The 41,035-nt window shown below is 65.2% G+C and carries 41 protein-coding genes (1 of these 41 cut by a window edge); 29 read left to right on the top strand and 12 right to left on the bottom strand.

Features of this window, described 5'->3' with window-relative positions; genetic code table 11:
* Positions 1-3,452, bottom strand: partial view of a response regulator gene (locus NLI84_RS12815; RefSeq protein WP_255990761.1) — the 5' portion only. It extends 1,132 nt beyond the left edge of the window; the window shows 3,452 of its 4,584 coding nt (coding positions 1-3,452); its start codon is at positions 3,450-3,452; its stop codon lies beyond the left edge, outside the window.
* Positions 3,453-3,752: 300 nt separating this feature from the next.
* Between NLI84_RS12815 and thiS the strand changes: the two genes are divergently transcribed.
* The 7 genes from thiS to NLI84_RS12850 all read left to right on the top strand — a co-directional run bounded on the left by thiS (position 3,753) and on the right by NLI84_RS12850 (position 9,539).
* Positions 3,753-3,956 (top strand): sulfur carrier protein ThiS, encoded by a 204-nt coding sequence (thiS, locus tag NLI84_RS12820; protein WP_255990763.1) that lies wholly within the window; start codon positions 3,753-3,755, stop codon positions 3,954-3,956.
* 181 nt (positions 3,957-4,137) lie between these two features.
* Positions 4,138-4,938, top strand: coding sequence for a thiazole synthase (locus NLI84_RS12825; protein ID WP_255990764.1), 801 nt, complete (start codon positions 4,138-4,140; stop codon positions 4,936-4,938).
* Positions 4,935-5,381: a GNAT family N-acetyltransferase gene (locus NLI84_RS12830; RefSeq protein ID WP_255990766.1), complete on the top strand. Its 447-nt coding sequence runs from the start codon at positions 4,935-4,937 to the stop codon at positions 5,379-5,381. Before NLI84_RS12825 ends, NLI84_RS12830 begins: the two co-directional genes overlap by 4 nt.
* A 96-nt stretch (positions 5,382-5,477) precedes the next feature.
* Positions 5,478-6,185: a tRNA (guanosine(46)-N7)-methyltransferase TrmB gene (gene trmB / locus NLI84_RS12835; protein ID WP_255990768.1), complete on the top strand. Its 708-nt coding sequence runs from the start codon at positions 5,478-5,480 to the stop codon at positions 6,183-6,185.
* A gap of 400 nt (positions 6,186-6,585) precedes the next feature.
* On the top strand, positions 6,586-7,164 hold the full coding sequence (locus NLI84_RS12840; RefSeq protein ID WP_255990770.1) for an LPP20 family lipoprotein: 579 nt from the start codon (positions 6,586-6,588) through the stop codon (positions 7,162-7,164).
* Complete coding sequence (locus NLI84_RS12845; protein WP_255990772.1) at positions 7,161-8,468, top strand: flagella assembly protein FlgT middle domain-containing protein; 1,308 nt, start codon at positions 7,161-7,163, stop codon at positions 8,466-8,468. Before NLI84_RS12840 ends, NLI84_RS12845 begins: the two co-directional genes overlap by 4 nt.
* Before the next feature lie 372 nt (positions 8,469-8,840).
* On the top strand, positions 8,841-9,539 hold the full coding sequence (locus NLI84_RS12850; RefSeq protein WP_255990774.1) for a hypothetical protein: 699 nt from the start codon (positions 8,841-8,843) through the stop codon (positions 9,537-9,539).
* Between the two features lie 89 nt (positions 9,540-9,628).
* Here the strand turns inward: NLI84_RS12850 and NLI84_RS12855 are convergent, their stop codons facing one another.
* From NLI84_RS12855 to glyQ, 7 genes are all read right to left on the bottom strand, one after another.
* Positions 9,629-10,348, bottom strand: a complete 720-nt coding sequence (locus NLI84_RS12855) for a S4 domain-containing protein (RefSeq protein WP_255990777.1) — start codon at positions 10,346-10,348, stop codon at positions 9,629-9,631.
* Between the two features lie 85 nt (positions 10,349-10,433).
* On the bottom strand, positions 10,434-11,111 hold the full coding sequence (locus NLI84_RS12860) for a M48 family metallopeptidase (protein WP_255990779.1): 678 nt from the start codon (positions 11,109-11,111) through the stop codon (positions 10,434-10,436).
* 4 nt (positions 11,112-11,115) lie between these two features.
* The gene (locus tag NLI84_RS12865; protein WP_255990780.1) at positions 11,116-11,847 is read right to left on the bottom strand and encodes a lysophospholipid acyltransferase family protein; all 732 of its coding nucleotides are present in this window, start codon (positions 11,845-11,847) and stop codon (positions 11,116-11,118) included.
* A complete protein-coding gene (gmhB, locus tag NLI84_RS12870) occupies positions 11,844-12,398 on the bottom strand; it encodes a D-glycero-beta-D-manno-heptose 1,7-bisphosphate 7-phosphatase (protein ID WP_255990782.1) in 555 nt (184 codons plus the stop codon). Before gmhB ends, NLI84_RS12865 begins: the two co-directional genes overlap by 4 nt.
* A 108-nt stretch (positions 12,399-12,506) precedes the next feature.
* Positions 12,507-14,570 carry a glycine--tRNA ligase subunit beta gene (gene glyS / locus NLI84_RS12875; protein ID WP_255990784.1) on the bottom strand — a complete coding sequence of 688 codons (2,064 nt, stop codon included), beginning with the start codon at positions 14,568-14,570 and terminating at the stop codon, positions 12,507-12,509.
* Positions 14,571-14,574: 4 nt separating this feature from the next.
* Complete coding sequence (locus NLI84_RS12880; RefSeq protein ID WP_255990785.1) at positions 14,575-15,057, bottom strand: surface-adhesin E family protein; 483 nt, start codon at positions 15,055-15,057, stop codon at positions 14,575-14,577.
* A gap of 14 nt (positions 15,058-15,071) precedes the next feature.
* On the bottom strand, positions 15,072-15,959 hold the full coding sequence (gene glyQ / locus NLI84_RS12885) for a glycine--tRNA ligase subunit alpha (RefSeq protein ID WP_255990827.1): 888 nt from the start codon (positions 15,957-15,959) through the stop codon (positions 15,072-15,074).
* A gap of 229 nt (positions 15,960-16,188) precedes the next feature.
* Between glyQ and NLI84_RS12890 the strand changes: the two genes are divergently transcribed.
* From NLI84_RS12890 to yaaA, 9 genes are all read left to right on the top strand, one after another.
* Positions 16,189-18,081 (top strand): lytic transglycosylase domain-containing protein, encoded by a 1,893-nt coding sequence (locus NLI84_RS12890; RefSeq protein ID WP_255990788.1) that lies wholly within the window; start codon positions 16,189-16,191, stop codon positions 18,079-18,081.
* Between the two features lie 59 nt (positions 18,082-18,140).
* Entirely contained in the window at positions 18,141-19,088 is a 948-nt protein-coding gene (locus tag NLI84_RS12895) for a complex I NDUFA9 subunit family protein (RefSeq protein WP_255990790.1), read from the top strand.
* Between the two features lie 44 nt (positions 19,089-19,132).
* Entirely contained in the window at positions 19,133-19,378 is a 246-nt protein-coding gene (locus tag NLI84_RS12900; RefSeq protein WP_255990792.1) for an RNA recognition motif domain-containing protein, read from the top strand.
* A 117-nt stretch (positions 19,379-19,495) separates the two neighbouring features.
* Positions 19,496-20,491: a 2-hydroxyacid dehydrogenase gene (locus tag NLI84_RS12905; protein ID WP_255990794.1), complete on the top strand. Its 996-nt coding sequence runs from the start codon at positions 19,496-19,498 to the stop codon at positions 20,489-20,491.
* A 55-nt stretch (positions 20,492-20,546) separates the two neighbouring features.
* Complete coding sequence (locus tag NLI84_RS12910; RefSeq protein ID WP_255990797.1) at positions 20,547-22,778, top strand: PAS domain-containing sensor histidine kinase; 2,232 nt, start codon at positions 20,547-20,549, stop codon at positions 22,776-22,778.
* Positions 22,768-23,382 (top strand): response regulator transcription factor, encoded by a 615-nt coding sequence (locus NLI84_RS12915; protein ID WP_255990799.1) that lies wholly within the window; start codon positions 22,768-22,770, stop codon positions 23,380-23,382. The genes NLI84_RS12910 and NLI84_RS12915 overlap by 11 nt, the downstream gene beginning before the upstream one ends.
* Entirely contained in the window at positions 23,382-23,750 is a 369-nt protein-coding gene (locus NLI84_RS12920; protein ID WP_255990800.1) for a hypothetical protein, read from the top strand. The genes NLI84_RS12915 and NLI84_RS12920 overlap by 1 nt, the downstream gene beginning before the upstream one ends.
* Positions 23,751-23,754: 4 nt before the next feature.
* Entirely contained in the window at positions 23,755-24,075 is a 321-nt protein-coding gene (locus NLI84_RS12925) for a low molecular weight protein tyrosine phosphatase family protein (protein WP_255990801.1), read from the top strand.
* A 63-nt stretch (positions 24,076-24,138) separates the two neighbouring features.
* A complete protein-coding gene (gene yaaA / locus NLI84_RS12930) occupies positions 24,139-24,903 on the top strand; it encodes a peroxide stress protein YaaA (RefSeq protein WP_255990802.1) in 765 nt (254 codons plus the stop codon).
* On the opposite strand, the gene NLI84_RS12935 is transcribed toward yaaA, so the two are convergent.
* On the bottom strand, positions 24,904-26,151 hold the full coding sequence (locus NLI84_RS12935) for an EAL and HDOD domain-containing protein (RefSeq protein ID WP_255990803.1): 1,248 nt from the start codon (positions 26,149-26,151) through the stop codon (positions 24,904-24,906).
* A 379-nt stretch (positions 26,152-26,530) separates the two neighbouring features.
* Complete coding sequence (locus NLI84_RS12940) at positions 26,531-27,592, bottom strand: LysR family transcriptional regulator (protein WP_255990806.1); 1,062 nt, start codon at positions 27,590-27,592, stop codon at positions 26,531-26,533.
* 658 nt (positions 27,593-28,250) lie between these two features.
* Between NLI84_RS12940 and NLI84_RS12945 the strand changes: the two genes are divergently transcribed.
* From NLI84_RS12945 to NLI84_RS12960, 4 genes are all read left to right on the top strand, one after another.
* Positions 28,251-29,507 (top strand): ABC transporter substrate-binding protein, encoded by a 1,257-nt coding sequence (locus NLI84_RS12945; RefSeq protein ID WP_255990807.1) that lies wholly within the window; start codon positions 28,251-28,253, stop codon positions 29,505-29,507.
* A gap of 77 nt (positions 29,508-29,584) precedes the next feature.
* The gene (locus tag NLI84_RS12950) at positions 29,585-30,487 is read left to right on the top strand and encodes a carbohydrate ABC transporter permease (protein WP_255990808.1); all 903 of its coding nucleotides are present in this window, start codon (positions 29,585-29,587) and stop codon (positions 30,485-30,487) included.
* Position 30,488: 1 nt separating this feature from the next.
* Positions 30,489-31,316: a carbohydrate ABC transporter permease gene (locus tag NLI84_RS12955; protein WP_255990809.1), complete on the top strand. Its 828-nt coding sequence runs from the start codon at positions 30,489-30,491 to the stop codon at positions 31,314-31,316.
* 350 nt (positions 31,317-31,666) lie between these two features.
* On the top strand, positions 31,667-32,758 hold the full coding sequence (locus NLI84_RS12960) for an ABC transporter ATP-binding protein (protein ID WP_255990810.1): 1,092 nt from the start codon (positions 31,667-31,669) through the stop codon (positions 32,756-32,758).
* On the opposite strand, the gene NLI84_RS12965 is transcribed toward NLI84_RS12960, so the two are convergent.
* Positions 32,742-33,002 (bottom strand): hypothetical protein, encoded by a 261-nt coding sequence (locus tag NLI84_RS12965; RefSeq protein WP_255990811.1) that lies wholly within the window; start codon positions 33,000-33,002, stop codon positions 32,742-32,744. The two genes, NLI84_RS12960 and NLI84_RS12965, sit on opposite strands and share 17 nt — an antisense overlap.
* Between NLI84_RS12965 and NLI84_RS12970 the strand changes: the two genes are divergently transcribed.
* From NLI84_RS12970 to ribA, 9 genes are all read left to right on the top strand, one after another.
* Positions 33,001-34,269, top strand: a complete 1,269-nt coding sequence (locus NLI84_RS12970; protein WP_255990812.1) for an ABC transporter substrate-binding protein — start codon at positions 33,001-33,003, stop codon at positions 34,267-34,269. The two genes, NLI84_RS12965 and NLI84_RS12970, sit on opposite strands and share 2 nt — an antisense overlap.
* 19 nt (positions 34,270-34,288) lie before the next feature.
* Entirely contained in the window at positions 34,289-34,633 is a 345-nt protein-coding gene (locus tag NLI84_RS12975; protein WP_255990814.1) for a hypothetical protein, read from the top strand.
* A 37-nt stretch (positions 34,634-34,670) separates the two neighbouring features.
* Positions 34,671-35,126 carry a hypothetical protein gene (locus NLI84_RS12980; RefSeq protein ID WP_255990815.1) on the top strand — a complete coding sequence of 152 codons (456 nt, stop codon included), beginning with the start codon at positions 34,671-34,673 and terminating at the stop codon, positions 35,124-35,126.
* Between the two features lie 76 nt (positions 35,127-35,202).
* On the top strand, positions 35,203-35,772 hold the full coding sequence (locus NLI84_RS12985; protein WP_255990817.1) for a 2OG-Fe(II) oxygenase: 570 nt from the start codon (positions 35,203-35,205) through the stop codon (positions 35,770-35,772).
* 163 nt (positions 35,773-35,935) lie between these two features.
* A complete protein-coding gene (locus NLI84_RS12990; RefSeq protein ID WP_255990818.1) occupies positions 35,936-36,661 on the top strand; it encodes a peptidylprolyl isomerase in 726 nt (241 codons plus the stop codon).
* A gap of 202 nt (positions 36,662-36,863) precedes the next feature.
* Entirely contained in the window at positions 36,864-37,505 is a 642-nt protein-coding gene (locus NLI84_RS12995) for a hypothetical protein (RefSeq protein WP_255990820.1), read from the top strand.
* Between the two features lies 1 nt (position 37,506).
* The gene (locus tag NLI84_RS13000; protein WP_255990821.1) at positions 37,507-38,736 is read left to right on the top strand and encodes a M15 family metallopeptidase; all 1,230 of its coding nucleotides are present in this window, start codon (positions 37,507-37,509) and stop codon (positions 38,734-38,736) included.
* 2 nt (positions 38,737-38,738) lie between these two features.
* On the top strand, positions 38,739-39,545 hold the full coding sequence (locus tag NLI84_RS13005) for a hypothetical protein (RefSeq protein WP_255990823.1): 807 nt from the start codon (positions 38,739-38,741) through the stop codon (positions 39,543-39,545).
* Positions 39,546-39,688: 143 nt separating this feature from the next.
* The gene (ribA, locus tag NLI84_RS13010) at positions 39,689-40,375 is read left to right on the top strand and encodes a GTP cyclohydrolase II (RefSeq protein WP_255990825.1); all 687 of its coding nucleotides are present in this window, start codon (positions 39,689-39,691) and stop codon (positions 40,373-40,375) included.
* Positions 40,376-40,418: 43 nt separating this feature from the next.
* Here the strand turns inward: ribA and NLI84_RS13015 are convergent, their stop codons facing one another.
* A complete protein-coding gene (locus NLI84_RS13015; RefSeq protein ID WP_255990826.1) occupies positions 40,419-40,622 on the bottom strand; it encodes a hypothetical protein in 204 nt (67 codons plus the stop codon).
* Positions 40,623-41,035: the final 413 nt, after the last annotated feature.

A 41,035-nucleotide genomic window follows, 5' to 3' on the forward strand; every position in this document is an offset into this window, starting at 1 on the left:
GCGCTCAAACCCTGTTCGGTGACCCGCCGGGTCACTTCCTCGTTGCCATGGGCCGTCACCAGGATGAGCCGCGGGTAGCTCGGCAAGAGCGTCTTGTGCAGCCGCCGCGCCGTCTCGAAGCCATCCATGCCCGGCATGCGCCAGTCGAGCAGCACCAGGTCGTATGGCTGGGCGGCCGCCGCCGTACCGATGGCATCCAGCGCGGCCGCGCCGGAATCGACCGCGTCGGCATGCATGCCGAGCTCGCCGACTATGCGTTGCAGCACGGTGCCGGCGGTTTCGTTGTCGTCAACGACCAGCACCCGCAGATCACGCAGCACGGCGGCATCCGCAAGCACGCCCGGCGCGCCCTTGCCCAGACGCACCGTGCACCAGAACCGGCTGCCGCGACCGTATTCGCTTTCCACCCCGACCTCGCCCCCCATCAGGTCGACCAGCATCTTGCAGATCGCCAGCCCCAACCCCGAGCCGCCAAATCTGCGGGTCGTCGAGACATCGGCCTGCTGGAAGGAGCGGAACAGCAAGCCGCGCTGCGCCTCGGTCAGCCCGATGCCGGTATCGTGCACGGCGCATTGCAGCAGCACGTCGTTCTCGCCCTCCGCGCGCAGCGTGATCTCGACCCGGATCTGCCCGCGCTCGGTGAACTTGATCGCGTTGTTGAGATAGTTGATCAGGATCTGGCCAAAGCGCGTCGGGTCGCCGATCAAGCTTTGCGGCACGTCCGAGGCCACGTCGAATATCAGTTCCAGGTGTTTGGCGTTGGCCTTGGCGAGGCTGAGCGTAGCCAGCGTTTCCAGCACGCGATCGAGATCGAATTCGACGTGTTCCAGCGTGAGCTTGCCGGCCTCGACCTTGGAGAAATCGAGTATGTCGTTGATGATGCCAAGCAAGTGCCGCGCCGATGCCTGGATCTTCTGCGTGTAGTCCCGTTGCTGCGGGGTCAACTCCGTATTGAGCGCCAGATGCGACATGCCGATGATGGCGTTCATCGGCGTGCGGATCTCGTGGCTCATATTGGCGAGAAAATCGCTCTTGGCCCGCGTGGCCACTTCGGCCACTTCCTTGGCCGCCGCGAGCTCAGCGGTGCGTTCGTCCACCAGCACTTCCAGGTGGTTCTTGTAGTTTTCCACCTCGGCACGCGCGGCGACGGCGTCCTCAGCCAGGCTGATGGCCGCTTGCTGTTGGTGGGGCTGGTCGTCGTCCTGCGCGTCGATTTCGTCGAGCTGCTCTGGCGAATCGAACGGTGGCTTGCGCCCCAGCTCACGCGCCAGTGCATTGATTTCACGCTTCAGTTCGACGATGCGCCCCTCGCGCCCCAGGGCCAGCCGGTTGAAGCGCTCGATTTCCTCGATCTTCTTGCGATCGGACATATCGACGTAAATGCCGATCAGACCACCGGGCGTCCCATCGGCCTTGCGAAAAGTTGACAGCGCGCAGAGCGTGTCGTGCAGCCTGCCGTCGGCATAGGTCACCGACAGTTCGCGGCTCAGGCTGCCCATATTGGCGATCAACTCCTCTTGCTCGGCGTGATATTGCGTTCGCTCCGCTTCAGGCAGGAAATCGAGCTCGGTGAGTATCTTGCCGACCATCTGTTCACGCCTGACGCCGAATGCCTGCTCGTACGCCGCGTTGACGCCGATGAATCGCGTGTGCTCGTCCTTGTAGGAGATCGGGTAGGGAATGGTGTCGATCAATGCCTGCAGCAGCATGGCCCGATCCCGCTCGGCCTGTTCGGCCTGCCTGCGCTGGGTGGCGTCGCGTACCGCGGCACAGACATAGGCGCCATCATCGCCGCGCTGCGGTAGCAGCGACAGGCTGACCTCGATCGGGAACTCGCTGCCGTCCTTGCGCCGGCCGAACAGCTTGCCGCCCGCCTGCCCCATGGGCCGGGCGGTGCCGTCGGCCATGTAGCCTTCGCGCAAGCCAGCATGATGGCCGCGCACCGCATCGGGAACCAGGCGCTCGATGCTTGCGCCCGGGAGCTCGCCGCGCTCGTAACCGAACATGGCCTCGAGCTGGCCATTGGCCATGGTGATGATGCCGCGCGTATCGGTCACCAGCATGCCGTCTGGCGCCGATTCGATGATGCCGCGATACCAGGCCTCGGTTTCGGTCAGTTCGTCCTTCTGCTGCCCGAGCTCATGCACCAGATCTTCCATGTGCCGGGCCTGGGCGCTGGCTTCGTCCAGCAGCTGTTTCGTGTGCAGGCCGCGCAACAACGCTTCGACCCTGGCTCCCCCCGCCACGGGCAGGGCCTCCAGCACGCGCCAATCCCTTTCTTCAAAAGGCGTGAACGACACCAGTTCGATGACCAGGCCGCCACCGCCACCCAGCGGCAGCGGCAAGATCAGCAGCGTGGCCGCCGCGCCCGCATCCGGCGCCGAAACAAGGGGCAGGTAACAGCCAGGCACATCCTTCAGCGTGATGGTCTCGTGATCGCGCAATGCTTGTAACAGCAGGCCGCTGGCCTCATCGACACGCAGGGCCGCTTGTTGCCGGGTGACCGCGTAGCCTCCCAGATAGATCAGTGCCGTGTCGTCCGGGCGGCGCAGATAGCACGCCGCCGCCACGCAGTGCAGCGGCGGCGCCAGTTTGGCGAGCAGTTGCTCGGCCAGCATGTCGAGCGTATCGACGGTCTGAACCGATTCGGCCACCGCCAGCAAGGTCTCCCGGCTCCATTGTTGATCCAGCATACGCTGGGACAGCGTGTTGTACGCCAAACCGATCTGGTCGATTTCGTCATTGCCGCGCACCGCCACGCGGATGCTCAGATCGTGTTCCAGCTGCGCGCGCGTCATCGCAGCCTTGAGCGTATCGAGCTTGCGGTACAGCAGCACCAGCGTGTGCGCTGTCCATCCGCCCCCCAGCAGCAAGGCCGTCAACATGACGGCAGCAGTGATCCCGAGCGCTCGACGGTACTGTGTCTGGGCGTCAGCGAAGTTGCTCTGCGCGGCGCGCAATTGCAGATTGGCGAGTTTGCTCAGGTTTGCGCCCAATGGCCTGACCGCCGCCATCAGCTCGTCCTGCGCAAAAGCGTCCAGGGCCACGTTGTCGTGCGCAGCCAGCAAGGCGTTGTAGCGCGCGGCAGCGACTTCGATCTGCGCCATCTGCTGGCTGGTCTCTTCGACCAGTGCCCGCTCCGGTTGTGTCGCTACAGTCCGCCCGTATTCGGTCCACTCCTTGGCCACGGCGCTGCGCACCTGGGCAAAATTGGATACCGCCACGTCGCGCGGGATGCGCTGTGCGTTCAGGTCCTGCACCGTGCTGACCAGCTCGTGAGCGAGCAGATCGTCTAGATCCCTCAGGTGGACGAACGCAGTCAGCCGGTCGTGGTAGGTGCTGGCAAAGGCATGTTGAATGCGGGTCAGGCGCAGCAGGTTGTTGGCCCCTTGCACCAGCAGCAGCGCCATCATGCCGAGAACCAGAATGATCAGCTTGGTTCGGATATTCATGACCCCATCCTTGGCCGGCCCCAACATGCCAGCCGACCCGCCCGCAACACTCACGATCAACAATAGCGCTTTCCGGTCGCGTCAGCGGTTTTCGCGGCCGTTTCAGGAGTTCGACCACGCCAGCCGGTACGTCATCCAGCAAACCAAGGGAAAGAACGCTGATCGCACAGGACGTTGCTAGCCGAGTGCCGTCGTTGAGGTAGTACAACCCGCATACGGGTTACATCGGCTACGCCGAGCCAATGGCGTTAAGCACGCGCATGCTAGAATCGCCGCGAGTTACTCCCCGCAGGATCGCCCGTGCTCCAGCTATCCATCAACGGCGAGGCCAGGACGTTTGCCGGCCCGCTCACCGTCACCGCCCTGATCGACCAGCTGGGTTTCACCGGCCGCCGCGTTGCGCTGGAACGCAATGGCGAGATCGTGCCGCGCAGCCAGCATGCCGCGACCGAGCTCGCCGATGGCGATGTGGTGGAGATGGTCGTTGCCGTCGGCGGCGGCTGATTTTTGCCTTCTCCGGCTACTGCGCGACACCTAGGCTGCGTTGCGCGCTCCTCGTCATCCTCATGGGCCACCCGCCCATTCCGGTGACTGCGGTGCTGGCGCCTTGCCCAGACGTCGCTCGCTACGCCGGCCAAGGCAAAAACGTCTTGGCTCCGTTCGCTCTCACGCAAGAGGTTTTCGCATGACCCAGACCCCAGACCTGTTCCAGATCGCCGGCAAAACCTATGGCTCGCGCCTGCTCGTCGGCACCGGCAAGTACAAGGATTTCACCGAGACCCGCGCCGCGATCGATGCCTCGGGCGCCGAGATCGTCACCGTGGCGATCCGCCGCGTGAACATCGGTCAGACTGCGGGCGAACCCAGCCTGCTCGACTACTTGCCGCCTTCCGAATTCACCTACCTGCCCAATACCGCCGGCTGCTACAGCAGCGACGATGCGATCCGCACGCTGCGCCTTGCGCGCGAACTGCTGGACGGACACCCGCTGGTGAAGCTGGAAGTGCTGGGCGACCCGAACACGCTCTATCCCAATGTGCGCGAGACGCTGAAGGCCGCCGAAGTGCTGGTGAAGGAAGGCTTCGACGTGATGGTTTACACCTCGGACGACCCCATCATCGCCCGCGAGCTGGAGCAGATCGGCTGCTGCGCCATCATGCCGCTCGCCAGCCTGATCGGCTCGGGCATGGGCATTCTCAACCCGTGGAACCTGCGGCTGATCATCGAGCAATCGAAGGTTCCAGTGCTGGTCGATGCCGGCGTCGGTACCGCGTCCGACGCCGCCATCGGCATGGAGCTGGGCTGCGACGGCGTGCTGATGAACACCGCCATTGCCGGCGCGCGCGATCCGATCCGTATGGCCCGCGCGATGAAACTGGCCGTCGAAGCCGGCCGCGAAGCCTATCTCGCCGGTCGCATGCCGAAGAAGCTCTACAGCGCCGATCCGTCGAGCCCGCTCGCCGGCATGATCGCCAGCAAGGCATGAGCACCACCGTCCATTACGCCAGCCTCGACGACCTCGAGACGTTGGCCCCGCTATTCGCCGCCTACCGGGTGTTCTACGAACAGTCCCACGATGTGCCCGCCGCGCGCGCCTTCCTGCAGGAGCGGCTGGCGCGCCAGGAATCGGTGCTGCTGCTCGCCGAACACGCCGGGCTGCCGGCCGGCTTCATCCAGCTCTACCCGTCGTTCTGCTCGATCGCCGCGGCGCGGATCTGGATCCTGTCCGACCTCTACGTCACGCCGGATGCCCGCCAGCACGGCGTGGCCCGGCAACTGATGGACAAGGCGTGCGAGCATGGCAGAGCAAGCGGCGCGATCCGGCTGGAGCTCTCCACCGCGCACAGCAACACCCGGGCACAGGCGCTGTACGAATCGCTGGGTTACGAGCTCGATACGGTGTATCGCTACTACGGCCTGGGATTGTGATCCCGCCGGGCGGGGCAAACACCCTCCCCGCTGCGGGTATAATCCGGCCTCGATCGCAGGCGCCGCACGCGGCGCCTTTTGCTTGAGTATCCAGGTATGACCACCGAACAATTGCAAGACGACCAACCGCAATTCATGCGCCGCATCCGCAGCTTCGTGCTGCGCCAGGGGCATCTGTCCAAGGGACAGGAACGCGCGCTCAACGAGCTCGGGCCGCGCTTTCTCGTGCCCTATGCCGCAGCGCCACTCGATCTCGTTGCCGCTTTTGGCCGCGCCGCACCCACAGTGCTGGAGATCGGCTTTGGCATGGGCAATGCCACGGCCGAGATTGCCGCGCAGATGCCAGATACCAATTATCTGGGCGTTGAAGTCCATACCCCGGGCGTCGGCAGCCTGCTCAAGCTGATCGGCGAGCAGAACCTTGGCAATATCCGCATCGTCCATCACGACGCGGTCGAGGTGCTGGAACACATGATCGCGCCGGGCAGCCTCGATGGCGCGCACGTGTTCTTCCCCGATCCCTGGCACAAGAAGCGCCACAACAAACGCCGGCTGATCCAGCCCGAGTTTGTGAAGCAACTGGTCTCGCGCATCCGCCCCGGCGGCTATCTGCATCTGGCGACCGATTGGGAGGACTACGCAATCCAGATGCTGGACGTGTTGTCCGCCGAGCCACTGCTCGAGAACACCGCCGACGGCTATGCGCCGCGCCCGGACTATCGCCCGCTGACCAAGTTCGAGAACCGTGGCATCAAGCTCGGCCACGGCGTATGGGATCTGGTGTTCCGGGTGCGCGCAGTCTGAGTGTCTACCGGACATAGCCAATGCGCCCAGGAAGACTCGCCGCAATCGCTTTCCTCACAGCAGCAATGCTGCCATTGGGGTTGTTTCTGGTTACTTTGTTCATCGTGTGGCATGTGTTCAAGGAAATCGTCGGTGCCAGCGGCCACTCTTTCTTTCGCATTTGCACCACGACGGCTGACGCGCAGTGCACCGCATTCACATGGCTGCACTTGGCCCTGTTCTGCGTGCTTTGTCTGAGCACCGCTGTTTTGCTAGGCGTAACCGGGATCAGGAAATGGCGGGCCAGCCGTCCCCAATAATGCGAACGCTGCCCTGCTCGCCACCAAGCCCACGCCGCCCCCATGGCATTCGCGCAGGACAGGCCCTAGACTAGGGCCTGTTCCGTCGCCGTTGTAATGCCATGATTCCACGCCTTGCCCTTACCTGCCTGTGCCTGCTGCTGGGCGCCTGCAGCCTGCTGAAACCACGGGAGGCCCAAACCGAAGCGGCGCCCGCGGTCATCGTGCCACAGGTCATCACCGCGGTCGGCTTCGGTGCGCCCCCCGCGGCCAAGGAGCTATCGCCGGCGCAGAGGAAGCTGGCGGCGATGCGCGCATCCAAGCTCGACGCCTATCGCGGCCTGATGGAAACGGTATCCGGCGTGCGGCTCTCCAGCCAGAGCACAGTCGGCATGATGGTCCTCGGTGACGACCGCATGCGTGTGTTCGTCGACGGTTACCTGCGCGGAGCCAGGGTGGTCTCGGTCAAGGAAAGCAGCGATGGCAGCTTCACCACCACGCTCTCGTTGACGCTGGCGCCGAGCTTTGTCGCTGCGCTCGCGGGTGGCGAGCTGCGCGAGGAGGCGCCACCTGCCGCCGACCCGGACAGCGCAATCGTCTCCCTCGTCACCCCCGCGCCTGCTCCGGCCGCCAGCGACCAAGCGGCGGTGGAAGTGGTGCCGGATCGCAGTCCCACCAGCAACTTCTATTACGCGCAATGAAGCGGCTACTGCCCCTGCTGCTCGCCACCTGGTTGGCACCCGCCCTTGCCGCATCGGTGATCGGCGTCGCACCGCTGGGCAACGATACGGCGCAGGTGCGCGCGCAGGCGCTGGACGATGCCCTGCTCAACGCCGGGCTCGCCGATGGCGCCCGCATCCATGCGCTGGAAGACACCACCGATGACGGGCGACTGGCCCAGGCCAGCCAGCTACGCCCCCACAGCCAGCCTTGGGGCTACCGGGTGCTGCGCGAATGGCAGGCGAGTGGGCTCTACCACATCGAAATCGAGACATTGACCGGTTCAGCGCCAAGTCCCGCGGTTGCAGCAGCAGCCACGCCAGCGGCGGCGCCACCTGCCGAGGCGATTCCCGCCGCGCCCGCCCCGGAGTCGGTCTGCGACGACGGCTACCGGCGCAAGTTGCTGGTCACGCCCTTCCGCATCCGCCAGCCCGGCCAGGGCAGCGATATCGGCCAGCTGCAGATCGGTCTGCAGGATGCGCTGACCAGTCGGCTCGCCGACGCCGGCTTCGCCGCCAGCCGCAGTGGCAACGACGCCCCGTTCACCATCGATCCCGGCCTGGCCGACCTGCGCCAGCAGCCCGAGCACGTGCGCAGGCTGGCACGGCAGCACGCCACCCAGTTCGTCGTCGGCGGCGTCATCAACGACATGAGCACCGAGGGTGAGCGCTACACACTGAGCTACGGTGCCAACGATGTCCGACAGGGTGAGCGCAAGCTGGGCTTTATCGTGCCCTTGCTGGACTTCTTCGAGCCCGGCCTCAAGGCCACGCCGAAAATGCGCTACTTCGACACCGACCTGCTGCTGTTCGACGGCGTATCCGGCGCGCTGATCAGCCGTAAGCGCTTCACCGCGCGCGCCGGTGGCCAGGTGATGATGCACAGCGGCACCCGCTTCGGCAGCGCCAGCTTCTACGACACCGGCTACGGCGCCGCCGTGGCACAACAGCTGGACGAGATAGCCCGCGCCACCCAGGCAGAACTCGGCTGCCTGCCGTTCTCCACCCGCGTGGTCCGCGCCGAGCGCGGCCAGGTTTATCTGGACGCCGGCAGCATGGCCGGCCTCAAGCCGGGCGACCGGCTGCAACTCTATCGGCTCAGGCCCGGCAGCATGCCGGTGGACGGCCTGATCGAGGGCGAAGCATTGCGCCTGGGCATGCCGGAGCAACTGGCCGGCACGCTGGTGATCACCCAGACTCAGCCGCAGTTTTCCGTCGCCCAAAGCGAAGGCGGATCGGCGGATGTGGGCGATTACGCGCGCGGCGCGAGCAAGCCGCGACGCTAAGTCCCTTGCGGTGTGCAGACCACGGCGGCATCACCGTCACCCCCCTCTAGGTCCGGCTGGCGTCACACCCAAACCAGCCCCACCTCGCGGCGTGACCGAAGCACCGTCCTGGCAAGCAGTAACGACGAGCCGACCCTGGCGCGCCACGCGAACCCGCACAGCGTAGTCGAGCAACAACATATGCATGTTGCCGCACAACCACAACCAATGACGTCGGCATTGACCACATAGTAGAAAGTCCTGATTCTTGCCGGGCACATGCAAACACGTGTGACTGAATCTGGTCACGACCGCCCGATCCAGTACCCCCGCAACACCCAACCAAGCCCATACCCACTGGGATGGCTTGCCGTCCTCCGGAGAACAACAATCATGAAGAAGTATCTCGTATCCGCCGCGCTCGTACTGACGGGCCTGTCCGCCTCTGCATCTGCCGCAACGGAAGTCCGCACTTTCTACGGCTGGCTGAACAACATGAGCCCGATCACTTTCTGCGACCAGAAATGGCCGGGCTCGCAGGTGGTCGGTGCTTCGGTCGCGGGCCAGTGGGTACAGTGCAGCAAGACTACGGCTCCGGCTCCGACCCCCACTCCGGTCCCTCCAGCGCCACAAACGCAAACTTTCTACGGCTGGCTGAACAACATGAGCCCGATCACTTTCTGCGACCAGAAATGGCCGGGCTCGCAGGTGGTCGGTGCTTCGGTCGCGGGCCAGTGGGTACAGTGCAGCAAGACTACGGCTCCGGCTCCGACCCCCACTCCGGTCCCTCCAGCGCCACAAACGCAAACTTTCTACGGCTGGCTGAACAACATGAGCCCGATCACTTTCTGCGACCAGAAATGGCCGGGCTCGCAGGTGGTCGGTGCTTCGGTCGCGGGCCAGTGGGTACAGTGCAGCAAGACTACGGCTCCGGCTCCGACCCCCACTCCGGTCCCTCCAGCGCCACAAACGCAAACTTTCTACGGCTGGCTGAACAACATGAGCCCGATCACTTTCTGCGACCAGAAGTGGCCGGGCTCGCAGGTGGTCGACGCTTCCGTCGCCGGCAAATGGGTGAAGTGCCGCAAGTAATTGCGACGGCACTGATCAAACAAAAAACCACCCTCGCGGTGGTTTTTTGTTTGGGGACTCGATTCAGTATCGCCCGCAACGACCAGGCATCAAAACCGCTCGCCCAGCCCCAGATAGCGCCACTGCCCTGGCGCCAGACCAGTGATGGCGATCTGGCCCACGCGGATACGCTGGCTGCGCGCCAGCGTCAGCCCCGCTGCGGCGCACAGTACGGCAAGATCCGCGGGCAGGATTTCGCGCAGCACCAACCGCAACTGGCGTTCACCCTGTTGCGTCAGCTTGAACGGCCGTAGCGGCGCGCCGGCCAAGCTGCGCAGTCCGTTCAGCCGTGCCAGCTGCGGCGCATCGACAGGCTGATCGGTCCATAGCAACCATTCATGCTCGAAATCGTGCGATTGCAGCAGCTTGCTCACCAGCCGCCGATCCTGCGTCAGGATGGCAAGGCCGCTGCTCTCGGCCGCCATGGGCGTTGCCAGCTGCAAATGCCGCAGGTGGCGCTTGAGGAACAGGATGTTGCTGGCGCCATGCGCCTGCCGCTGGGCGGGCCGAACCCACCCCGCCACGCCGTCGTCGCCCTCGGTGAGACCTGCTGGCTTATTGAGCAACAGCGTCACGCGCGATGCGCTCACCGCTGCCGGCGCCGCCAGGATCTCGACCTCCTGGCCCGGCAGTACGCGGCTGCCCAGCGTATCGATCACCTGGCCATCGACCCGTACGCGCCCCTGCTCGATCAATTCATCGGCCTGGCGCCGCGAATAGGGGCCCAGCTCGGTCAAGCGCTTGGAAAGCCTGATTGATTCATCACTCATTGCGGTATCCACCAGGCAAAGCACCATTGTACCGGGCGACGATCCCGAACGAGCCGCATGCAGTCTTGAAACAGATGACAGGCTCTTAAACCGCGAAATGTCCGGCCTCGCGCCGTAGCCAGTCGCGGTGCGTGCGCCAGGCCGGGCTGTGCGTCTCGACGATGGCCCAGAAGCGCTCGGAGTGGTTGAGTTCGGCCAGGTGCGCGAGCTCGTGGATCACCACGTAGTCGATCACTTCGGGCGGGGCCTGCAGCAAACGCCAGTTGAGGCGGATATCGCCCGCCGCCGTACAACTGCCCCAGCGCGTGCGCGCCGAGGTGAGCTTGAGTGCACGCGGTGTCAGGCCCATCCGTGCCGACCAGACGGCGATGCGTTCGATGAAGTAAGGCCGCGCGCTGCGTTGCAGGAAGCGGCCGAGTGCCGCAGCCAGTTGTGCCTCGCTGCCCGGCAGGTGAAGTTCGAGCTCAGTGAGCCGCGTACGCGTGGCGCCGCTATAGAGGATGCGCGGTTGGCCCAGCCAGCATGCGCTGCTGCCGTCGGCGAGGGCTGCACGTGGCGCGGGCAAGGCGTCGAGATGCTTGAGCACCCAATCGAGCTTGAGCCGCAATACCCGCTCGGCTTCGGCCAGCGGCGCGCGCTGCGGCAGCTGCACCGTCAGTCCCTGCGTATCGATCTTGAGCCCGATCGAGCGCCGCCGGCTGGAGCGCGCCACCGCATACTCCAGCGTGCGGGTTGGCGTGACGAGGCGGTGCAGCGCAGCCATTGCGTCAGAGGTTACGCGGGTGACGCGGCCCCTGGCCTTCGAAGGTGGCAAGCTCACCCTCGATCCAGCTTTCCACCTGTTCACCGACCTGGGTTGGCGTGCCATGCGGGTGGATCACCGGGCCGATGCGCACGGTGATGGTGCCCGGCCATTTGCAAAAGGAGTTGCGTGGCCAGAACTCGCCGGAGTTGAGCGCCACCGGCACGATGGGAATATCGAGCGCCATCGCCAGGCGCGGGCCGCCATGCTTGTACTTGCCCCGCTTGCCCGCGGGCACGCGCGTGCCCTCCGGAAAGATCAGGATCCAGAAGCCCTTGGCCAGCCGGTCGTGCCCTTGGTCCATCAGCAAGCGTTGCGCCTCGGTGCGATTACCGCGATCGATGGCGATCGGCGACAGCGCCCACAGGCCCCAGCCGAAAAACGGAATCTTCAACAGTTCACGCTTGAGTACGAACACCATGGGCGGAAAGATCTGCTGCAGCGCCATCGTCTCCCAGGCCGACTGGTGCTTGCACAAAATCATGGCGGGCCCTGCGGGAATGTTCTCGCGCCCCTCGACCACGTAGCGCACGCCGCAGGTGATGCGCAGCCACCACAGCAGCGTATGGGTCCAGCCCGTGATCAGGCGATAGCGCAGCAGCGGGGGCAGCGGCAGGATCAGGATCGCGAGTATGGCAAACGGCGGGGTCAGCACGACCATGCCGAGCCAGTAGAGAGCGGAACGGAACCAGATCATGGTTGGGCTTCGGAGTTGGGGTGAAGCAGCGTATCGACATAGGCTGCCAGGTTGTCGAACACGCGGGTTCCGGCTGGCAGGTTGCCGGCGGCCTCGGTCTTGGCGCCGTTGCCGGTGCGTACCAGCACCGGCTTGCCACCGAGTGCGGCGATCGCCTGCAGATCGCGCAGGCTGTCGCCGACCATGGCGCGATCACCGATGTTGGCGTGGAAACGCCGGCCGATGTCGACCAGCATGCCGGGCAGCGGCTTGCGACAAGTACAGCCTTTGTCCGGCGCATGCGGACAGAAAAACACCGCATCGATATGACCACCCGATTCGGCGATGGCGCGATGCATCTTGGCGTGGATGGCGTTCAGCGTGTCGATGCCGAACAACCCCCGGCCGATCGCCGACTGGTTGGTGGCCACCACCAGCGTCCAGCCAGCGCGCGACAGTTCACTGATCGCCTGCAGGCTGCCAGGAATGGGTACCCACTCGTCCGGCGATTTCACAAAATCGGGGCGGTCTTCGTTGATGACGCCGTCGCGATCGAGAATAAGCAGTTTCATGGCTTCAAACCGGGAAGGGGGAAGGAGGAGGATGTGATGGTCAGCCCGCACCCGCGATCTGGCGCCTTGCCGTGCCCCCTTACCCCATCCCTCTCCTCATTCATCAATTCACTCCGCCAGCAACGACAGCTCGGCGACACGATTCATCAGCGCGGCCAGTTCAGCCAGCAGCGCCAGGCGGTTGCCACGCACCGCCGCATCGTCGGCCATCACCATCACGCCGTCGAAGAAGGCATCGACCGGCGCCTTGAGCGCGGCCAGCGTTGTCAAAGCACCGGTGTAGTCCTTTGCCGCCAGCGCGGTCTCCGCCGGGCCACGTACCGTTTGCAGCGCGCCGTACAGCGACTTTTCCGCCGCTTCGGCGAACAGCGCGGCGTTGAGCTGCGGCAGATCGCCTTCGACCTTCTTCAGGATATTGCGGATACGCTTGTTGGCAGCGGCGAGCGCGGCGGCCTCGGGCAGTGCCTTGAACTCGGCCACGGCCGCCAGCCGGCGCTCGACGTCGTCCAGACGCGTCGGCGCCAGTGCCAGTACGGCGTCGATATCGGCGGCCGGGTAGCTTGCCGCGAGGTAGTTCTTCAGGCGTTCCAGCATAAAGCTCGCCACGCCGTCGACGGTGCCGTCGGCGACGACGCCTGCCGGGAAGGCCGCGGCGGTTTTCGCCAGCAGTTCACGCACGTCGAGCGGCAGGTTGAGCAGCATGCGCAGCACGCCGAGCGCGGCGCGGCGCAGGCCGAACGGATCCTTGTCGCCGGTTGGCACCATGCCGATGCCCCAGATGCCGACGATGGCTTCAAGCTTGTCGGCGAGCGCGGCAGCGGTGGCAATGGCGCCCTGCGGCAGCGCGTCGCCGGCGAAGCGCGGGTGGTAATGGCCTTCGATCGCATCGGCCACGGCATCGGTCTCGCCGTCGAGGCGGGCGTAATAGCGGCCCATGATGCCCTGCAGCTCGGGGAATTCACCGACCATGTCAGAGAGCAGATCGGCCTTGGCGAGCAGCGCGGCGCGCTCGGCTTGCGCCACGTCGGCGCCCAAGAGGCCCGCGATGGCGCCGGCAATCGATTGCAGCCGCGCCACGCGTTCGAGCTGGCTGCCGATCTTGTTGTGGTACACCACGTTGGCCAGACCGGCGACGCGGCTTTCCAGCGTCTTTTTCTGGTCCTGCTCGTAGAAGAACTTGGCGTCCGACAGCCGCGCGCGCAGCACGCGCGCATTGCCCTGCACGATCTGTGCGGGGTCGGTACTGGCGAGGTTGGACACCAAGAGGAAACGGTTGGTCAGGCGGCCGTTGCCATCGAGCAGCGGGAAGTACTTCTGGTTCTGCTGCATGGTGAGGATCAGGCATTCCTGCGGCACCTTGAGGAAGTCCGCCTCGAATTCACCTTCCAGCACCACCGGCCACTCCACCAGCGCGGTCACCTCGTCGAACAGCGCCTCATCGGCGGCGATGGTGGCGTTGCGGCGGGCGGCAGCGACCTCCAGTTCCTTGCCGATCAGTGCGCGGCGCGCGGCGAAGCTCGCCACCACCTTGCCGGCTTCGAACAGCGTGCGGGCGTAGTGATCGGCGTGATCGAGCGTGATCTCGCCGCTGGAGAGGAAACGGTGACCCTGCGTGACGCGCCCGGCACTCAGGTGCAGTACCTGGCCGGGAATCAGGTCGGCGCCGTGCAGCAGGGTCAGGCCATGCACCGGGCGGATGAACTGACCATCACGATCGCCCCAGCGCATCATCTTGGGTGCGGGCAATTTCTTGAGCGCTGCCTCGACGATGCCAGAGAGCACATTGGCCAGCGGCTCACCGGTCTTGACCGAACGGAAGATGAACACGTCCTGCTTGCCGTCCGAGCCCTGTTCCAGTTGTTCGACGGCCACGCCGCACGAGCGGGCGAAACCGGCCAGCGCCGGGGTCGGCGCGCCATCCTTGAAGCCGGCAGCCACGGCCGGGCCCTTGCGCTCGATCTGCTGGTCGGGCTGCACGCCGAGCACGGCGGGTATGCTCACCGCCAAACGGCGCGGGCTGGCAAAGGGGTGGAACTCGACCGCCTTGTCGACGTAGCCAAGCTTGGCGAGTTCGTCGAACACGGCGGCGGCAAAGGCATCGCCCAGCTTCTTGAGCGCCTTGGGTGGCAGCTCCTCGGTAAACAGTTCGATCAACAGCGTTTGTTGGGACATGGTTTTACTCGTCATTTTTGGCGGCATCCTTGCTCGCCATGATCTTGCAGACCTGGCGCACGAAATCGGCGCCGTAGCTATCGGGTTGCGGGTCGGCGAATTCCCACTGGTAGCCGGGCACATCGTAGCGGGCCACGTCGCCATCGTTCTCGTCGCGCAGCTCGGCCGCCGTCTCGGCCATGCGGCCGCTCTTGCATTCGATCACCAGGCGCGCGTACTTGCGGCGGTAAACGCCCTTGGACACGCCGTCGACCTGGTCGCTCTTGAAGTCCTGGCGCATCCAGACATAGGTGTACTTGTCCGGTGCGAAATGATCGTTGTGCGTGATCGACTTCACATCGACCCACACCGAGAAATCAGGCATCTCGCCGTAGTTGCGCCAATCGCCCTTGTACGGCACCGGCTCCGGCCCGCGGGTGCCGGACTCGTACTTGTCGCTGCAGGCGGCAAGTACGAGACCAAGGGCGAGGGCGAGGGCGGCTTTCAATGGCGCGTTCCGGATCAGGCCTGGCACATCGGGAAACCGAGCCGCTCGCGGCTCTCGTAATAGGCCTGCGCCACGCCGCGCGCCAGATTGCGGATGCGGCCGATATAGGCGGCGCGCTCGGTCACCGAGATGGCGCCACGCGCATCGAGCAGATTGAAGGTGTGCGCGGCCTTCAGGATCATCTCGTAGGCTGGCAGCGGCAGGCTGGCTTCCAGGAGTTTCTTGGCTTCGCCTTCGAAGCTGTTGAACAGGCTGAGCAGCAATTCGACGTTGGAGTGCTCGAAGTTGTAGGTCGATTGCTCGACTTCGTTCTGGTGGTAAATGTCGCCGTAGGTGACCTTCTGGCCATTGGGGAACACGGTCCAGACGAGGTCGTAGACGTTTTCCACACCCTGCAGATACATCGCCAGCCGCTCGGTGCCGTAGGTGATCTCGCCCAGTACCGGCTTGCAATCGAGGCCGCCCACCTGCTGGAAATAGGTGAACTGCGTGACTTCCATGCCATTCAGCCACACTTCCCAACCCAGGCCCCAGGCGCCGAGCGTGGGGTTTTCCCAGTCATCCTCGACAAAACGGATGTCGTGCACCGTGGGATCGATGCCGAGCTCCTTGAGCGAGCCCAGGTACAGATCCTGGATGTTGTCGGGCGATGGCTTCAATACCACCTGGAACTGGTAGTAGTGCTGCAGGCGGTTGGGGTTTTCGCCGTAGCGGCCGTCCTTGGGGCGGCGACTCGGTTGCACGTAGGCGGCGTTCCATGGCTCCGGGCCGATGGAGCGCAGGAAGGTGGCGGTGTGGCTGGTGCCCGCGCCCATTTCCATGTCGTAGGGCTGCAGGAGCGCGCAACCCTGGCGGCCCCAGTAGTTTTGCAGCGTGAGCAGAATGTCCTGGAAGGTCAGCATGTTCTTGTCGATCACCGCATTGCGCGGTCTGTGCCTGTAAACCGGTTGATTCTACTAGTTTTTGCCCGAACGCCGCCAATGGCGCGCGGCAAATGCCACAGCCTGCCAACCGGCCATGACGCGGCGCGTCAGCCTTATGCCTGTTTCCAGTAGAATGGCGCTCGAGGAACCTCGCCGCTTTGCGGAACTCTTCCTTTGTCATTCGCCTCCTCGCCCGGTACCGCCCCGCATGAAATTGCCCGCCCTCGCCCTGTTGCTGTTCAGCCTTGCCACTCATGCCGCGGTCGACCTGGACGCCGTGCGCGACGCGGCGAAACGGCGCGACCTCGATCGGCTGGCCGCAATGACCGATGCCAACACGGGCGACGTGCTGGCGATGTATCCGCACTATTACTGGTTGAGCGCGCAGATCCAGACCGTGCCGAACGACGCGGTGCGCGCCTTCTTCGCCCGCCACGACGGCACGCCGCTGGCCGACAAGTTGCGTACCGAGTGGCTGGACGAGATCGGTAATCGCGGCGACTGGGATACGCTGCTGGCCGAATACCCCAAACTCGATGCGCCGACCACCGAGCTCGACTGCTACGCCGCCCAGGCCCAGCTGGCGCGCGGCAAGCGCGAGGCCGCGCTCAAGCTCAAGTCGCTCTACCTGCAGGGCCGCGCGCAGCCGCAGAGCTGCGGGACTATCTTTGATAGGCTGCTGGCCGAAGGCCAGCTGACCGAGGACGACGTCTGGGCGCGCGTGCGCGAGGCGCTGGCCCGCAACAACACCGATTTCGCCCGCCAGATCGCCGCACGCGTCGGCAACCCGCCCGAGCTGCAGGCCAAATCGCTGGCGCTGGCCGGGCGCGACGCGATGAAGGCACTAGGGAGCTACAACACCGCGCGCCGCGGCGGCCGCGAAGCCGCGCTCTATGCGCTCGGCCGGCTGGCGCGCAGCAACCCCGATGCCACGGCCGCCTGGCTGGAAAACCGCACTGAGGGGTGGCCGCGCGATGATGTGCGCTACGGCTGGCTGCAGCTGGCCGACGCCGCGGCCAAGTCGCGCCATCCGCAGGCCAGCGCCTGGTTCGCGTTGGGCGGCACCGCGCAAACTGCGTCCGGCCGTGGCTGGGCCATCCGCGCCGCGCTGCGGGTGAAGGATGTCGACGCGGTTCTTGCCCGCATCGAGACACTACCCGCCGACGAAGCGAACGAGCCCACCTGGCGCTACTGGAAGGCGCAGGCGCTGAAAGCCAGAAATCGCAAGCCGGAAGCCGATGCGCTGCTGGCTGCGCTGGCTGGCCACGACGAGTACTACGCCCAGCTGGCGATGGCCGATCTGTCCACCCCGATCGCGTCCGCCACCAACCTGCCGTACCGCCCGACCGAGACCGAGATCGCGCGGGTGAAGGCACGCCCCGGCATCGCGCGCGCCATCGCGCTGTTCGATGGCGGCTGGCGCAGCGAGGCGGTGCGCGAATGGAACTGGGCGCTGCGGGGCCTGACCGATCCCGAGCTGATCGCCGCCGCCGTGCTCGGTGAGCGCATCGGCCAGCTCGACCGCTCGATCTACGCCGCCGAGCGTGGCCGCGCCATGGCCGACATCGCGCTGCGCTATCCGGTGCCGTACCGCGAGGAGGTCGAGCGCCAGGCGCTGCTCAATGGACTCGACCCGGCCTGGGTGTTCGGCCTGATCCGCCAGGAGAGCCGCTTTGTCGCCAATGCGCGCTCGCGCGTCGGCGCCGGCGGCCTGATGCAGCTGATGCCCGCCACCGCCAAGTGGGTCGCCGCCAAGATGGGCGACAAGAACTACGATCCGAGCGCGGTACATCACGCCGAATCCAATCTGCAGATGGGCATCTTCTACCTCGCCTATATTCAGCAACGGCTGGAAAGCCACCCGGTGCTCGCCACCGCCGGCTACAACGCGGGGCCAAGCCGGGCTCGCGCATGGCAGGGCGAACAGGCGATCGATGCGGCGATCTATATTGAAACGATCCCGTTCGACGAAACGCGCGACTACGTGAAGAAGGTGCTGGCCAATGCCCACGTCTACCGCTATGCCTTCCCCAAGTCCCCCGTGCTGCGCGACCGGCTCGCCGCGATTCCGCCACGGGGCGGCGTCGTCGACGCACCCTGAAGCAGGACAGCGCCCAGCCCGATCCGGATCGCCATAGTGCGCGCAGCCAGGAGGATGTCATGAGCAGTGCACGCAACGTACTACTGATCGGCGGCAGCGGCTTCATCGGTCGCCACCTGGCCGCCCAGCTGGTCGAGCACGGCCATACCGTCACCGTGGCCACCCGCAACCGCGAAGCGCATCGCGATGCGCTGCTGGAGTTGCCCGGCCTCGCGCTGATCGAGGCCAATGTCCACGACGCCGGCCAGCTGGCCGAGCTGCTGCCACGCCACGACGCGGTGATCAACCTGGTCGGCATCCTGCAAGGCAAGGCCGCCGATTTCGATCGCGCGCACGTGCGGTTGACCGAGCGCATCGTCAACGCCTGTGCCGCGGGGGGCGTGTCGCGCTACCTGCACATGAGCGCGCTCGGCGCCGACGTGAACGGGCCTTCGATGTACCAGCGCAGCAAGGGCGAAGCCGAGGCCATCGTGCGCGCCAGCAGCCTCGCCTGGACCATCTACCGCCCCTCGGTGGTGTTTGGCCAGGGCGACAGCTTCCTCAGCCTATTCGCGCGCCTGCTGCGTACGGTACCGTTGCTGCCGCTGGCCGGCAGTACCGCCCGCTTCCAACCGATCTGGGTGGGCGATGTGGCACGCGCTTTCGTCGCTGGCGTGGAACAGCCACAGCTCGCCGGGCACACGCTGCACCTGGTCGGACCCCGGGTCTACACGCTGGCCGAGCTGGTGCGCTATGCCGGCCGGCTCGCCGGCCACCCCCGCCCGGTGATAGGCCTGCCCGACTGGGCCGCCCGGCTGCAGGCCAGCGCGATGCAACTGTTGCCCAATCCGCCGCTCAGTCACGACAACCTCGATTCGATGAAGGTCGACAACGTCCACGCCGCCGGCTTCGCGCCGGAACTGGGCTGGCAACCCGCGGCACTCGAGGCGATCGCCCCCGGCTATCTCGGATCCGAACAACGGCTCGACGCATTGCGACAGCAGTCGCACACGCCGGTGCAGCATTGAGCAAGTAGCCTACACTTGATTGCCATCCAACCAGGAGAATCGCCATGCAGATGATGATCGGCAACCTGCCGCCCGGTACCAGCGAAGACGACGTACGCACCCTGCTCGATGAACTCGGCGTGCCCGGGGTCGAGGAGATCAAGGTGAGCGACGGCCCCGAGCGCACCGGCGCACTGGTCAAGCTCGATCTGGGCGACATCGCCGTAGCGGCCGTCTGCAAGCAGCTGAACGGCCACCACTGGAATGGTCGCGACCTCACCGCCAACCACACCAATTTCTCCTGGGAATAACCGCTGCGCGCTCGCGCGCCATGCAGAGCGCCAGCCATGCCGCCCACAGCGTTTGCAGACAACGCGACGCCCGCGGCCGGCCAGGCTGGTGAAATCCGTTCGACACTGGATCCCGCCATGCGTATTGCCGTATTCGACAGCAAGCGTTACGACCGCGCGGCACTGGCCGCCGCCAACACCGCAGGCTACGCGCTGGAGTTTTTCGAAGACCGGCTCAACCGCAGCACGGTGCCGCTCGCGGCCGGCTTCGACGTGGTCTGCCCCTTCGTCAACGATCGCATCGACGAAGCGACGCTGATTGAACTCAAGCGTCTGGGCGTCCAGCACGTGGCGCTGCGCTGCGCCGGCTACAACGGCGTCGACATCGCCGCCGCCGCACGGCTTGGTGTCGTCGTCACCCGCGTGCCGGCCTACTCGCCCGAAGCGGTGGCCGAACACGTGTTCGCGCTGCTGCTCACGCTCACTCGTAAGACGCATCGCGCGTTCAACCGAGTGCGCGATGCCAATTTCTCGCTGGACGGCCTCGTCGGCTTCAACCTCAATGGCCGCACCTTCGGCGTGGTCGGCGCCGGCAAGATCGGCCGCGCTGCGATGCGCATCGCGCAGGGCTTTGGTATGAGCCTGATCGCGTACGATCGCTCGCCCGATCCGGCCGATGCCGCCAACCTGGGCTGCCGCTTCGTCACACTGCCTGATCTCTTCTCCAGCGCCGACGTGATCAGCCTGCACGCACCGCTGTTCCCGGAGACGCGGCACATGATCAATGCCGCCTCGCTCGCGACAATGAAGCCGGGTGCCGTCATCATCAACACCAGCCGCGGCGGCCTGATCGACAGCGCCGCGCTGCTCGACGCGCTGAAAAGCGGCCAGCTCGGCGGCGTGGGGCTCGATGTCTACGAGTACGAGGAAGGGGTCTTTTTCGAGGATCTCTCCGGCTCGGCGGTGCAGGACGACGTGCTCGCCCGGCTGACCACCTTCCCCAACGTGGTCATCACCTCGCACCAGGGCTTTCTCACCGACGAGGCGCTATCCAACATCGCCTGCACCGTGATGCAGAACGTCGCGGACTACGCAGCCGGCAAGCCGCTGGCGAATGCGGTTAATCCCGGTTGACGAGCACGGGCGAGCTCTGCGCTAATCGGCCGATCTGCCCCGCCACGGATCGGCCTTGACCCCACCGCGTTCGCATCGTTGGCTTGCCTTGGTGCCTGGCCTTCTGGCCGCGCTTGTTACGCTCGCCTTTGCCGGATACCTGCTGCTGACACGCGGCGAGGCGGCGGAGCAGCGCGCCTCGCTGCTGGAGCAGGATCTGCTGTGGCAGAAGCAGGCGATCGAGCAGCAGGTGGCGATCGATCGCGATGCGGTGCATGGGCTCGCCGCCACGCTGTCCGGCTCGGACTACCGCTCGCCCATCTTCCAGGCGCGGGTGTTGTCCTTGCTGCAGACCAGCCCCGAAATCGTCGGACTGTCAGTGCAGGATCGCGCCGGCCATATCGAATGGCACGCGACGCAAGCCTCGTGGGCACTGCCTTATCGCGGCGAGCCCGGCTGGGGGGAAGTGTGGGTGTCGCACGGGCAGCCGCGCATCATCTATGCAGTGCAGACCCCGGATCGCCGCCGCCTGCTGATCATGGTGCTGGCGCTCGATAGGCTGCTGCAGCAGCAGGTGCCCTGGTGGATCGCGCAGCGTTACCAGATCACGCTGTACAGCGCCGACAACACGCCGCTTGCCTCCAAGTTCCAGCGCCAGCTCGACCCGGCCGGCGTGATCGGCCATATCGCACTCAATGAACCCCCGGTCGGCCTGACGCTGAAGGCCGAGGTCTACCAGACCCCCACCAACCCGGTGACCGAGACGCTGCCGTGGATCGTATTCGCGCTGGCGCTGGCGATGCTGGCCTCGACCTGGGCATTGGGCCGCATGATGCGGGTGCGCGAGGAGGCCGAGGCGCGGCTGCGTTCGGAAACGGCGCTGCGCACCGCGATGGAGGATTCGCTGGTCACCGGCCTTCGGGCCATGGACAAGCACGGACGCGTGCTCTACGTGAACCGCGCCTTCTGCGAAATGATCGGTTACAGCGCCGAGGAGCTGATCGGCCAGCACCCGCCGATGCCCTATTGGCCACCGGAGGAGCTGGAGCGCTGCGAAGCGGTGTTCGATGCCATCCTCGCCGGCCGGCTCGATCGCAACGGTTTCTCCACCCGCTTCATGCGCCGCAACGGCGAGCGCTTCGACGTGCACGTCTACGCGTCCAAGCTGATCGACGGCAATGGTCAGCATATCGGCTGGATGGGCTCGATGTACGACGTGACCGAGCTTAGACGCGAGCGCGAGGCGCTGCAGGCGTCGCACGAGCGCTTCGTCACCGTGATGAACGGGCTCGACGCCGCAGTGGCGGTATCGGATGCACAAAGCGGCGAGCTGTTGATGAGCAACCAGCAGTTCGACCGCTCCTTCGGCCTGCCGGACTGGCGCGGCCGTTGCTGCGTGGTGCCTTTCGTGCCGCGCCGCGCCGAGCCCCCGGTCGATGCCGAGTGGTACGACGGCTTTCGCCAGCATTGGTATCAGATCAAGGGTCGGCAGAGTGTGTGGGTCGATGGCACGGCGGTATGGCTGGAAATCGCCACCGACATCACCGCGCTCAAGGGCGCCACCGAGCGCGAGCGGCGGCAGAACGAAGCGCTGCAGCAGACGGCGCGGCTGATCAGCATGGGCGAGATGGCGTCGAGCCTCGCACACGAACTGAACCAGCCCCTCGGTGCCATCGCCAGCTACGCCTCTGGCTGTCGCAATATTCTCGCCGCGCCCACGCCCAACCTCACCCAGCTCGACCAGGCCATCGATAAGATGGGCGAGCAGGCCAAGCGCGCCGGCCAGATCATCCGCGGCATTCGCGAATTCGTGCAGCGCCGCGCGCCGCACCGCAAGCGTTGCGACATCGGCACGCTGCTCGACACGGTGCTCGGCCTGTTAGGCCACGAGATCGTGCGTCGCGGCGTCGATGTCTCCATCGCGCAGGCCGGCGAATTGCCGCCGCTCTATGCCGACGCGGTGATGTTGGAGCAGGTGATCTTCAACCTGATCAAGAACGCGCTCGAGGCAATGGATGCAACGCCCACCGAGCAGCGCCAGCTGGCGATCACGCTCGCGCGCAACGATGGCAATCTGCGCGTCGCCATTGGCGATCGCGGCACTGGCATCGCGCCGGAACAGCTGGAACAATTGTTCAAGCCGTTCTTCACCACCAAGGACAGCGGCATGGGGATGGGGCTCAATATCTGCCGCTCCATCATCGAGCACCATCACGGGCGGCTGTGGGCCGAGGCCAACCCGGGTGGTGGCTGCCGCTTCATCTTCACCGTACCCTTCGCCGAGGAGACCGAAGCTCATGAGCCTTAACCGACGGATTGCCGTCGTTGATGACGACGACGCGCTGCGCGATGCGCTGGTGTGGCTGTTCTCCACCCGCAACCACGAGGCGCAGGCTTTCGCCAGCGCCGAGGCGCTCTTGGCCGACTACAGCCCGGACCGCTTTGGCTGCCTGATCCTCGACGTGCGCATGCCCGGCATGGGCGGGCTGGAGCTGTTTGAAAAGCTCAAGGAATACACGTACACCCCGCCGGTGATCTTTCTCACCGGCCATGGCGACGTGCCGATGGCGGTGTCCGCGCTCAAGGGCGGCGCCACCGACTTCGTCGAGAAGCCGTTCAACGACAACGACATCGTCGACCTGGTCGAAAAATCCCTCTCAGCCGACGCGACGCACCGCGACGAGTGGCACGCCAAATCCCAGGTGGAGGGGCGACTCTCCGCGCTGACGCCACGCGAGCGCGAGGTGATGAAGCTGATCCTCACCGGCCGGCTCAACAAGCAGATCGCCGACGATCTCTCGATCTCGATGAAGACGGTCGAAGTGCACCGTGCGCGCATCCTGGAAAAGATGCACGTGAAGACGGCGATGGAGCTCGCCGCGCTGCTGCGCGATGCGGGCGTGGAAACCTGATGCCCGCGCCCGTCTGGCTCGCCGCCATCCCCTGGGCGGTACTGATCGAGAGCGCGCCGCGCATCCTGGAGGCAAGCCGCAAGCTGTTCCGCCGCGCGCAAACGCCACCGCCGCCGCCGGCTGAAATCGAGATCAATCCCAGCGGCTCCACCGAGGAGCGGATCGCCACGCTGGAAACGCTGGTCGAGGACAACCGCCGCGTGCTGATCGAGCTCTCCACGCGCCAGGAGGAAAGCGCGCGGCTGATCGAGGCGCTGGCGCAGCAGAACGCGCAGCTCACGCTGCGGCTGCGCCGGCAGTACCGGGCGCTGGTGCTGCTGGGCGTCACGCTGGCCGCCACGGTGCTCTATCTGCTGCTACGGAACTGAGCCGGTGATTCATGCGCTGTTTGTCTGTACGCACAACCGCCGGCGCAGTCCGACCGCCGAGCATGTGTTCGCGCAACGACCCGGCGTCGAGAGCGATTCGGCCGGGCTCGGCCATGATGCCGACGTGCAGCTAGCGCCCGAGCAACTGGCCTGGGCCACCATCGTATTCGTGATGGAGCGCAAGCAACGCACGTTGTTGTCTCAGCGCTTTCGCGCGCATCTGAACGGCAAGAAGGTGGTCTGTCTCGATATCCCGGACGACTACGGCTACCTGCAGGCCGAACTGATCGCGCTCTTCGAGCGCAAGGTGACACCCTACCTTTGACCGGAACCGGCCCGATCACCCATCATCGCAGCCAGTCCCGCCTTACCTAGAAAGCCCAATCCGATGTTGATGTTGATTTCCCCGGCCAAATCGCTGGATTACGCCTCTCCCCTGCCAACCAGCCACCACACCCAGCCGCAATACCTGAAGCAATCGCAGGCGCTGATCAAGCTGCTCAAGCCGCTGGCGCCGGCCGAGCTCTCCGCGCTGATGGGCATCTCGGATGAGCTCGCCGTGCTCAACGCCGGTCGCTACCACGCCTGGCAGCCTCCGTTCACGCCGGACAACGCCCGCGCCGCGGTGTTCGCCTTCAATGGTGACGTCTACGAAGGCCTGGATGCGCACAGCCTGAACGTCACTCAACACCAGTACCTGGAGCGCCATCTGCGCATCCTGTCCGGACTTTATGGCCTGCTGCAGCCGTTCGACCTGATCCAGCCCTACCGGCTGGAAATGGGCACCCGGCTCGTGGGCGGGCACGGCAAGGATCTGTATGCGTTCTGGGGCGATACGCTCGCCAAGGCGGTGAACGAGCAGGCAACCAAGGTTGTGGTCAACCTTGCCAGCGACGAGTACTTCAAGTCGGTCGGTGCGCGGCGCGTGAAGCACCGGCTGGTCACGCCGGTGTTCGAGGATTGGAAGGGCGATCGCTACAAGATCATCAGCTTCTACGCCAAGCGCGCGCGCGGGCTGATGGTGCGCTACGCCGCGCAGCACGGCATCACCGAGGCGGATGCGCTGAAGGATTTCGACCTGGACGGCTATCGCTACGTGCCCGCTGCCGGCAACGCCGACACCTGGGTGTTCCGCCGCCGGCTCGCCGCCTGATCAGTGCAGTTTGCTGTCGCGGCCGATCGAGGTCGACCAGTGCAGCGCTTCAACGTGCATATGATTGAGCGTATCGAGGCTGAGCACGGCGTTGTCCGCCAGCCAGTCAGCGACTTCCGCCAGGTCCTCGCCCTCGACCGCACGCATCAACGCCAGCCAGGACCCCAGCTCGCCCGTCCCCAGCAACAATGCTTGTTGCGCATCGGCCGCCAGGTTGAGCTCGGCCAGCAGTTCGGCCAGCGGCCGGCCGAACAGCACGTCGAGCAGTGACAGCATGCCAACGAGAAAGGCCTTGTCGGCCTGCCGCCGATCTCCTGGCGCCAGCGCCTGCGCCAGCTGCTCCATGAAGCGGCCGCGTGTGGCGGCGGTATAGAGCAACAGATCGCCCTGGCCCTGGCCGGCCTGCCGGGCGTAAAGCAGTATCTGCAGCCAGCGATAGAGTTGGCGCAGCCCGAGCATGGTGACGGCGTGGCGCACGCTGTGTATGCGTACCGGCAGGCCGCTCGCCACCGAGTTCACCAGACGCAGCAATCCGACGGCTAGATCGGGTGCCCGCTTGAGCGCGGCCTCGATCTCGTCGACATCGGAATCGCTGCCGATCAGCGCCAACAGCTGCAACAGCTGCGCCTCCATCGGCTGCAACCTGCGTCCGGACAGCACCGTCGGGCGAGCGTAGTGGTAGCCCTGGAACAGATCGAAGCCGAGCTCATGGCAGCACTGCTGCAACTGCGGATCGCTCACCTTCTCCGCCAGCAATTGCACCGGATGAGCACGCAGCTGCTGCACCAGCGAGGGCAGCCGCTCCTGCGGCACGCCGAGCAGATCGACCTTGATGATATCGATCAGCGGCAGCAGCGGTTCGTGCAGCGGCGATACAGCGACCATGTCGTCCAGCGCCAGCCGATAGCCAGCGGCCTTGAGCTGGCGGCAGCGGGCATACAGCGCCTCGCTGAGCGGTATCGTTTCCAAGAGCTCCAGCACCACGCGCCGGGAAGGCAAGAGCTCAACCACGTCCGAATACAGCAATTCGGCGCTGACGTTGATAAAGGCGAGCTTATCCTCCAGCAATCCTTCCAGCCCCAGATCGGTGAAGGCGTGGCTGATCACGCTGGCGCTGGCGGCCAGGCCATCGCCCACCTCGGCGCAATTGGCCACACCGTCGCGGAACAGCAGCTCGTAGGCGACCAGATGGTGTCCGCGATCGAGGATGGGTTGGCGCCCGAGAAAGAAGTCTTGCCGTTCGACCATGAAGAATGCCGCTGCAAAACCGATGGCGTCAGTCTAGTCAGCTCGCCTGGTTGGCGAACGCTGGCATGATCAACGGCCTGCGTCGCAAACAGGACAACGGTAGTAACGCGTGTAGCAATTTTTGGGGCAAAACTCGGTGCGGGCACCGCAACGCGCGCAATGCGGCACGCGTTCGCGCCACGCCTGCCTCCAGCGCCGCAAACCCGATCCCGCCAGCGCGCAGCCCAGCAAGGCCAGCGCGACGGACACGCCTGTTGGCACCCATACGAGACCGATGCCGGCGCCTTCGCTGCGCGCGATAAGGGCGGTGGCGGCACAGCCGCCAGCCAGCAATAGCGTGACCGCCGCTTCGCTCAAACGATGAACAACCCTTTTCATGTCAGCGATACGCCGGATAGAAACTGCCGATGCGCGGGAAACGCGGCGGCTCGTCGCACGGCGGGGAGTCTTCGCCCCGCAGCGGCCGCATCGGCTGCACGTCGGCCAGGCGTGAGGATTCGAGTGCGGCCCAGGCGTCGCGTCGGGCGTCGAACTCGGCCTTGAGCCCGCCACAGAAGGCGTTGCGCAACCAGATATGCGCCGGATCGTGGTGGCGCCGCGCATGCCAGTACAGCGACAGCGTCAGCTGCGGCACATCAAACGGCAGCGGCACCAGCCGGATGCGCGGTCGACCCTCGGTGGCGGCGCGCAGCACCAGCTCGGGCGCGGTCAGGATCAGCTCGCTTTCCAGCAACAGATCAAACGCCGCCGCGCATTGCGACAACTGCAGCCCCACGCGCCGGCTCTGCCCCAGCGCCGCGAGTCGGTCGTCGACCACGCGCGCCAGCTCCTGGCCCAGGCGCAACTGCAGTTGCGGCGTGGCGCAGTAACGCTCCAGCGTCAGCTCACCGCCGGCCAGTGCCGGGTGATCAGCGCGCAGCGCGCACATCAGCCGGTCGCGGCAGACCACGCGCTGGTACACATCGGCCGGCGCATCGAACGCCAGGCCCAGCGCCAAGTCGGGGCCATCGTCCGACATCGCCTCCAGGATGTGCGCCTCCCATGGCACGATATCGAGCTCCAGCTGCGGCGCCTCGAATAGCACGGTACCGAGCACCGCCGGCAGCAGCGCGTATTCGGCGCTGCCGGCACAGGCCACGCGGAAATGGCCGCGCGCGGTGGCCGGATCGAAATCCTGCGCCACCACCAGCTGGTCGATCTGGCGCAGGATCACGTTGAGCGGCTCGCGCAGCGCCTCGGCGCGCGGCGTGGGCGCGAGCTTGTTGGCGGCGCGCACGAACAGCGGATCGTCGAACGCCTCGCGCAGGCGGCCGAGCGAGCGACTCATCGCCGACTGGGTCACGCCCAGCGTTTCGGCGGCACGCGTCACGCTGCCCTGCGTGAGCAGCGCCTGCAGGCTGAGCAACAGGTTGAGGTCGAGCTGGAAATGAGCGGCAAACATGTTCGTCCTCCGGGGCCATATCGGCGGATTTTTTTGTAGTCTTATCCCAGGCAATACATTAAACGCTTTATGCCAATTGGGCACGGGGCGCGACATGCATCCCGCGCATGCGAGGTATGCGCCAAGCGCGGATCGCCAGTATCCGCGCCATCTTTGACCTGATCGACGCCGCCTTCGCTTCGCAGAATGAACAATTTGGGCAAAGCTCGCCCCCGCCGGCCGCACGCGGCGCAAACACTGCGCACACGCCTTTCCCGGTAAGGCGCCGCCTGCCACTACAAGCCATCGTCATGCTTGGCGCGCATTGCCGCAATGCACCGCCAGCGCTGTGAAACGCCACCCAGCCATGCGCTAATGATCGGGCACCTCAAGGGCCTGTTCCCGGTTGTTTCACGACGGCGTTCGGAACGGTTCATCGCTGACTGCCCCGAACCCGTGGGGCCGCGAAACAACCGGGAACAGGCCCTGGTGCTTCATCTGCACGTCTTCCATCCCTTGGCCCCGCCTCGTGCGGGGCATTTCTTTGGTGCCGCGCGAGGCTCTGGCGCCATGCACCCGGAGCATGGCCCGCATGCGCCGCCAGCGGTTCCGGCCGCCATCGTCCCGACCGTAGATTGAAAAAGCGCGCCAACGACGGCGCCCCTTAGAGGAGAGGAAGATGAAACACAGCACCATCGCGCTCTTGATCGGCGCGTTGTTCGCCAGCGGTGCCGCCCAGGCGGAGAAGACCCGCATCGAGTTCTGGACCATGAGCATGAAGCCGCGCTTCGAGGCCTACTTCCAGAACATCGAGAAGACCTACGAGGCGCAGAACCCCAACGTCGATATCGTCTGGACCGACCTGCCGTGGGATGTGATCCGCGCGAAGTTCACCGCCGCCGTCGCCGCAGGCCAGCCGCCCGCCCTTGCCAACCTCAACGTGCAGTGGGCGTACGACTACGCCCAGACCGGTGCCATCGTTCCGATCGATGCGCTGCTCGGCGCCGACCGTGGCGTCTACATGCCAGGCGCGCTGGCCGACGTGACCTGGGGCGGCAAGACCTATGCCTTCCCCTGGTACAACTCGGCCGACGTGATGGCGGTGAACGGCGCCCTCTTCAAGAAGGCCGGGCTCGATCCCAAGCAGCCCATCGCCAACCTCTCTGCCCAGCTCAAGGTGGCGAAAACGATCCGGCAGAAGGCCGGCGTCGCCGGCCTCGCACCGCGCCTCGGTCGCGTGGAGAGCATCTTCCTGGGCGAGGGCCTGCCGGTGCTGGAAAACGGCAAGGCGGTGTTCAACTCACCACGCCACGTGGCGCTGCTGCGCGAGTTCGCCAACGCCTACAAAGCCGGCGCGCTGCTCAAGGACAACCTCTTTGCCGAGGACAACTTCCAGGTGTCGATCGCCGCCTACAACGGCGGGCGCCTTGCGATGCTGGAGACCACGCCACCCGCCATAGGCCGCGTGCGTGATGACGCCAAGGACATCTACGCGCAGACGGTGATGCTCCCGGTGCCACCCGGCGCCACCGGCGTGGTCAAGGGCGGCTGGCTGATGGACTTCGTGGTGCCGCGCGGCGTCGACGCCAAGCTCTTGCCCGAAGTCGGCAAGTTCGCGCGCTTCCTCACCAACGATGCCAACCAGCTGGCGTTCTCCAAGGATACCGGCGGCACCTACCCCTCGACGCGCAAGGCCGCGCTCGATCCGTACTTCCAGCAATTGCCGGCCGATGCCGGCCCGCTGGAGCAGGCGCGGGCCATCGGCGCGAAGAACCTCACCAACGTGCGCACGCTGGCCATCCTCGGCATCGACGATCCGGCTCCGCTGACCAAGCGTTTGCGTGAGGAAACCGAGGCCGCCGTCACCGGGCGCAAGGATGCCAAGGCCGCGCTCGATGCCGCCGTCGCGTTCTGGAATGCGCAGCTGAAGAAGTAAGGCGAAAAGCACATCCAAGCAGCAAACCGCCGCCGCCGGGTTTCTTTCAAATGCCTGGTGGCGGCCACGAGACCGCCATGCCCACGTTCAAACACTATCCAAGCCGACACCACAGCTGGCGCGACGACGCACGCGCCTGGCTGTTCCTCGCCCCCGCCCTCGTGGTGCTACTGCTGTTCGCCTTCTGGCCAGTGGGCCTCGGGGCGCTGCTCGCGTTCACCGAGGTGAACATTTTCGACCTGACCGCCTCGCGCTGGGTCGGGCTCGCCAACTTCCAGGCGCTGTGGGACGACCCGACCTTCATCACCAGCGTCGTCAACACGCTGCTCTACCTTCTGGTGGTGCCGTTGATCCAGCTGGCCGCGCTGGCGCTGGCGGTGCTGGTGAACGCGCAACTGCCGGCGATGAAGCTGTTTCGCACCGCCTTCTTCGTGCCCGTGGTCACGTCGGTATCGGTGGTCGGGATCATGTGGGGCTGGATGTACAACGAGGACGGCATGCTCAACCAGCTGCTGGCCTGGCTGCGACTGATCGATGCGCCGATCGGCTGGCTCAGCGACGAGCGCATCGCGCTCTTTGCCGTGATGTTCGTCACCTTCTGGCGTGGCCTGGGCTACTACATGGTGCTCTACATCGCCGGGCTGCAGGCGCTGCCGCAGGAAGTGGAGGAGGCGGCCATGCTCGACGGCGCCAATCGTTGGCAGCGCTTCTGGCGCATCACCGTGCCGATGCTGCGGCCCACGCTGCTGCTGTGCACGCTGCTCTCCACGCTGGCGGCGATGAAAGCCTTCGAGGAAGTGGTGGTGATGACGGGCGGCGGCCCCATCGGCAGCACCTACACCCTCGCCTTCTACGCCTACGACCAGGGTTTCCGCGCCTTCGATTTCTCGCGCGCACTGGCCGCCAGCGCCGTGGTGTCGCTGATCGGCTTCGTGCTCGCCTGGATCAACTTCCGCTTCTTCCGCACCGAGGGCCGCTGACATGCATCTCGTCCGCAAACTGTTGTTGTCCTGGGCGCCGCGCTACAGCCTGCTGCTGCTGGTGGCGCTGTTCACCACCTTCCCATTCCTCTGGACGCTCTCCACCGCGCTGGGCGACGCCGGCAACATCTATGCCTTCCCGCCACAGCTGTGGCCCGAAGCGCCGACGCTCAAGCATATCGACGAAGCGCGCCAGACCATTCCGCTCGACCGCTTCTTCTGGAATTCGGTGCTGATCAGCGGTGCCACCGTCGCCGGCACGCTGGTTCTGGCGAGCCTTGCCGGCTATGCGCTGTCGGTGCTGCGTTTTCGCGGCCAGCGCCTGGTGTTCCTCGCCGTGCTCGCCACGCTGATCCTGCCGTCCGAGCTCAACATCATCGTCAACTTCATCACGCTGACGATGCTCAAGCTCACCAACACGCACACCGGCGTGGTGCTGCCGCTCTTAGCCAACGCCTTCGGCATTTTCCTGCTGAAGCAGGCCTTCGATGAGATCCCGGCCGAGATCTTCGACGCCGCGCGCATTGACGGCGCCAGCGAATGGCAGCTGTTCTGGCGCGTCGCTCTGCCGCTCGCCGGCCCTGCGCTCGCCGCGCTCGCGATCTTCACGCTGGTCGCCACCTGGAACGCCTACATCTGGCCCGCCGTGGTGCTGCAAAGCCCCGACCAATACCCGCTCGCCGTCGGCGTGCTCTACCTCTCCGGCACCTTCGCCGCCAAAACCCGCGTCATCGCCGCCGGCACCGGGCTCACCATCCTGCCGGTGCTGATCCTGTTCCTGCTCGCCCAGCGCTACTTCATGCGCGGGCTGGATGGGGCGGTGAAATGACTACACCAAACCTCTTCGGATCATGGCCGCGCCCAGCGATATGCAACGCAATAGCCTTTTCCGGCAAACAGCGGGGGGTCTCTCCCCGTTTCGCAGCGCCGAAGGAGCGGAGCGAGACCTCGGGCTCGCGACCGACTGAGGGCAGCCCGGAGGGCCGCAGGCGCGGTCACGCCAAAGCTTGGCGGCTTTGCCGCCTAGCGACGCGCGATGCAGAGCACGCCTTTCTTTGGTTCCTTTCTTTGGCGACGCAAAGAAAGGAACCCGTCCGCCGGGCGGAACCGGCACCTGAACAGCCGCGCCGCAGGCGCATAACACCGCCTTTCGATACACATACCGAGGAACACACCACCATGGCCGCCGTCCACCTACGCAACATCCAAAAAGCCTACACCCGCGACCACTACACTATCCCCGGCCTCGATCTCGACATCGACGACGGCGAATTCATGGTGTTCGTCGGCCCCTCCGGCTGCGGCAAGTCCACGCTGCTACGCATGATCGCGGGGCTCGAGGACATCAGCGGCGGCGAGCTCAGCATCGGCAACCTGCCCGCCAACGATATGCACGCCAGCAAGCGCGGCATCGCCATGGTGTTCCAGAGCTACGCGCTCTACCCACACATGACGGTGGCGCAGAACATGGGCTTCGCGCTCAAGCTCGCCAAGGCACCCAAGGACGAGATCGCCAGCCGCGTCGGGCGCGCCGCCGAGATCCTGCAGATCACCCATTTGCTCGATCGCAAGCCCAAGGCGCTGTCGGGTGGCCAACGCCAGCGCGTCGCGATCGGCCGCGCCATCGTGCGCGAGCCCAAGGTGTTCTTGTTCGACGAGCCGCTGTCCAACCTCGACGCCTCGCTGCGGCTGCAGATGCGGGTGGAACTGGCCAAGCTGCACCAGGAGCTCGGCACCACGATGATCTACGTCACCCACGACCAGGTCGAAGCAATGACGCTGGGCGATCGGATCGCCGTGTTCAACGCTGGCCGCATCGAGCAGCTGGGCACGCCGCTGGCGCTGTATGAAGAGCCGCGCAACCTGTTCGTCGCGGGCTTTCTCGGCTCTCCACGGATGAATTTGATACCAGCCACGCTGATCGGCAACGACGACGCCGGCGCCACCGTGCGGCTGGCACTCAGCCCCATCGCCACCCGGCGCGACGCACGCGCACTACAGGCAACGAGCAGCGTGACGCTGGGCATCCGGCCCGAACATATCGAGCTCGTGGCCGCCGAGCATCCTGGCGCGCTCGCGGCGCGGGTCGATCTGGTCGAGCACCTGGGCGACACGCTGCTCGGCTACGTTGAAATCGCCGGGGTGGATGGCTTCATCACCGTGAAGCTGCCGGCCCACGCCCAGCTCGGCGCCACCGTCCACTTGGCATTTCCCGCCGGCCGCTGCCATGTGTTCGACGGCGATGGCCATGCGCTTACGCGAATGGCATGAAATGAGCGAAAGCAGCGCGTTTCAAACAGGTTTCAACATGCTTGCTGCAAGCTTGGTCCTCGCCCGGCATCAATGCAACGCCGGCATATTTGCGGATAATCAATGCCTTATGCAAAATCAGACCGTGACACGAGGCCGGCACCATGGCAGAATGCACCCCTAGGCTGACAGAACAAGCAAGCGCCCCTCGCCCCCGGCGCTCACGATCAGCCGCGCTATCACTATCCCCTTGGAGTTGTTGCATGAAACCGACCCGTGCGATCCTGGTGGCCTGCGCGTTGCTCGCCAGCGCCTGCGTCCACGCCGAGAAAACGCGCATCGAATTCTGGACGATGAGCCTGAAACCCAAATTCGACGGCTATTTCCAGAAACTGGAGCAAGAGTACGAGCGCGCCAATCCCAATGTCGACATCGTCTGGGTCGATCACCCTTGGGACAAGATCCAGGCTCGCCTCTTGGGCGCCATCGCCATCTCGCAGCCGCCCGCCCTCGTCAACCTCAACGTGGAATGGGCGTACGATCTGGCGCAGCGCCACGACATCCTGCCGCTCAACAGCCTGCTCGGCGCCGACCGCGATCGCTATATGCCGGGCGCGCTGGCCGACGTGACCTTCGACGGCAAAACCTACGCCTTCCCCTGGTACAACGGCGTATCGGTGCTGGCCGTGAACACCGAGCTGTTCCAGAAGGCCGGGCTCGACCCGAAGAAACCCTTGAAGACGCTGGACGAGCAGCTTGCTGCCGCGCGCGTGATCAAGGAGAAGACGGGCGTCGCCGGCTTCGCCCCCGAGCTCGGGCTGCCGGTGCGTATTTTCCTGGCCGAAGGCCTGCCGCTGACGCAAAACCGCCAGGCCGTGTTCAACTCGCCGCGCCACGTGGCGCTGCTGGAAAAATACGCCGCCGCCTACCGTGATGGCGCGCTGCCGCGCGAGAAGGGGCTGCTGTTTGCAGAGGACAACTTCCAGGCTGCCATCGGTGCCTACAACACCGGCAAGCTCGCCATGCTGGAAACCGCGCCGACCGCGCTCGGCCGCGTGAAGGACGAAGGCAAGGCGGTGTATGGCAAGACCGACGTGCTACCGGCGCCGCAAGGCCCGACCGGCGTGGTCAAGGGCGGCTGGCTGTTCAACTTCGCGGTGCCGCGCGGCGTGAACCCCAAGGCGCTGCCGGAAGTGGCCAAGTTCGCCAAGTTCCTGACCAACGACGCCAACCAGCTGGGCTTCTCCAAGGCCACCGGCGGCACCTACCCTTCGGTGCGCCAGGCCGCGCTCGACCCCTTCTTCCAGCAGCTGCCCGCCAACGCCGGCGCGGTGGAAAAGGCCCGCGCCATCGGCGCGCGTAACCTTGCCAACGTGCGTACGCTGACGCTCCTGGGTATCGACGATCCGGAACCGCTCTACCGCAAGCTGCGCGAGGAAGTGGAATCGGCCGTCACCGGCCGCAAGAGCGCCAAGGCCGCGCTCGATGCGGCGACGGCGTTCTGGAACGCCAAGCTGGCCGGGGCGCGCTGATTCTGGATGGAAGTAGGTGATGATGTCCTTGCTGTTTCCTGCACTGCTCATCGCCTATGTCTTGCTGGCAGCGCTGTTTCTAGCCGCAGCGTGGCCGTCGTCTCACCGGGCCAAATGGCTCGGTGTTACTGCGATCGCCGCTGCAGCGCCGTTGTTCTTCTGGATTGGCGCCTTCGCAGAGCAGTTCGGCGCGGGCCAGTGCTATTCCGATGCGATTGGCATGATCGCAAATGCAGTGGAAGGCACTGATGCGCCAAACGAACTTGCTCGGAAGATTCGCGCTTTGCCTTTGCGCGGCTACGAAACCGTTTGCTCGAACGTGGAAACAGCAGCACAAAACCTGCCAAACGCAGGTACACCTTAGGCATTCATTCGAAACGGATTGAGAGCATTGGGCTTTAATGAGCAACGTCATCGATCAGGAAATTCATCGGCTCGCCGTTGCTAGCATTCGTCGAAGCAGCATGGATATCAATACCTGGCTGCACACCACGATTGCCGGCTTGCATCCAGGCATCCCGCCCATGTTTGAACTTGATCCTGGTGAGCTACCACTTACGAGTGGGTTCTTCTCCGAGCAAAGCTGGTGGGTGATTACCACACGCAGAATCGCCTGCCAGCATGCTGGTGCTGCTGCCTCACTCGATCCCCGGTTTGGCATCGAATTCAACTTCGACAACTTCAAAGGTCTCGACCAGAGCCGTCAGATGGGCGCCTTGCCTTGTTCTATCGCGACGATTACGTCACTTGAAGGAAAAGCACTGCATTTTGAGTTCGAAACCGGCAAGGCATCAATGGCGCCCATCTATGCCTGCAGGTTTTGGAGGCAGGTAGCCCGTTTTCATCACAATCCTTAGCGTCGCTTGAAGCTACGAAAGCAGCGCATAGGTTCATTGCGCCTTGATACCCACCCCATTCGCTTACACCGACCCGATGTCGACTTTCTCCTCCTCCGCCCTCCCCAAAACCACCCGCTACGGCGCCGGGGTATTCACCATCCACGATGTGCTGAGTGCGCAGGAATGCACTGACCAGATCGCCCGAAGCGAACAGGGCGGCTACGATGCCGCCCCGTTGCAGACGGCGCAGGGCCCGGTGATGGCCAGCGAAGTCCGCAATAATGATCGCCTGATCGTCGACGACACCCCGCTCGCAGCCAGCCTGTTCGAGCGCGTACAGGTCGCGCTGCCGCCCGAACTGGAAGGCTGGCGGGTCAGCCGGCTCAACGAGCGCTTTCGTTATTACCGCTATACGCCCGAGCAGTATTTCAAGTGGCACTACGACGGCACGTATCGCGCCAGTGATAACGAGGAAAGCTTTCTCACGCTGCTGATCTATCTGAATGCAAACTACACAGGTGGCGCCACCGAGTTCGGCTGGGATGCAGTCCAGCCCGCCACCGGCATGGCATTGGTGTTCCCCCACCAGCTGCGCCATCAAGGCGCCACCATCATCGAAGGCACCAAATACGTGCTGCGCACTGATGTGATGTACCAGCGCTAGTTCGGTCTCAGCTTCGGGCCACGATGCGCTGACCGATGTATCGCCCAGGCAGTGGCATGGCGGCGCACCGGTCACGCAGGGTCGTGCTTGAACTTGCCAGCGGGTACAATTGCCCATCGGCCGTCCTTGTGGACGGCCTTCTCATGCCAGCACAGGAGCCCTCATGGCCATTACCGTCAATGGCGTCGCGATCGACGAAGCCGAACTCAACGCCGCCATCGAACAAGCGCAAGACGCGCCGGGCGCCCGCGATGCGCTGACCCAGGAATTCATCCTGCGCGAGCTCTTGACGCAGGAAGCGCGCAAGCACGGCATCACCGCAGAGGACAGCGACGAGGCCATCAACACGCTGCTGCAGCAGGAAATCAAGGTAACACCGCCCACCGAGGCCGATGCGCGCGAGTACTACACCAACAATCCGCAAAGCTTCGTGCGCGGCGAGGAAGTTGAGGCCGCCCACATCCTGTTCTCGGTGGAAGACGCCACCAGCGCATCGCTGGTACGTGCCAAGGCCGAACGCGTGCTAGCCGAAGTGAAGACCGCGCCGTTCACCTTCAGCGCCGTGGCGCGCGAGCAATCGTCCTGCCCGTCCAAGGCGCAAGGCGGCGAGCTTGGCAGCTTCGGTCGCGGCCAGATGGTGCCCGAATTCGAGGCCGCCGCCTTTGCGCTGGGCGAGGGCGAAATCAGCCCCGAGCTCGTCGAAACCCAGTTCGGTTTCCACATCATCAAAGCCGGCAAGAAAAAGGCCGGCGAAGCGGTGGCGTTTGACGAAGTGAAGGATCGCCTGGCGCAGTTCCTGGTCGAAATGGCCCAGCGCCGTGCGATGAACGACTACCTGCAAGGCCTGGTCCAGGGCGCCAAGATCGAAGGCTATACGCTACCGGCCTAATTGCCCCAGTACCCCCGAAAACACCCCGCATTGCGGGGTGTTTTCGTTGGGAGACGGGCCCGGCCAGCCCAATGCCCGGTGGTTGGATCCGATATACAACCGACCCCAATAACGAATATCGGAAGCGAAGCGTAATTTTATCAAAAGGGACTAGGGTGCAAACAGTGGCATGACCATGCCTCAGTCATGCTGGAGAGCCCTCATGCCCCTACCCATACTCGGCGCCGTGCTCAGCACCATCGCGCCCCAGCTCGCCAAACGCGGCCTCGACCTCTTGAGCGGCATCTTTCGCGGCGCCCTCGATCAGGGCGCCGAGCAGGTGACCGAGCTGATCAAGGAAAAGACCGGCATCGACATCGCCGACGCCGCCGACGACAAGCTCACCGACGAGCAGTGGCTCCAGCTCAAACAGTTTGAACTGGATAACCAGGCGCAGCTGATCACCTGGCGCCAGCAGATCGATGCGCACGAGCTGGAAATGGAAAAGTTGCGCACCGCCGATGTGCAGGACGCCCGCGCCACCGGCGGCAAGCGCGACGACAACGACGACCCGCTGGTGCGCCGCTTCACCTACTACTACGCCTACCTGATTACCGCGCTGACCTTCGTCTTCATCGTGCTCGCCATCCTGCTGCCCTTCCTGTTCAACGCGAAGGAGCTCCCGCGTGACTCGGCGCAGATCATCAACACCGTGGTCGGCTTCCTGCTCGGCGTGGGCCTTTCCACCATCATCCAATACTTCTACGGCTCCAGCCGTGGCAGCAGCAACAAGCAGAAACAACTCGAAGAACTGACGCAACGCATGGCAGCCGGCGTCCGGCCCCACACCGAAGGAGGACACTAAGATGGGACTCAACCGCGAGCAGGCCGTGTTTCTACAACACGTGGCCGAGCTGATCCGCAAGGCGCCGGAGCTCGGCCTCACGCTCACCGGCGGCGAACTCTACCGCACGCCTGAGCAACAGGCGCTGCACATCAAGAACGGCCGCAGCAAGACCATGAACAGCCAGCACCTCAAGCGGCTGGCCATCGACCTCAACTTCTTCGAAACCACGCCGGACGGCAAGCTCAACCTGGTCCAGGACAGCGACGCGGTACGCCAACTCGGCGCGTTCTGGGAAAGCCTGGACACCGCCAATCGCTGGGGCGGCAATTGGCAAAGCTTCAAGGACGCACCGCATTTCGAGCGGCGCGAGGGCACGCTGGCCGACGCCACCTCCGAGGCAGCCCGGCCCACCGCCACGTCGACCGTCGTGGAAATCCCCGCTCCACCCACGCGGGGCCTGGCACTGCTGGGCGACACCGTGGGCTTTCGTGCCCGCAATCTGCGCGACGATGTCGAGACCGTGCAGCGCCTCGTCAACCTGAATGTCAGCCGCATCGGGCTCACCGTGCCGCTGCAGTGCGACGGCATCATCGGCGAGAAGACCATGGCGGCACTGCGCACCTTTCGCAGCAAGGTGCTAGGTGTCGACGAAGCCGACCTCGTGCTCAAGCCGCGCGACGCCACGCTGGGCGCCTTGTGCCTGGCGCTGCCCAAGGCACTCGATAACGCGCTGTGCGGCCTGTTGTACCTGCATGCCGCCGATGCGGTCGTCACGGCGTTTGCCGGCCCCATCGCCGACACCATGACGGCGTACGACATCAATACGCCGCTACGCCAAGCGCATTTCCTGTCCCAGATCGGCCACGAGAGCGGCGAGTTGCGCTTTCGCGAGGAACTCGCCAGCGGCGCGGCCTACGAAGGGCGGCGCGACCTCGGCAACACCCAGCCGGGCGACGGGGTGCGCTACAAGGGCCGCGGCCTGATCCAGCTGACCGGCCGCGCCAACTACGGCGACTATGCGCGCACCAACCGCTTTGGCACCGACGTGCTGGCCAACCCCGCGCTGGTTGCCAGCGACGATGCGCTCACGGTCGACGTCGCCGGCTGGTACTGGGACAAGCGCCGTATCAACATGCTGGCCGACCGCGACGATGTCGAAGCGGTGACCCGCGCCATCAACGGTGGCCTCAACGGCCTTTCCGATCGCAAGCGGTTGCTGACACGGGCGCGCACGCTGCTAGGGGCCTAGCAATGGCCGAAGAGCGGGACCGCCCGGTCGGCCACTGGCTGGATCTCTCCACCAAGGCCATCTCCCTGATCTCGCTCGCCATCGCGGCTTACGCGGCCTATCGCGCGCTGCCGCTGGACCAGGAAATCGCCGAACTCAATCGCGCGGCCAAGGAGCAGGAACGCAAGACGACCGAGATCGATAATGCGCTCAAGCTGGCCCGTGCGGACCTGGAACGCGCCGAATCCGAGCGGCGGCTGACGCTGGAGCTCTACAAGGAAGTGCAGGCGGTGCTGGCGCTCGATCACAAGGATCCGCGCCGCGAGGACGCGGTGCGCGTGCTGGTCGAATCGCTGGCCGATGATCCGTTCCGCTGGAAACTGCTGCAGGCGCTGGCGGTGGGCGCGTCCAGCCAGGAAGTGCAACGCAAAGCGGGTTCCACCGCCAGTTTCTATCGCGAGGAATCGGTCGTTCCCGCCGCCCCCGCCGCGCCTGCGGCCAGGCCCGAGGCGAAAACCAGTGCCTACGCCGGCTACAATATCGACCTATTCCATTGCGAGCGGCGCGCCGCCGCCGGCAAGGCCGAAGCCGCATCGGCCCTGACCTTGCGCCCCAAGGCGGGAGCCGGGCGCTGGCGCATTCGTCTGTTGCCCGACGAAATCAACCTGCAACCTGGCTACCAGGTCAGCGGCCGGCTGATCCGGCACAACGCCGACGAAACCGTGGCCGCGAGGCAGTTGGCCGATGCGCTGGCCGGACAAGGTCTCCCCGTCCAACTGGCACTGATTGCCTATCCCACCCCGCATTATTTGAGCATTTTCTTCTGTTAGTTAAATTCTTTAGGCTTTAAAGAAATAAAAGAGCGGCGTACACTGCCTGGGCAGCCGACCATCCGGAGCCGGAATTTCAACGGTTCCGCTTGAATAAGCCACTCCGTGCAACCATGTGTGAATGCGTAACCCTCAGGCTCACCATGTCCCACCCGACCGCTCCCCTCTCCGACGATCAACGCCTCGCTGCTGCTGGCCATGGCGTGCTTTGCGCCCGCGATGGCGAGCTGTTGGCTGACAAGGTCGCCACCGCGCGGCTGCCGACGCGGCACGGCGAATTCGTCTCGCACGTCTATCGTGCGCGGCTCGACGGTGTCGAACACGTCGCGCTGGTGAAGGGCGATGTCTCGGGTGACACCCCGGTGCTGGTGCGGCTGCATTCCGAATGCCTGACCGGCGATGTGTTCGGCTCCTTGCGCTGCGACTGCGGCGAGCAGCTGGAGCTGGCGCTCGCCCGGATCGAGCATGAAGGGCGCGGTGTGCTGCTCTACCTGCGCGGCCAGGAGGGGCGCGGCATCGGCATCACCCACAAGATCCGCGCCTACGCGCTGCAGGACGAAGGGCTCGACACGGTCGAAGCCAATGCCGCGCAAGGCCTGCCGATCGATGCGCGCAGTTACGAGGCCGCAGCGGCCATCCTGCGCGACCTCGGTGTGCGCTCCGTCCGGCTGATGAGCAACAATCCGAGAAAGCTCGCCGCGCTGGAAGCCGCCGGCATCACGATGGCCCGGCGCGAAGCGCACGAGATTGCCGCCAATCATGAGAACCGTGTCTACCTGGAAACCAAGCGCAGCAAGCTTGGCCACCTGCTGCGGCTGGAAAAGAACTGAGCCCGAGCCACGCGTGTGATAGCCCCGTGGTCAACGCGCGGCATCAGCCTGTGGGGTTCTGGTACTGATCGGTTCTGTTGTCCGTCCGCCCGGTCAATAGAGTCACCGTCGGCGGCAGGGACGCATAGGTCCTGAACCGCTTGTTGCATTCCGGACAGTAGTAGTCTTCATACTCGTTGTGCCCTTCCTGCTGGGTGTCCATCACCCGCATCGTTGCGCCGCAGTAGTCGCAAGTCTTTTCAAACATGGCCCTTTCCTCATCAAGAATACGGGTATCGCCCGGATTGAGCGGCCCATAGCAAGGAACGTGGCGCGTTGCTCAGTGTGAAACACCCAGCCGTTGCAGGCGCCGCAAGCAAAACCCAGTGCGATGGTGCTGGCAAGGCGCGCCGAGCGCAGCGGGGTGATCCTCGCAGCGAGGCGCGGCCATGCGCCAGGCCTTTGCTTCGCATCCATGTTTGAAGGCCGGTTCAGCCTAAGGCCCTTACCCGATGCCGCGTGTATGCTGCTGCGCATACCCTTGCGTCATCGGCCTGACCCGGATTCACCGTTTTCGCCGTGCACGCCCTCGCCTCCACCCCGCCCACGCCCGCCGCGCTGATCGACCGCTATGGTCGCCGCATCGACTACCTGCGCGTCTCGGTCACCGACCGGTGCGAC

It is taken from the genome of Chitinolyticbacter albus, from assembly GCF_024437655.1.
GTDB lineage: Bacteria > Pseudomonadota > Gammaproteobacteria > Burkholderiales > Chitinibacteraceae > Chitinolyticbacter > Chitinolyticbacter albus.

Coding starts and splice junctions, on each gene's coding strand:
- NLI84_RS12825 (WP_255990764.1), top strand. CDS start 4,138: ATGACCCAGACCCCAGACCTGTTCCAGATCGCCGGCAAAACCTATGGC.
- NLI84_RS12830 (WP_255990766.1), top strand. CDS start 4,935: ATGAGCACCACCGTCCATTACGCCAGCCTCGACGACCTCGAGACGTTG.
- trmB (WP_255990768.1), top strand. CDS start 5,478: ATGACCACCGAACAATTGCAAGACGACCAACCGCAATTCATGCGCCGC.
- NLI84_RS12840 (WP_255990770.1), top strand. CDS start 6,586: ATGATTCCACGCCTTGCCCTTACCTGCCTGTGCCTGCTGCTGGGCGCC.
- NLI84_RS12845 (WP_255990772.1), top strand. CDS start 7,161: ATGAAGCGGCTACTGCCCCTGCTGCTCGCCACCTGGTTGGCACCCGCC.
- NLI84_RS12850 (WP_255990774.1), top strand. CDS start 8,841: ATGAAGAAGTATCTCGTATCCGCCGCGCTCGTACTGACGGGCCTGTCC.
- NLI84_RS12855 (WP_255990777.1), bottom strand. CDS start 10,348: ATGAGTGATGAATCAATCAGGCTTTCCAAGCGCTTGACCGAGCTGGGC.
- NLI84_RS12860 (WP_255990779.1), bottom strand. CDS start 11,111: ATGGCTGCGCTGCACCGCCTCGTCACGCCAACCCGCACGCTGGAGTAT.
- NLI84_RS12865 (WP_255990780.1), bottom strand. CDS start 11,847: ATGATCTGGTTCCGTTCCGCTCTCTACTGGCTCGGCATGGTCGTGCTG.
- gmhB (WP_255990782.1), bottom strand. CDS start 12,398: ATGAAACTGCTTATTCTCGATCGCGACGGCGTCATCAACGAAGACCGC.
- glyS (WP_255990784.1), bottom strand. CDS start 14,570: ATGTCCCAACAAACGCTGTTGATCGAACTGTTTACCGAGGAGCTGCCA.
- glyQ (WP_255990827.1), bottom strand. CDS start 15,959: ATGCTGACCTTCCAGGACATTCTGCTCACGCTGCAAAACTACTGGGGC.
- NLI84_RS12890 (WP_255990788.1), top strand. CDS start 16,189: ATGAAATTGCCCGCCCTCGCCCTGTTGCTGTTCAGCCTTGCCACTCAT.
- NLI84_RS12895 (WP_255990790.1), top strand. CDS start 18,141: ATGAGCAGTGCACGCAACGTACTACTGATCGGCGGCAGCGGCTTCATC.
- NLI84_RS12900 (WP_255990792.1), top strand. CDS start 19,133: ATGCAGATGATGATCGGCAACCTGCCGCCCGGTACCAGCGAAGACGAC.
- NLI84_RS12905 (WP_255990794.1), top strand. CDS start 19,496: ATGCGTATTGCCGTATTCGACAGCAAGCGTTACGACCGCGCGGCACTG.
- NLI84_RS12915 (WP_255990799.1), top strand. CDS start 22,768: ATGAGCCTTAACCGACGGATTGCCGTCGTTGATGACGACGACGCGCTG.
- NLI84_RS12920 (WP_255990800.1), top strand. CDS start 23,382: ATGCCCGCGCCCGTCTGGCTCGCCGCCATCCCCTGGGCGGTACTGATC.
- yaaA (WP_255990802.1), top strand. CDS start 24,139: ATGTTGATGTTGATTTCCCCGGCCAAATCGCTGGATTACGCCTCTCCC.
- NLI84_RS12935 (WP_255990803.1), bottom strand. CDS start 26,151: ATGGTCGAACGGCAAGACTTCTTTCTCGGGCGCCAACCCATCCTCGAT.
- NLI84_RS12940 (WP_255990806.1), bottom strand. CDS start 27,592: ATGTTTGCCGCTCATTTCCAGCTCGACCTCAACCTGTTGCTCAGCCTG.
- NLI84_RS12945 (WP_255990807.1), top strand. CDS start 28,251: ATGAAACACAGCACCATCGCGCTCTTGATCGGCGCGTTGTTCGCCAGC.
- NLI84_RS12950 (WP_255990808.1), top strand. CDS start 29,585: ATGCCCACGTTCAAACACTATCCAAGCCGACACCACAGCTGGCGCGAC.
- NLI84_RS12955 (WP_255990809.1), top strand. CDS start 30,489: ATGCATCTCGTCCGCAAACTGTTGTTGTCCTGGGCGCCGCGCTACAGC.
- NLI84_RS12960 (WP_255990810.1), top strand. CDS start 31,667: ATGGCCGCCGTCCACCTACGCAACATCCAAAAAGCCTACACCCGCGAC.
- NLI84_RS12970 (WP_255990812.1), top strand. CDS start 33,001: ATGAAACCGACCCGTGCGATCCTGGTGGCCTGCGCGTTGCTCGCCAGC.
- NLI84_RS12965 (WP_255990811.1), bottom strand. CDS start 33,002: ATGCAACAACTCCAAGGGGATAGTGATAGCGCGGCTGATCGTGAGCGC.
- NLI84_RS12975 (WP_255990814.1), top strand. CDS start 34,289: ATGATGTCCTTGCTGTTTCCTGCACTGCTCATCGCCTATGTCTTGCTG.
- NLI84_RS12980 (WP_255990815.1), top strand. CDS start 34,671: ATGAGCAACGTCATCGATCAGGAAATTCATCGGCTCGCCGTTGCTAGC.
- NLI84_RS12985 (WP_255990817.1), top strand. CDS start 35,203: ATGTCGACTTTCTCCTCCTCCGCCCTCCCCAAAACCACCCGCTACGGC.
- NLI84_RS12990 (WP_255990818.1), top strand. CDS start 35,936: ATGGCCATTACCGTCAATGGCGTCGCGATCGACGAAGCCGAACTCAAC.
- NLI84_RS12995 (WP_255990820.1), top strand. CDS start 36,864: ATGCCCCTACCCATACTCGGCGCCGTGCTCAGCACCATCGCGCCCCAG.
- NLI84_RS13000 (WP_255990821.1), top strand. CDS start 37,507: ATGGGACTCAACCGCGAGCAGGCCGTGTTTCTACAACACGTGGCCGAG.
- NLI84_RS13005 (WP_255990823.1), top strand. CDS start 38,739: ATGGCCGAAGAGCGGGACCGCCCGGTCGGCCACTGGCTGGATCTCTCC.
- ribA (WP_255990825.1), top strand. CDS start 39,689: ATGTCCCACCCGACCGCTCCCCTCTCCGACGATCAACGCCTCGCTGCT.
- NLI84_RS13015 (WP_255990826.1), bottom strand. CDS start 40,622: ATGTTTGAAAAGACTTGCGACTACTGCGGCGCAACGATGCGGGTGATG.